We start from the raw sequence: 57,671 nt of genomic DNA, 5'->3' as shown, positions 1-57,671 counted from the left end.
GGTTCTTACTACCGCAAAAGGTGACTTATGACTGACAGGTTCACATTGGCCGTCACGGGCCAATCGCTCATAAAATACGACATCCGCGCTATCCGAGCTTCGGCGTTTCAGGAGGTTCAGGCCCTGCTTCACCAGGCGGATCTTTCGTTCACCAATTTCGAGGGAACGATCCTTGGCAGCCACGGAGGATGGCCGCTCAAGGGATCATTCTTCGGCTGTAGCGATCCTGTCATCCTGGATGCGCTCCAGGGGATCGGGTTTCGCGCACTTTCGCTTTCGAACAACCATGCCTTCGATCTTGGCCCATCCGGTGTGCTCTCGACCCTGGAAGAGGTCGAGAAGCGAGGCTTCCTCCATGCGGGTCTCGGCCGCAACCAATTCGAGGCTTCGCGGGCAGGCACTGGAACGATTGGTGGGCGGCGTGTCGCCATCGTCGCGATGGACGGAGGTCCAGGTCCCGACTTCATGTATGCGGCGAATGTAGACGTAGGCCGGCCTGAGCGTCCTGGCGTGAACCGGCTGCGTCTGTCGCAAGTCATCGAGGTCGATGACGCGGCCTTCGGACAGCTTCGCTCCATTCGGGAGAGTGTCGGCTACACGGCGATCGACCTCACCAATGATAGCCAGCCGGATGATCCGCCGCTTGTCGATCCGCTTGAGGAGATCGGTATTTCGCGGGCAATCTTCAAACGAGCCGACAGCTTCGGCAGAAGCGTCAAGATCGATGAAAACGACCTTACCCGGAACCTCGAGGCGATCGCTTCTGCCGCCAGGGATGGCTACCTCGTCATAGCCTATCTGCACCACCATCACTGGGCTTCCGACTGGTACGAGGTACCGGAGTGGGTCAGTGGCGTTGCAAGACAGTGCATCGACGCGGGTGCTGCCATGTTCGTCAGCCATGGCGCACCAGTGCTTCAACCCGTGGAAATCTATCGGCGCCGTCCGATTTTTTACAGTCTCGGCAATTTCATCTTCCATGTGAGGTCGGAGAAATCGACCTGGCGAGCGCCTGAAGTGTGGGAGAGTGTTGTCGGCTTGTGCTCTTACGGGCAGGATAACGATCTGATCGACATCAGATTCTATCCGATCGTGATCGGCGGAGAAGACGGATTGAAGGATCGCTTGCTCGAAAGTCGACTGGTTCCACACCTTGCGACGGGAGAGCGTGCGACGAGAATCCTGAAACGATTCAAGGAGCAGTCCGCAAATCTGGGCGCGCAAATCGAACTGGAAGGCGGGATAGGTATTCTTCGCATCTGCTGATCCGCCGGATACTCACAGGATACTGGTGCCCGAGAACATCATCATTCGTCGCCGATGAGGGAATGGAATGTATTCGACTGAACAAGACACGATGGGCATTCGCGATGAACTTGTCGCTCGGTTTTTCCGCTACGTTGCCATTGAAAGCCAGAGTAACGCCACTTCAACGCATCTGCCCTCTTCTCCGGGGCAGCTTGAACTCGCCAAGCTACTGGCGGAGGAACTGCGCAGCCTCGGCGTTGATGACGTCGTGGTTGACGAGCAGGCCATTGTGATGGGCGTAAAGCGCGGTAACCGGTCGAGCGCTCCACGCATCGGTTTCATCGCGCATCTCGATACGGTCGATGTCGGCCTCTCCGCCGTCATCCGGCCTCAGATCAAACGCTTCGAGGGGCGGGATCTCTGCCTCAACCCGGCGAAAGACATCTGGTTGCGGATCGCGGAACATCCGGAGATTATTCCCTGGCAGGGCGAGGATATTATTGTCAGCAACGGCACCAGCGTACTCGGAGCGGATAACAAGGCAGCCATCGCGGTCATCATGACCCTCCTTGCCAGGCTTGAGCCGTCGCAGCCTCACGGCGACATTTTTGTCGCCTTCGTTCCGGACGAGGAAATCGGCCTGCGGGGCGCCAAGGCGCTCGATCTGAGCCGCTTCCCATGCGACTTTGCCTACACTATCGATTGCTGCGAGCTTGGCGAAGTCGTTGTGGAGAATTTTAACGCCGCATCCGGCGAGATCGTCTTTACGGGCGTCAGTGCCCATCCGATGTCGGCAAAGGGCGTGCTGGTCAATCCGCTGCTGATGGCACTTGATTTCATGTCCCACTTCGACCGCAGCGACACACCTGAATGTACCGAGAAACGCGAAGGTTATTTTTGGTTCAAGGACCTTGTTGCAAACGACAGCGAAGCCCGGCTCAAGGTCATGATCCGCGATTTCGACAAGTCCAAATTCGAGCAGCGGAAACAGCGTATCGGCGAAGTCGTGGAACGGATCGCGTCGCAATATCCTTCAGGATCGGTGCAATATAGCGTGGCCGACACCTACCATAACATCGGGGACTACCTCCAGGGCGATAACCGCTCAGCCGAGCTGCTGTTCAATGCTTTGGACAGGCTTGGGATCGCAAAAAAGCTCACTCCAATGCGTGGAGGAACCGACGGGGCAGCGCTGTCGGCGCGGGGATTGCCCACCCCGAATTTCTTCACCGGCGCCTATAATTTCCATTCGCGCTTCGAATTCTTGCCCGTCCCCGCTTTCGAAAAATCCTATGAAACCGCTCTGATGCTGTGCACGCTTGGAGCGGAACACGACAGCGACGGCCAGAGGGCATAGACGCAAAAGAGGCAATCATGAACCGGCAAAGTCCCGTGCTATTATGCGGCAGTATAATCGAGGACTATCTGGAGCAGCGAGCGTCACTCACGTCGAATTTACGCACTGGAGGATGATCCGGGACCGGACTTGGCCGTCTTCTTTTCGCCCGAATTGCGCTTTGAAACGAGCATTTCGAACGCTTCTACACCAAGGATTTGGGCGAGGCCATCGACCATATCGATCGTCGGGCTATAGACACACCGTTCCAGAGAGCTGACATAGGTGCGATGGACGTTTGCGCGGAGCGCGAGTTCCTCCTGCGACAGCTTCTTGGCGTTTCGCAGGGTCCTCAGATTCAGCGCGAAGATCTCTCGAATATTCATAATTCGGAGTCATGCGCGTTGCAGTGCATTCATCTACAGAGTATACGATACAATCGCGCAGATGGAGGCTCTCGCCTGCATGCATGTCTGCCGAAATGCCGTAGTTCGTCCCTGTGAACTACAAATATGTCTTGGATCGCTGATAAAATCGGTGAATTACAGCACTAGAGGTCGCAGGCCTGTCTAGGCGGAGTTTCCAACCTCGGCTTGGGATCAGAGATTAGTGTTTTCGGGGCGTACCGCAGACTTAACGGGGGGTAGAAAGCATGGAACCTCAAGACGTGCCGCCGAAAGACAAGTTTGAGCTTCGGCCTGTGATTGGGCTCACGCGCGGACTGCCGCCGGCGGACTTCGAGGCACTTACCGTGGGCGCGATCCGTACCCACCGGAGCCTGGTGGAGAAAGCCGACCAGTTGTTTCAGGCCTTGCCGGACGACTATAAGTCGGGAGCCGTTGCCGGTGGCGCTCAGCATCTTGCCTACATTGAGGCCTGCATCGAAATGCATGCTCAGATGAGCGTCGTGAACACCTTGGTCGATATTATTGGCTATATCCCGAAAGCCCCCGTGGACTGAAGATCAAATCAGCTTTCTACGTATAGCCAGCGCGGTCAGGTGCGTTGTCGTGTGGACGTCGAAACGCTTCTTGGTTTCGGCAAGCTTGACCCGGACGCTGTTGTATTTGACACCTTCGAGATCCGCCGCCTCTTCCATCGTTTTGCCGACCGCCATCCATTTGAGATAAGCGGCTTCCTTGGGGTCGAGGTAGGCCGGGCTCTCGGCGGTCGGGCTTGCTTTCATGAAGGCGATACGGGCGTGAAGTTGAGCGACAGCGGTTGCGGCAGCCACCGCATCGATCTCTCGGTCGAGATCGATTGTCGGCTTCTCAGAAGCCAGGGTGAACATAGACATCGAGCCGTTTGCGGTCTTGACTGGAATGGTAATGCCGGAGCGGATTCCGAAATTTGCAGCCTGTGAATAAAACGTGCGCTCGGGTTTGGAGAGGCGCGGCCCCTCCTGTTCGCCTGCCCAAGTGAAGATCCTTTTAAATGACTTCGCTCGCTTCACCACCGGATCTAGTCGGGAATAATTTCGTTCAAAATAATGGGATCGCCATTCTGGATGGTAGTTCGAGATTGCCAGCACATGCCCGGGCTGGATGTGGAGATAAGCGTAGCCGCCAAAACCGATCTGCTCCGTCAGGCCGGAGAGGGCTTCCTCGATGTGAGCTTGATCGGCCTCTATTGCGGCGAGGTCAGTTAGCTTATCCAGCCAATGCTGCATTTGTCACTCCGTGCTGATGTTCAGGTGGAACACCTGATCTGAGGATCTCCGGTTAGTATTTGCAATCCTAGATTGAAAAATGCATAATATGACTTATGGAACTTTTTGAAAAGCCGACTCTTCACGAGCCTCGCAGGCGCAGAACAAAAGAAGTCGTGCGGTCGGCCTCAGCCAGCGAGATCTCTCCGTTCTGAAGAGACATCATCGAATGCTGCCTGCCTCAGACAAAATATCGGTCGTGCAAGTTCCTCTGTCGAAGATACTGCTTGCATGCCACGTGTGCAGCATAAGCGATAGCCCAGATCCATCGATGGAATCTATCGGCTCGACCGATATTTTATTTTCGGCTCAGATGACGCATCGATCTGTCGGCTGTCGAGGTTTCCGCCTGCTCGTCGAAGTCGTCTAGCCGCATGCAAATTGACTTGGTGGAGCGAGCTTCCGGAAGCCGCTGCTCTTAAGATCAGGGTCCGCGTCGAATTCGCGTGTCTCTGGGGTTCAGCTAACGCTCGGTCGTATGCTTGTGCCTCGTCGCTGATGTAGCGTTCGCGCAATCTCGTCGCAGTCGAAAGACCGGCTTCTCGCCGACTAACTCGGCATTCCCTGCGCCGGGGACGGTTCGGCAGGCGGAAACATAGATGATAAACCCGAATGTTTCTCGGAGCGAATGCGAAAAGGCCGCTTAACCTGTTCACGCCATAACCCGCTTTCTCACGCAGGCCGGAAAGTGTAGCGGCCGACGGATGCTTGCATATTCTTACGCAAGCCTCCTGCCCCAGCCCACAACGCCCAATGGTGCCGATGCCTCGATGGACAGGTGGTGCATGCGCATTCGCATGCTGCTGCCCAAAGAAAGGCACCGTTGCTCAATCATCGTCGCCGTTCTAGCGCGGTAGGATTTGCCGATAACTATCCATCAAAAAGTCTCAAGATTTTACGGACACGGGCTTGAAATCTGAAATTCATGCGCATGTTTAATTGTGCAGTGCAACGAAAGCCGCCAGCATAGGCGGCGTGCAACATGAAACACCCCCGGAAGGCAGGTTTGTCGCAAACAGGAGTTTTGCCATGTCACGCACGATGCAAGTAATCGAGCTCAGCGCTCCTAGCAAGCTTTCCATATGTCTTCGCGATGTCCCTCTAACTCCAGTGGATGGGGTTCTCCTCAAAACGTCAGCAGTCTCCGTCTGCTCGACCGATATTTCCCATTTTCACGGCAATTTGCTTGCAGAGCAGTACCCCGTGATTCTTGGTCATGAATATAGCGGGACCGTCGTAGATGTCGGTCCCGAATGCGATGCTTCGCTTCTAGGGCAACGCCTGGCCTATTTTGGGCAGACTGATTTTGGAGGCATGGCAGAATACCGCGCCTTACGCCCTCTTTTTGCCGGCGACTTGCGCGCGTCTCCCTTCAAGACAGGTCGCTATTTCAGGGATGATGAAAGAGCAGCGGCGATTTTGCTTCCAGCGGAAATATCCGACCGGGACGCTCCGTTGCTTGAGCCAATCACCGCCGTTCTTCGATCGATCCTTTCACATCCGCCGGCGGTCGGAAACCGGGTACTGGTGCTTGGCGGCGGCCCTTGCGGTGCGATCGCCGGGGCAATCCTGCAAAATCTTTATGCCACCAAGTCGGTGGCTGTGCTCGAACGCAATCCCGCACGCCAGGAGACCGCCAAAGATCATTATGCGGATTATGTGTTTGGCTCGGTCGATGAATTGCGCGAATCCGACGACGACGCATTCGACTACGTTTTTGACGCCTTGCCTCCGCTGGTCAACATTGATCCGAGCGTATGCCCGCGACGAGCCGCAATGCGAGCGGCCAAGCCGGGATCGAAATATGTGCTCTATGGTGCATCGCAGACCCTGCAGCAGTTTGACACCTGGCTCCTGCTTGCCAAGGGCATAACGCTGTCATCGGCCGCCTTTGATGTCGATCACTTTCCCATGCACAAAACAGCCTTCGTCATGAGGACAGCGAAGCAGTTGTTGCTGAGACATATCATTGATCCCACTTGGATTATGACGAACGACATGTCATTCTGGAATCCCGACGAGGTTATCGAGTTCTTCGAGACATACCATCTCACATCTCACATCTCACCTGAAAACGGTAATTCGCTTTGACAGGTAGTCGATACTTGTTGGGTGCGTCGGCCAGCATATCCTTTTTTCTCTGGGGTATGCTGGGCGTTTCCATTGGCGCGTTGCTTCCAAATGCGATGGAGGCCTTCTCGTTGTCACCGCTCATGGCAGGTATGGTTTTTGTGGTGTGGTCGATCGGGTTCAGTCTTGGGTCGATAATCGCGGAAAGGTTGTTGAGAGCCTACGGCACGATCGCCGTTCTGGCCGTTCTGTCCAGCATAACTGCGCTGTGTGCCTTCTTTCAGTTCAGCGTGATGCATGCTGCGGTATTTTTTGCAATCTACCTCGCTCTCGGATTGTGTGGAGGGGCGATATTCACGGCTTCCCACACACTCTTCGGGGACCTTTTCGCGGAACGCCGATCCTCCGCCTTAGCCATTCTCGATGTCGTCTTCAGTGTCGGCAACATGGCTGCCCCGCTCGTCATTGTCGCGATTTTACGTTGGCAATGGAGCTGGCAAAGTTTTTACCTCATCGCAGCACTTGGCTTTTCCGCTATCAGTTGCCTGTTCGTGCTTCAGCTTTTCGGAAATCGGTTATCGGCCAAGCACAAATCCTCCAGCCGCGCGCTGGAGAAGAAAACCGGATTAGAAGCCTTGCCTTTGCTCAGTATTGCCTGTCTGGCGATCGCAAGTTTTGCGCTTGGTGCCGTCGAATGGACGCAAAATGTCTGGTTCGTCACCTATGCTCTTGCTGGTGGAGCATCCGAAGAACTTGCGAGATTTAGCCTCTCCTCGTTCACAGCGGGAATGATTGCATCCAGATTGGCCGTCATATGGTTTGACGTGGCAGGTCGATCAGTCTTCGTTCTGAGATTTATGCTGGCCCTCGCGCTTCTGGGCGAGCTGTCTGTTGTCTTTGGCGGAGCCGACGTCCCCATGCTGACCGGGAATTTCCTTCTCGGGGCGGGCATCGGCGGTTTGTTTCCGATCTTTCTCGGACGTGCGATGGACCGCCACCCCGCATCAAGCGCCGCGTTGTCGATGCTCATGGTTGTTTCGTTAACACTGGGAGGACAAGTCGCATCCTTTACCCTTGGCGCGTTAGCCGAACAGTTCGGTGTCAGCGCTGCCTTTCTCGTTACGCTACCAGTCATCGCCATAATGGCGATGGCCTTCGAAGCTTCATCCACCACAAGCCGCTAGCTCAGAGCTTTGATGCGTTGCCTCGTTCAGCGACAGAGACATTTTGCCGGCGTATGCGTGCGTGCGCCCCACTGTTCACGGCAAGAGGTCTTGGCGCGAGCGCCTTCGTGCGGCGGATGTGATTGCCGGCATCCGCGACGGCCCGGCTACCACAGGCAGAATGTAGCGCCGCCTTCAATTGCTGCTTCGGATTGTCTCAAGAGCAAGGGCAATACCCTGCCCTCCGCCGATGCAAAGTGTCACTATGCCACGATGAGCGCCGTCCCGCATCATCGAATGGACAAGGCGGGTGGTGAGTATGGCTCCTGTCGCGCCGATCGCGTGTCCGTGCGCGATAGCCCCGCCGTCGACGTTTACGAGGTCTTCTGGCAATCCCAGTTCTTGGATGATGGCCAGAGGCACTGCTGCGAAGGCTTCGTTGATTTCAAAGCGATCAACATCCGACAACGACCATCCAGCCCGGGCCAGGGCAAGCTGGATCGCGGGAACAGGCCCAAGGCCGAAGAAGCCCGGCTCTACGGCCGCGATAGCATAGCCAACCAACCGCGCCATTGGCGCTATTCCATGCTTTTCCGCAAAAGTACGGTCCGCAACCAGCATGGCGGAGGCGGCACTGTTGAGACCCGGCGCATTTCCGGCGGTAATCGATCCATCCTTTCGAAAAGCCGGACGGAGTTTTGCCAATGTCTCCAGCGAGGTCTCAGGGCGTGGCGTTTCATCTCGATCCACCGTCTCGTCGCCCTTGCGACCCTTGATCGTGATCGCGGTGATCTCGCGATCGAACCGGCCTGCATCGCTTGCTGCGGCAAACCGCTTCTGCGAACGCTCCGCCCACCGATCCTGGTCGTCACGGCTGATCCGGCAACGCGTGACGAGATCTTCCGTATGCCAGCCGGAATGCTCTCCTGAAAAGGCGTCGTTCAGCCCATCGTGGAGCATGCTGTCGAGCACGGTGGCGTTGCCCATGCGGTAGCCCCAACGCCCACCCTCGACGAGATAGGGCGCGCGATCCATGTTCTCCATTCCCCCGGCAACTGCTGTGTCATGGAAACCCAACTGCACTTCCTGGGCTGCGGAGATGATAGCCTGAGCACCAGACCCGCAGACACGGTTAACAGTCTGTGCCGGAACAGTCACCGGCAAGCCGCCGCCGATCGCTGCCTGTCTGGCAGGGTTCATGCGGTTACCCGCCTGGATTACGTTGCCCATCACTACGGACCCCACTGCAGCCGGATCAACTGATGACCGCAAAAGGCTTTCCCGTATCGCCGCAGCTCCAAGCTCCGTCGCCGGCGTTCCCTTGTAGATGCCATTGTAGTTGCCGATTGGCGTTCTTACGCAACCAGCCAGAATGATTTCGCGCATATTAGGATCGTCTCCGCATTTCGATTGTGATGACAGAAGGTGGCGCCGTCAGGCGACGGCAAACTGCCTGTCCAGATCGATCTCAAAGGCCGCGCCCGTCTTGGCCCTGATCTCGTCGAGGGTGACGCCGTCTGCAAGACCGGTCAACGTCATGCGCACCGAGCCACGCTTTTGCAGTTCGAATACGCCTAAATCGGTGATGACCAGATCTGCCACACGCCTCCCCGTCAGAGGCAATGTGCATTGGGACAAAAGCTTCGGCTGTCCCTTGGCCTGGTGTTCCATAACGACCACGACCCTCTTGACGCCTGCCACCAGATCCATCGCGCCACCCATTCCCTTGACCATATGGCCTGGGATCATCCAATTCGCGAGGTCGCCATTGGAGGCGACCTGCATGGCGCCGAGGATCGACAGGTCAATATGACCGCCCCGGATCATCGCGAAACTATCCGCGCTCGAGAAGTAACTGGTCGTCGGCAACTGCGTTATGGTCTGTTTGCCGGCATTGATGAGATCGGCATCTTCCTCGCCCTCGTAGGGAAAAGGCCCCATCCCGAGCATGCCGTTCTCGCTCTGCAGGCGCACGTCTATCCCTTGGGGAATGAAATTTGCGACAAGTGTCGGAATGCCAATACCAAGGTTGACGTAGAAGCCGTCTCTAAGTTCTAGCGCGGCGCGCGCCGCCATCTGCTCACGTGTCCAGGCCATCAGTGTGCTCCCTCCAGCGCTGCTGCTGCATTACGCTTACGTGTCGTCCGCTGCTCGATATGCTGGACGGGAGCAGGAACATGAACGAGCCGTGAGACAAATATGCCCGGTGTATGGATGTGATCGGGATCAATCTCTCCTGCGGTAGCAAGATGTTCGACTTCAGCGATCGTGACCTTTGCCGCTGTCGCCATAACGGGATTGAAATTGCGGGCGGTCTTTCGATAGACGAGGTTACCTTCATCATCGCCTTTGTAGGCGTGGACCAAGGCGATGTCCGCGAACAGCCCCCGTTCCATGATGTAGTTCTCGCCGTCGAATACCTGAACCGGCTTTCCTTCCGCAATTAAAGTCCCGTAACCGGTCTTTGTGAAAAACGCGGGGATACCGGCGCCACCGGCGCGAATGCGTTCGGCCAGCGTGCCCTGTGGATTGAATTCGAGCTCGAGCTCGCCTGACAGGAACTGCTGGGCAAACAGCTTGTTCTCCCCGACATAGGACGAGATCATTTTGCGGATCTGTCTTGTCTCGAGAAGTGTTCCGAGACCTATGCCGTCGACGCCCGCATTGTTGGAAATGACCGTCAGGTCCCGCGCACCGGATTGGCGAACTGCATCGATCAGTGCCTCCGGAATGCCGCAGAGGCCAAAGCCCCCCGCCATGATTGTCATGCCGTCGTGAAGCAGATCTGCCAACGCTTCGACCGCGCTTGCGCGAACTTTATCCATTCCCATCCTCCCGGAAGCTGGACGCTCCTCTGACGTCCGATGCGACGATCATAAGGGCTGTTTTGGCCAAATGGGGAGTAGTATAAATACTACAGGTCATGAACATGGCATTCTGAAGGAGGCTTGATTGGAAACTGGACCGATGCGATTTGCCCTTGCCGACATGCCGGTCCCGATGGCTTATGCAACCCACCGCATCATTCGAGACTGTAATGTGGCGTTCGCCGACCTGTTCGAGCGTGAACGCGACGAGATCATTGATCGAAGCTTTGCCCGACTGTATCCGCGCGTTTCGGATTTCGTGCGAATTGGCCAGATGTGGAGTATGCATCTGGCGGGCGCACGCCAGTATTACGACGAGCGGATTATGAAGACGGCGGGGGGGCGGCGTTTCTGGTGTGCCGTAAACGGCCGCAGTCGCACGCCGGACAATCCCTTTGCCGAGGCCATCTACTGTTTCCAGCCGATGGTCCGCCCGGTTGACGAAGGTCCCTCGCTTCTCAGCGAACGGCGAAGGCAGATTCTGACCATGGTTGCGCAAGGCAAGACGAACGGCGATATTGCCGCCGAACTTGCCCTGTCCAGGCGGACCGTCGAGGCGCATCGAGCACGGATGATGCGTAGGATTGGCGTCAGAAACGCTGCGGAGCTCATTGCCTGGTTTGCAAGGCAACCGGTCCCGTCAGACGACGGCAATTGGGATGAAGGCTCGACTTCGCCCGGTCGCGTCCCATTTATTGTGTGACGTTGCCGACCGCTGCCTGCCCCCAGTCGCTTTCATGAACCGGAGCAATCAGCACCGGCAATCAGAGTTCGTGCGCCGTCTTATCATGCGTTGGCTAAATGGCCGCTAGAAGTTCACCTACCGTGATTCTAGCATCCCCATAAAACATCCGAGTGTTGTCCTTGTAGAAAAGCGGATTTTCGATGCCTGAATAGCCGGTCCCTTGGCCACGCTTGGAGACAAAGACCTGTTTTGCCTTCCAGACCTCCAGCACCGGCATACCTGCAATCGGGGAGTTCGGATCGTCCTGAGCGGCCGGATTGACGATGTCGTTGGAACCGATGACGATCACCACGTCGGTGTTAGGGAAGTCGTGGTTGATCTCATCCATTTCAAGAACGATGTCATAAGGCACTTTGGCTTCGGCGAGCAGTACGTTCATGTGGCCGGGCAAACGACCGGCGACGGGGTGAATGGCGAAACGCACCTTCTTACCTGACGCCCGCAGGGTGCGCGTAAGCTCTGAGACGGCCTGTTGCGCCTGGGCCACCGCCATACCGTAACCTGGCACAATGACAACGCTGTCGGCTTCGTTCAGTGCCGCCGCCACGCCTTCAGCATCAATGGCGACCTGCTCGCCTTCGATTTCCATCGCCGGTCCTGTCGTGCCGCCAAACCCACCGAGGATGACGGAAAGGAAGGAGCGGTTCATTGCCTTGCACATGATGTACGACAGGATTGCACCGGAAGAACCGACCAACGCACCGGTGATGATCAGGAGATCGTTGCCGAGCGTGAAGCCGATGGCTGCTGCTGCCCAGCCGGAATAGCTGTTCAGCATCGAAACCACCACCGGCATGTCGGCGCCGCCGATGCCCATGATCAGGTGATAGCCGATGAAAAGGCTGAGAGCTGTCATTAAGATCAGCGCCCACAGGCCTGCGCCGTTGAAGAACAATCCAAGCAGGATAAGCGAACCGATCGCCGCACCTCCATTGAGGAAATGACCGCCGGGCAGCTTCTTCGCCTTCCCGTCGACCTTGCCCGCAAGCTTTCCGAAGGCGATGACCGAGCCAGTAAAGGTGACCGCGCCGATGAACACACCGAGGAAGACCTCGACCTTGAGAATGGCGATTTCCACCAGATTCTTCTGCGCCAGTTTCTCGGCAAATCCAGCCAGCGTCGAGAGATCACCGCCGGCGGCCTTCAACGCCAGAACCGTGCCCAGCTCCAACTCGCTGTTGTAGCCGATGAATACGGCCGCCAGACCGACGAATGAGTGCAAAGCCGCGACAAGCTGGGGCATTTCCGTCATCTGCACCCGGGCAGCAACATAGTAACCCATGATCGCGCCGCCGGCGATCATCACGAGTGTGATGAACCAGTTGCTGATACCTAATCCGAAGACCGTCGCGACGACAGCAAGTGCCATGCCGATGATGCCATACCAGACCGCGCGCTTGGCGCTCTCCTGCCCAGACAGGCCGCCAAGACAAAGAACGAAGAGAACAGCGGCGGCAATGTAGGCCGCCGATACAATACCGATAGTCATAGTATTTTCCTTACTTGATCACGACTTCTGGAACATGGCGAGCATGCGCCGTGTCACGAGGAAACCACCGACGATGTTGACCGCCGCAATTAGCACCGACAAAGCCGCCAGGGTGGCCACCAGCCAGTTGCCGGAACCAGCTTGCAGTAGCGCACCGAGGATCACGATTCCGGAAATGGCATTCGTCACCGCCATAAGCGGCGTATGCAAAGAATGGCTGACATTCCAGATCACCGAGAAGCCGATGAAGCAGGAAAGAACAAAAACGATGAAGTGGCTCATGAAGCTTGCCGGCGCGTAGGCGCCAACGACCAGAAGCAGAGCGCCGGAAGCCACCAACAGACCAACCTGGTTGCGGGTCTGCACCTTGAACGCGGCAATTTCCCTGGCGCGCTTTTCTTCCGGCGTGAGGTCCTTCACCTTTTCCTTGGGCTTGGCTACCGCGATCGCCTGTATTTTGGGCGGTGGCGGCGGAAAGGTAATATCGCCCTGGAACGTTACGGTCGCACCACGGATGACGTCGTCTTCCATATTGTGAACGACAGCCCCATCCTTGGCCGGCGTTAGGTCCGTCATCATATGCCGGATGTTGGTCGAATAAAGCGTCGAGGCCTGGGCTGCCATGCGACTTGGGAAGTCGGTATAGCCGACGATCGTTACGCCATTTTCCGAAACGATCTTCTGGTCAGCCACAGTCAAATTGCAGTTACCACCGCGCTCAGCAGCCAGGTCGATCACGACTGAACCCGGCTTCATCGCAGCAACCATATCGGCCAGCCACAGCTTCGGAGCATCTCGCCCTGGGATCAGCGCCGTGGTAACGACGATGTCGATCTCGGGCGCCAGTTCGCGAAACTTGGCAAGCTGTTTTTCCAGGAACTGAGGCGACGAGGGAGCAGCATAACCACCGGTCATAGCACCATCCTGGCTGGCTTCGAATTCGAGATAGACGAACTGTGCGCCCATCGACTCGATCTGCTCGGCCACCTCGGGACGGACGTCGAAAGCATAGGTCATCGCACCGAGCGACGTCGCCGTGCCGATGGCGGCAAGACCGGCAACGCCGGCTCCGATCACAAGCACTTTGGCTGGCGGCACCTTGCCGGCGGCCGTCACCTGACCGGTAAAGAAGCGGCCGAAATGATTGCCAGCCTCGATCACAGCGCGATAGCCGGCAATGTTGGCCATCGACGACAGCGCATCCATCTTCTGGGCGCGGCTAATGCGCGGCACCATATCCATAGCGATGACATTCGCTCTCCGCTTTCGGCAGAGTTCGAGAAGGTCCTTGTTTTGGGCCGGATAGAAAAACGACACGAGCGTTTGCCCGTCGCGCAGCTGTTCGGCTTCGGAGCGCTCGGGCGGGCGTACTTTGGCGACCACATCGGCCGCCTCGTAAATAGCAGCGGCGGCGTCCACCACGGTCACCCCAGCAGATCGATAGGAGTCATCCGAAAAGCCGGCTGCCTGCCCGGCGCCGGTCTCGATTAAGCATCCGTATCCAAGCTTTTGCAGTTGTCGCGCGCTATCTGGTGTCATCGCTACGCGCGCTTCTCCAAGGAGCGTTTCCTTGGGAATTCCAATTTTTAACCCCATTTACAATCCGGCTTAAGCCGTCCTTCTGCCGACCCAGCGTCCGTTTCGAACGCGCTTCGGCGTTCGATGATCCGCACCGCAGGCCTTCTATTGCTTCACTGAACGTGCCCGACGCTCCCCTCCCAATCGGTTGACGATAGAAGGGGAGCGTATTTGGATTTCAGACGAGATTTCGCGTGATGGTGTCTTCGCGTGCGACCAGCTCGCTTTGCGCGCCCATAAGCGTGCGGTTCAGATGCGGGTCTCGACCTTCAGCCATGTCGTAAATGGTCATGAAGTAGAAAGCCTGCTGTCCAAGCACCGTCGCCGTTTGAATTTCATCGGCGTGGAGGCCGTTCCTTTCGGCGTCCGACAACGCAGTCCTGTGTTCGTAAAGGTCGGTCTGCGCGATCTCGCCCCTTATCAGCTTTCCGGAAACAAATGGATCGGTACAGAGCGGGCGTGCTAGTCCCACCATGTCGCAGGTTCCATCATTTAGAGCTCCAATCATCGACTCACGGCTACGGAAACCTCCGGTCGACATCACGGGCATCTTGGCTATAGACCGAGCCTCCGCCGCATAGACGGCAAAATATGCCTCGCGTGCGGCAGTTGTCGCGCGAGGTGGCTCTCGCTCGAACTGATTGTCGTTGTTGACGCCGAGCAAACTGAGGTGCTCATACGTCCCGCCCGTCAGTTCCAGCAGATCGAGGCCCTCGGAATTCAGCCACTCCACGACCTGCATCGAATCCTCGTGTGAGAACCCACCCTTCTGGAAGTCCGCCGAATTCAACTTGAGGCCTACCGGGAAATTCGGGCCGACGGTGCTGCGTATCGACCTCAACACTTCGAATAGGAAGCGCGCCCGAGACTTCAGATCTCCACCCCATTTATCCGTTCGCAAATTAACCCGTGGGCTGAGAAATTCGCTGATCAGATAACCATGGGCACCATGGACCTGTACGCCTTTGAAGCCTGCCTGTTTGCAAACAAGAGCCGCGTTTCCGAACCGCCAGATGATGTTCTCGATCTCATCCTCATCCAAAGCACGCGGTGCTTGCTGCTGCCAACGGAGCATCGTAAGCGGAACGGACGAGGGCGCGACCGGTTCCGGGCAAGCGCCGGCCGGCGCTTGCCGGCCGGCATGACCGATCTGCGCCCACATGTGCGCGCCGTGAGCCTGGCCTGCTTCAGCCATAGCTATCAGCCGTTTCATCTGTTCGGCATCCTGATGTCCCTCGATGCGAACATTGCCGGGTCTTTCCAGAGAGCGGCGGTCGACCTGGATGTTGCCCGTGATCAGCAGTCCCGTTCCGCTCTGTCCCCAGAGACGGTAAACGCGCTCATGATATTCAGTCGCGCGTCCGAGAGAGTCCGCGCAGCCCTCGGTCATTGCCGATTTACCGAGCCGGTTCGGCAGTGTCTCCCCGCACGGCAGCGAGAGCGGCGTGTCCAGTTGAATAGCAGTCTGTGTCATTGCATCCTCCTCTTGATTTGATCTGTCGAATGGTATGCTGCGGCGCGCTCCCGCTCGGCGAGACATCACGGCAATTTCTGTCGGTGGTCCCTGTAGCCGGCCAATAGCGCTGCGGACGCGTAAAGGGAGCCGCGTGTCTCAAGACTTCACGACGGGTGCAGTGGTTACGTCTAATTCGAAGGGAACGCCCCCATGTGCCGGGCCATCAGCAGGATTTGTGAATCCAACATCGGTTTCCCGAGAAATATCTCGCATCCTTTGGATAGCGCCGTGGTCAGAAGCGGTGTCATGGCAGGCTCCATGATCGCGTCGGCAACAAGGTGTTTTGCGTGGATACGCGTGAAATCGACGGGGTCGGCGTCCGACGGCCGCATTCCGAGCGTGCTGCCGTTCACGATGAGATCGTGACGCTCGACCTCCCGGTCGTCGGTACTGATCGATAGAGCCGGATAGACCGCCGCCAGTCGCGCGGCCAGTTCCAGTGCTCGCGCGGCCGATCGGTTGGAGATCGTTATATGACTAACGCCGGCATCCGCGAGGCCAAATGCGATTGCGCTGGACGCTCCCCCTGCCCCGACCAGGAAAACCCTCATGCCCGAAGGATCAGTTCCACGCGAGCGCATTGCCTCCACGAAGCCGATACCATCGAGCATGGTCCCGACCAGGCGACCATCATCCTCACGCCTGACGCAGTTCACAGCGCCGATGTGCCGGGCAGCATCTGTGACCTCATCGCACAGGTCCAGCATGGCGAGCTTATGAGGAACCGTGGCAATGAATCCTCCAAAGTTCTGAATCTTCCGCAACCCATCGATCAATGCAGGCAATCCGGCCGGCGCGATGTGGAACGGCACCAGCACGCAATCCAGTCCATGACTGTCAAAAAGGGCGTTCATCGTCTGAGGCGTTTTCACATGGTAGATCGGATCGGCCAGGATGCCGAATACGCGTGTTCTCCCCGTGATCAGGCGAGGCTGTTCAATCTTTGTTTTCATTTCAGCAATTTTTGACATCATAACTTCTTCCCACACTCCTGCATCGACCATCGCTGCACTCAGGTCATGAGCAACCCGCCGGCCACATCGATGGTTTGTCCTGTAATGAAGCTGGCTTCCGGAGAGGTGAGGTATAGCGCGAGGTCGGCGACCTCCTCTGATGCTCCAAGGCGACCCATGGGCGTCAGGCGAACCTGTTCGTCGTTGACTTCGCTGGCGACGGTCCTGACCATGGGCGTTTCGATACGACCAGGGGCAATCGCGTTCACCCGAATTCCAAACGGCCCAAGCTCGCCGGCAAGATGCCGGGTGAAGCCGAGAATTGCTGATTTCGTTGCCGCATAATGACATGCGACAAGCGGCATGTAGGCCCGACCGGCGACAGACGACATGTTGACGATCCAGCCTGCGCCCGCCTCGCGCATTGCCGGCGAAAGCGCCCGAACGGTGTTGAAGCTGCCTGACAGGTTGACCCCGACGACTCGGCCCCATTCGGCAGGATCCATTTCCCAGACCTTGTGCGAAACGCCGCCATGCTTGGGCGATATCCCGGCATTGTTTATGATTGTGTCAAACGGGCGTCCAAACACGTTGGCGGCATAAGATGTGCTTTTCTCGACGGCAGAGTAGTCGGATACGTCCAGCACCAGCGCCAACCCTGAGCCGCGCCCCTCGGCCTCGATCAGGTGTATCGTTTCGTTGATATCGTCTTCGTTCATGTCGGCGACACCAACGCGAGCGCCTCGCCCTGCGAAGGCGAGCGCAATCGCCCGACCGATCCCACGACCGGCTCCGGTGACCAGAACATGGCGTCCCTTGTGGCTGGCGCGATTGGCTATTTCAGCGGTGTTTGTTTCACGTTCTTGCATGTTGTCCTCTTCACTATCCGGGTAAGGTCCATCGCCTGATTGTTCTTTGCTCAAGGCTGCGTGTAGGTGGTTTTGACAACTGTGTAGAACTCGCGGGCATACGCCCCCTGTTCTCGCGAGCCATAGGACGACGACTTTCTGCCCCCAAAAGGCACATGGTAATCCACACCTGCAGTCGGCAGGTTGACCATCGCCATGCCTGCACCGGAGCGCCGCTTGAACTCGGAGGAATATTTCAGCGAGGTCGTGCAGATGCCCGACGACAGGCCGAACTCCGTGTCATTAGCGGTGGTGATCGCCTCTTCGAAACTGTTCACGCGGATGATGCTCGCGACAGGGCCGAAAATTTCCTCCCGGTTAATCCGCATGTCGTTGGAGGTTTCAGTGAAGAGGGCCGGAGACAGGTAGAAGCCAGGATGTTCGCGCCCCAGTTTCACCCCGCCGAAGACGAGTTTCGCCCCTTCCCCCTGACCGATGCGAATATATTCGAGGTCCTGATCGAGCTGGCTCTGGTTGACAACAGGACCGATCTGGGTGTCGCTCGCCAGGGCGTGACCGATCTTCAGGCCTTCAAGCCTTTCGATGACCGCCTGCACGAAGCGGTCATGGATCCCGGACTGAACGATCAACCGGCTCGATGCCGTGCACCGCTGTCCCGTCGAAAAGTAAGCACCGTTGACGGCAACATTGACGGCGATGTCGAGATCGGCGTCGTCCATGACGATGAGAGGATTTTTTCCACCGAGTTCCAGTTGGACTTTCTTGCCGCGTTCGAAGCATGCAGCCCCGATCCGACGTCCGGTCTCGACCGAGCCCGTAAAGCTGATCCCTCGCACCTTCCTGGATTCAACGATGGCCTGACCGACCTCTCGACCGGGGCCAATGACCAGATTGAACACACCTTCCGGAACGCCCGCCCGCGCGATGATGTCTGCCAGTGCCCAACCGCATGCCGGTACGAGTTCCGCCGGCTTGAAGACAACCGTATTGCCATAGGCCAAGGCCGGAGCGATCTTCCATGCCGGGATGGCAATCGGAAAATTCCACGGCGTTATGATACCAATGACACCTTCTGGTTCCCGCAGGATTTCGATCTCAACGCCAGGCCGAACGGAAGAGACGCGCTCACCGTTCAATCGAAGCGCTTCACCCGCGAAAAACTTGAAGACGCGTCCGGCGCGGACGACTTCTCCGACACCTTCGGAGAGGATCTTCCCCTCCTCTCTCGACAGCAGCTGGCCAAGTTCATCCTTGCGGGCGAGGATTTCCGTTCCGATTTTATCGAGGATATCGAAGCGAACCTCAGGGCTGGTTGCCGCCCAGGCGGGAAACGCCTGATAAGCAGCATTGATGGCGTCTTCAGCCTGCGCTCTCCCGGACGAGGCATAGACACCAACTTCATCGTTGGTGTCGCTGGGGCTGATGTCGCGGACAACAGAAGAGCCTTCTATCCACTCGCCGGCGATGTAGTTCTTGTGAACGGTCATTCCCATGTCTCCTGAATACTTGTGAAGCAGTTGCCCGGCGCTCATTGTGCCAGAGCGGATTGCCGACGTTGCTGCTGTTGAAGGCGCGCTGGAGCGGAAAGGTGCTGCAGCAGAACCTGTATTGGATGGCGAAGGACCACCTGCCCGAAGCGCTTGGCCTGTGAACGGCATGAATACCCCGTCGCCAGCAGTTCCTCTTCCGGTCGGGTGTCCTCGATATGCCCTCGCCAGCTCATGTCGAAGATGGATTTGGAGGTCCCAACATTGCGCGTCTCGTGACCGTATGTTCCGGCCATGCCGCAACATCCCGATGCGACGATATCCAGGCGGAGGCCAAACTTGGAAAAGATAGCGGTCCAGTCGTGAAGACTGCTCTGGGCGGTCGCACGTTCCGTGCAATGTGGCAGCAACACATACCGTTTCTTGATGGTCGCGAAACCGCCGAGCGCTCTGGTCGCCAGCCATTCCTGCAGAAGCTGAACCTTCGGCACCGCCTTGGCCCCAAGCGTTTCCACATATTCGGAGCGGAAGGTCAGGGTCATGGACGGGTCAATCCCGATCAGGGGAATGCCCATCGCAGCGCATAGATTCAGTTGCCCTGCTTGAGAGCGTGCGGTCGCTTCAAACCGTTTGAGAAAGCCATGAACATGGAGGGGCTTTCCGTTCGGCTGGTAAACGGACAGGAGAGGATTAAAGCCGAGACCCGACAGAAGATCGAGCGTATCGAGGACCAGCCGGGTTTCATAGAAGCTGGTAAACGCATCCTGCACGACGACGACGGATCGCTGCTTTTCCTCAGCGGACATCGCCGCCAGCACGCCTGGACTGGCGTACGCCAATCCTCTGGCCATCATTTCCCGATGCAGGTCGATCCCTGATAGGAGCGGAAGGTCGACAAGTCCGAGAAAACGCAAGGCAGCCTTAACAGGCGGAGCCTTCAGGATGGCGTTTGTCATTCGGGGTACGACGGCAAGAAACGGAAGTAGCCGCTCTAGGCCTGCCACCAGCCAGTCTTTCGGCGGTCGCAAGTAACGGGTGTGATAAAGTTCCAGAAACTTCGCCCGGAAACCCGGCACGTTGACCTTGATCGGGCATCCACCGACGCAGGACTTGCATGCAAGACATCCATCCATCGCTTCCTTGACGTCGTGCGAAAAATCGGGTGTCCGATAGCCATGAAAGGTTGAGTTCAGCAGCTTGGCGGGGAAGGCGGACCAAGAAGAGCCCGCACGAACCTGTTTCGTTTGCGCCAAAGGATTCGATCCATTGGCCGCAAGCTGTCTTAGCCATTCCTTGGTGAGCATCGCCCTGCCCTTTGGCGAATGTCGGCGTTCTCGTGTCGCTTTCCAGGAGGGGCACATTGCGGTGTCCGGATCCCAATCGTAACATGCGCCATTTCCGTTGCAGTTGATCACGTCCGTGTATACGGCACGTACGCCCTGCGGAATTTTCCGATCGGCTTGACCCCGTGTTGGAACGCCGTCGATCTTCAGCAGCGCCTGGTTGCTCGGCGCTGCGATCTTGCCCGGGTTCAGCTGGTTGTTCGGATCGAAGGTCTCCTTGACTGCCTGGATGACCGGATAAAGCGAACCGAAAAACCGAGGCGAATATTCGGATCGAACGCCTTTTCCGTGTTCGCCCCACAGCAGCCCGCCATATTTCAGCGTCAGCGCTGCGACCGCGTCGGTAATCTCACGAATGAGCTTTTCCTGTTCTGGCGCCTTCATGTCGATGGCCGGCCGGACGTGCAGAACGCCGGCATCGACATGACCGAACATGCCATAGTCCAGACCGCGCTCATCCAGTACAGCCCTGAACTCCTCGATGTAATCGGCGAGGTGCTCAGGAGGGACCGCTGTGTCTTCGACGAATGCAATCGGCCGCTTGTCGCCCTGCATGTTGCCCAACAGCCCTACGGCACGCTTCCTCATCTGCCAGACACGCTGCACGGCGGCTTCACCGCGCGCGATCGTAAAGCCGAGACGGCCCGCCACCCGACCCTCGGCTTCAAGCACCGAGACCAACCGCGTAAGCGGCTGCTCAACCTCATCTTCGGCTGCGCCCACAAATTCGACCAGATTGACACCGCGGGTCGGCTCTTCACCGACGGATGGGAAAAAATCCTGCACGCCATCCCAGACAATGTCGTTCTGCGCCAAATCGAGCACTTTGGAATCAACCGTCTCGATGGACGCTGCTCCGAAGGAAAGCAGGGATCGCGCGTCGCGCAGGCAGGCATCGAAGTTCTCATACCGGATATTGACAAGCACCGAATGCCTCGGAATTGGGAGGATCCGCAACTTGGCCTCGGCAATGACGGCAAGCGTCCCCTCGGAACCGCAGAGGACCGAATTGAGATTGAACCTGCCCTCCCCATCCCTGATATGAGCAAGATCGTAGCCCGTCAGGCAGCGATTGAGCTTGGGAAACTGTGTCTCGATGGCTGAGGCATTGTCTCGCTGGATCCGATCGGTGGATCGATGAACGTTGCCCACAGTGCCGGGAGTTCGCTTGGCCTGTTCGAGTTGAAGATCTTCGATCGGACGAGAGGTCCATATCGTGCCATCGGAGAAAACGGACGTCAGTTCGAGTACATGATCGCGGGTCTTGCCGTAGAGGCACGAGCCCTGGCCGCTGGCGTCTGTGTTGATCATTCCCCCGATCGTCGCACGATTTGAGGTGCTCAATTCCGGCGCAAAGAACATTCCGAATGGCTGCAGGGCAGCGTTGAGCTGGTCTTTTACGACACCGGCCTGAACACGAACCCAACCGTGGTCCGCATTGATTTCAAGAATGCTATTCAGGTATCGGGAAAGATCGAGAACCACGCCGTTGCTAAGAGACTGGCCGTTCGTGCCTGTTCCTCCGCCTCTTGCCGCCAGCGTCACGGTTCTGAAAGCCGGTCGAGAAAGAATCCTGAGTGCTATCGAAACATCGTCAAGACTACGCGGAAACAGCACGGCCTGCGGAACGATTTCGTAGATCGAATTGTCAGTCGCAAAGACCACCTGTGCAGAGCGATCTGAGCTTATGTCTCCACTGAATCCGGCTTCGCTCAGCGCACGAAGATACGTTTTCACCAACGGCGCTTCGTGAGATGGTGGAGATAGACGCGGGATCATTGACGTATTTCCTGGCTTTGCATCAAGCGCAACGGAGCGCTGATTCTCTTGGAGTGGCGTTGTCGGACATTCCGGGAAAGCGGCGGCGGAGCATCATTCTTGCACCACCGCCAATGTTTGAAGTGGCACTAGCCGTAATAATCGGGCGCCTTCTTGAAATATTGCCAGTTCTCGAGATCGTGGCCGGTAACAACGAGCGCGCCCGTCTGCTGCGCGATCATCCGCAGCTTCTTGACGCTTCTCGCCGTGTCGATGGCAGAGGTCAGAAAGCCTGGAAGGCATTTCTCATTCCAATGATCCAAGGTGTAGGCAGCATCTATCACCAGCAGGATCGGGCCGGACTCTGGAAGAGTTACCAAGATGGATTGGTGCCCTGGAGAGTGACCCGGCGAGGTGTAAGTCTTTATGACGCCGTCCCCATAGAGGTCAAAGCCATCGGTTTTGTCGCCTTCGAGGAAGTACCAATCGAGACCGGGCTTATCGAAGTCCTTGCGGATATATCCCCCTGCAGCGAACCAATCGGCGGTGAATGCATATTCGTACTCCGCCCGCTGGACGATGTGGGTCGCATTGGGGAAACGTCCCGTGCCACCGGTATGATCGAGGTGGAGATGGGAGTGGAGGACGTATTTTACATCTTCAAGCTTGAACCCGGCCTTAGTCATCTGATTGACGCAGGTCTCGTCCTCCGTCAGCATCGGGTAATAGACATCCGCTGTGGCGCCCCAGTGGCCCTTTGGGTCCTGGGCGGCCTCAAGCGCAATACCGCCGTCGATGACGACATTCCCCTTCGGATGTGTAACCAGATACCAGGGGATTGGGGTGATGAATTCACCCTGTCCCATTCCCATCTTGATGTTGACTTCCTTTTGTCGGATGTGTCCCGTCTGGAACATGTAGAGCCGTATATCTGTCACTTTCTTCCTCCTCGAATGATGGGCTCCTACCTGCCCACGACTTCCAGCTGGCCCTCAAGCGCCAACAGCGATGTCGGCCCTTGGTGCGGCATCCTTGCTGATCGTCATCGCCAACAAGCCGTCCCTATCGCAACCCGATCGTGGAAGATGGGCTGAAACCGCACCGTCGTGCACGACCATGATCGTTTCAGATAGAGCCAGCAGTTCCTTCACGGACGTCGAAATCACGATGATGGCGGCACCGGACTCGGCCATTTTCAAAATGATTTCGTAAATCTGGCGGATCGCGCCGACATCGACGCCCGACGTCGGCTCGACGAAGACGTAGACTCTCGCCTGTCGTTCCAGCCACTTGCCGATGACTGCCTTTTGCTGGTTGCCGCCCGAGAAATATCGGATCGGACGATCGGGCGCGTTGGGATAGATCGAAAGGCGCTGGATGATCCCCTGGGCGTAACGGCGTTTGGCCGTACCCTGCACAAGGCCCAGTTTCGCAAGTTTCGATAGCGCCGGCAGACTGACGTTTTCCGCCATGGACAGGCTCGGAAACAAGGCCTGTTTGCGCCGCTCCTCGGGAATGAGGGCGATACCGGCTTCCAAGGCCTCTCCCGGATTGCGAATAACCTTAACGCCCCCGTCAATGACGATCTCGCCTTCATAGGCGGAGAGGCCACCGAGGCATTTTTCGATCTGCTCCATGCCGGCGCCTAACGGACCAGTCACGCCCAAAATCTCCCCTGCCCTGACGTTCAGCGAGAGAGGCGCCAACCTAGGGGTCGAAAGGCCTTTGAGTTCCAGAACGACACGGTTCTGACTGAGGCCGTGATTTTCGATTTGCAGATCTGCCGAGCTTCTATTGACCATGAGCTGTGTCACGATCTCCTCGTCGATCTTGCCGCGTTCCAACGTACCCGAGACGCGGCCGTCGCGAAGGATTGTGGCGCGGTCGCACAACAGCTTCACCTCGTGGAGCCTGTGCGAGATATAGACGATCGTGATGCCGCTCTCTTTGAACGTCCTGATCATCTTGAAGAGGAGCTCACTTTCGCCTGCCGACAGGCGTGCTGTCGGTTCGTCGAGAATGATCAGCTTGTAGCGACGGTGAAACAGCGTCGCCAGCGTCACCATCTGCATTTGTGCCGCCGTGAGGGTCGATGCTTTGCGATCGGGATCGAGATCAAGACCGATCTCCCGCATGATCCTTGCCGCTTCCTGGCGGATCCTGCCTCTGTTAATCCAGACACGGCTCGGCTCGTTTCCAAGCAGAATGTTCTCGGCGACCGTCATGCTGCTGGCCAGTTCGGAATCCTGATAGACAGCCCCTAGTCCGTGAGCATGGGCATCGACCGGCCGATGCACATGGATCGGCTTGCCGTCGAGCAATATTTCTCCACTGGACGGCGAGTACACGCCCGTCAGGATCTTGATGAGCGTGGACTTGCCGGCACCGTTCTCACCCAGCAGACCGTGAACTTCGCCACGTTCGAACGAGAGGGAAATTCCCTTCAGAACCTGAATGCCGGCGAAATCCTTTGCAAGGTCCCGGAGTTCGATCAATGGAGTTGCCATGGTCGTTTCCTCAAATGAACTTCAGGTGAATTTCTTCACGATTGAGGGCCGCATTGGCGCCCACTGCTGCCAGCAGAACGAAACCGTTGAACAACTGGCGCGTGGCGAACGAAATCCCGATCATGTTCATGCCGGAGCTGACCATGTAAAGAAAGAAGACGCCAAGCAACGTTCCTAAAACATGCGGCTTACCCTTACCCAGGATTGTCGCGCCAAGGAACACGGCGGCAAACGCTTCGAGGAGATATCCCTGACCACCGACCGGCTGCGCGGACGATGAGATCGATGTCAAGAGGACGCCACCGATGCCGCTGAACAGGGCGGACAGGACGAAGCTCACGATCACCCAGCGATAGACGCTAATGCCGGAGTAGTAGGCAGCCATTGGATTGTCGCCAACGGCACCGATGTAATGCCCGGCCTTGCTTCGCGTGGACAGGACGTATCCACAGGCGAACACGGCGGCAAGGATGATCACCGGGAACGCAATTGGGCCAATGCGTCCTTGCCCGAGGAACCTGAATACCGCTTCGTTGTAGTCTACCGGAATCTGGTAGCCGCCCGACAGGTAGGTGTTGACACCGCCAAGCAGAAACATGACGCCGAGCGTCGTGACGATGCCAGAAAGCCGGCCATAGGTGACAAGCACGCCGTTGACCGCACCGATAAAGCAAGCGGCACTTAGTCCGACTGCTGTCGCCCCGATCCACCCGATGCTCGGGATGAGCAGTGCGGTAACGATGGAGGTAGTCGTCACCACCGCGCCGATCGACAGATCGAAGCTTCCTGCGGCCACGACGTAGGTCAGGCCCATCGAGAGCAATGCGCTGACGATCATCGAAAACAGGATGTTGTTGAAATTCGAGATCGTACCAAAGTAAGGGCTCATGAGCGTGAAGAACACGCCAAACAGAATGATCACGAGAATTGTGCCCCAACGCCGCAGGAAGCCAAGGATCAGGCCGGCTCCGGTGTCGGTTTGAATGTCTTTGCGGGCCTTTGCGACGGCGCCTGTCGAAGGTGTGGACATCACGGGTTCTCCCTAAGATGGGTGTTTCAATCGGGCGTCGCGATCCTACGTCGCGCCATCGACCTTCAAAAAAATGCCCCGGGCATCCAAGACCCGGAGAACGCGTCTCCGGGCCTGCGTCCTCGGGAGGTAATGTTAGCCGCCGTAGTTCTTCAGGAGTTCGATGGCCTTCTGGTCCATCGCTTTGAGGTCTTTGAGAGCGGCAGCGGCGTCGGTCTTTTCAATTGCCGTCACAGGGACATGGTAGACGTAGTTCGGGACGTCCTGCCCCTGCCCCAGGGCCAGGGCGATCTCGCCGACCTTGTCGCCAGCCGTGTGGTAGGGAACGTCTGTCGAAAAGGCGATGGGGCTATCGGGCGAAGCCATTTCGGTCAGCAGTTGATCGGAGAAATAGTGGTTCGCGACAATTGCCTTCCGCCCCATCTGCGTCAGCGCCTGCGATGCGCCAACGGTCAACGGCCACCACCAGGACACGATCGCTTGGATGCTTTCCGGATCGGGATTGGACTGAAGCAAGGATAGAGCGTTCTCGCGACCCTTAGAGATTTCATCGGATGTCGATGTCGCACCGGTCATGAACGGCAGCATCTTCATGCGTGGCTCGAATTTCGTCATCAACGACAACTGGTCGACTTCCATGTCGAACGGCGTGTAGAACCCGCGATCTTCAGCCGTTTGGACGATCGTTCCCTGACGTGCCAGCTTGTTCTGAATCCAGTATCCCATGGCCGTGCCGGTTGCCCAGGTGTCCTCCTGGACAGACGGCGAATCCTTGACCGGCACCATGAAGCCGACGGTCTTGATACCCCGGCGATGTGCTTCATCGACGATATAGGCAGTCTCGGATTCCTGCGAATAGATACCCAGAATGAGAACGTCGATACCTCGGTCCATCAGTTGGCGGGCAGAGTCTTGCTCGCTCTGCTTCGAAGGTTCGCCACGAACCGTGACAAGCTCGCCGCCGTTATCCAGCACCGTCTGGGCAATTCGCCAGCAACCGCGTCGCCAAGGCTGGTTGAACGGGCCATAGCAAAGACCAAGGCCGACCTTCACCTTCTTGCCGTTCGATACGAACTTGGGAATTTCGCTCGTCAGTGCATAGGCAGATTGGGCTGTTGCAGCCAGGACGCCCGCTGCAGCGATCCCTGCCCCGAGCCCTGCCAAGATCTGCCGCCTGTTAAAGCCAATTTGCTCCTGCATTTCTTCTTTCCAGAACTTCGTCACTTCCGGTCCTCCCTTGTGAAATTCTCTACCTCTCGAAGCGCCTGCCCACTCGCTGGGTCAGGCTGCTCTGTCCTCCCGGATCATGGCGGCGCCTTTTTCAGCAATCATCAGGACGGCCGCCATCGTGTTTCCGGAAATCTGCGTGGGCATCACCGATGCGTCGATTACTCTCAAACCCTCGATCCCATGGACGCGGAGACGATCGTCAACGACCGCTTGCGGCCCCGTCCCCATGCTGCACGTACCCACCGGGTGATAAATCGTCTGGCCGTTCTCGCGTGCGAAGTGGAGCCATTGTTCGTCAGTCTCGACGTTTTTTCCCGGGCTCATTTCATGCGACACGAATGGTTTCAGCGCGCTCTGTCCGACAATGTCTCGTGCAATCTTCATCCCACGGACGAGGGTGTCCTGATCTTCGCCGGTCGCGAGAATGTTCGGCCGTATTGCAGGTGGAGCAAAAGGATCCGCGGATTTGATGTGGATCGTCCCGCGCGATTCCGGACGCAACGGCGAAACGCCAATCGTCATCCCCGGCTGATGATCGAGCTTGCGATCGGCTGCGTTGGCGTAACTTGCATGCATGAAGAAATATTGGACGTCTGGCGATGATAGTCCCGGCCGGGTCCTGACAAATCCATGAGCCAGGCCAGTCGCGAGCGTCAGGATGCCTTTTCGGGTGACGAAATAGCGGGCAACTGCCTTGGCGAGTGCGACCCCTCGGCTTTGTTCGTTCAATGTTATCCGTTGGCTGACGCGCCAGTTCATCCGCGTGCAAAAATGATCCGCGTAATTGGCACCGACACCGGGCAACGCGTGATTGACGGCAAGGCCTGCAGATTTCAGGATTTCGGGATCACCGATTCCAGAAAGCTCAAGTATTTGCGGCGATTGAACCGCGCCTGCCGCTAGAACGACGTCCTTGGCGGAAACCTGATATTTCTGGCCGTCGCGATAATATTCAACGCCGGTTACGCGGGCGCCGTCAAGAAGCACGCGCGTGACATGTGAATTGGTCTGCACTTCCAGATTTGGGCGGTTTCGGGCCGGTTGCAGATATGCTGTCGCCGTGCTCCAGCGCCGTCCATTACGCTGATTGACCTGATAGTATCCAAATCCGTCTTGATCAGTGCCATTGTAGTCACTGTTCGTTTTAAATCCTGCCTGCAAGGCGGCAGCGATAAAGGCTTCCGAAAGGATTGGTCGCTCCTTTACCCGGACGACATTCAACGGTCCATCGCCGCCGCGAAGCTCGCTCGATCCGTCTTCGAAATTTTCCATTTTCCGGAAGTACGGAAGGACGTCTTTAAAGCCCCAGCCCTTATTGCCAAGCTGGGCCCATTGATCGAAATCCTGCGGTTGTCCCCTGACGAAAATCATGCCGTTGATCAGCGAGGAACCGCCAAGTCCTTTGCCCCGGGGAACCACGATCTTTCTCTGAAAAACGTTGTCTTCGGGCTCCGTCCAGAAACGCCAGTTGAAGCGCTCATTGACAAGAAGTTTTCCAAAACCAGCCGGGATGTCGACCCAGAATCCTTTGCCCTCCCCGCCCGCCTCAAGCAGGAGAACTTTGTAGTTGGCGTCTTCGGTCAAACGGTTGGCTAGGACGCAGCCGGCCGTACCCCCGCCAATGATGACGCAGTCGAAAGTCATATGAATACTCGCTTTAAAACTTGGGCTGTTACGGCAAGGACCGGCTCAAGCGGCCGGCGCCGAACAGGGTCATACGTCGATCATCGCTACCGAGATTTGCTGATCAACAGATCTACAAACCGATCGCACGAACCTTATGAGAGCCATTACTTCCTCCTCATCTGGCGACGCAAAACTCGTCGCTGTCAGCAAACCGCCTGATGGGCAGCGCCACTCCTCTTGTGTAAACTAACCATAAAACCAAGTTGCCTGACAAGTATGAATCTGATTAGATGTAAAAAAAATTTCGGCGTGTTGGAGCTGCCTTCTCCCCGTGGTACCGGAGTTGGCGGCCAAGCACTCTGGAAATGAGAAGGCTTTGGTGCGACTACCGCGAAACGGGCTTAGGTGGGAGGAAGCAGAATGGCGACTACGAAGGTGATAAGCAGAGCTCCTTCGCTTGCAGACTCTGTAGCAACGAGTATCCGCGGTGAAATCACCGCCGGTGGGTACATAATCGGTGATAAGCTCCCCACGGAAAAGGAATTAGCAGAGACCTACGGAGTGAGCCGTCCAATTGTGAGAGAGGCGATCAACTCGCTGAAGCGCGATGGCCTCGTTGTAACCCGTCAAGGACTCGGCGCTTTCGTCAGCGAAACACGCGAGCAAAGCTTTCGGCTGACAAGCTTCGACTTGAACGACGCCCTTGATATCCGCAACGTGATCGAGCTTCTGATGGCAGTGGAAGCCGCGGCAACGGCACTCGCTGCCGAACGTCGGACGGACGATGATCTCAAAATCATCGAGGCACGTTTAAATGCCATGCAGACGGCGATCGATCGCGGCGAAAGTGGGGTTGATGAAGATATGCAGTTTCACCGCTCGATCGTCGAGGTCGCTCGCAATCCCTATTTCCGCGACATGTCCGATTTTCTCGATGCCAATGTGAGAAACTTCATTCGGAAAGCCCGGGAAAATACGGCTCGATTGCAGAGCGGTTTGGTCCAGCAGGTTCAGCAGGAACATCGTGCAATCTATGAAGCCATTGCGTCCGGCCAGCCGCAAGCCGCTCGAAAGGCCGCTGAGGCTCATCTCATTGGAGCCGCCAAAAGGCTTGCGCTATACATCGAGCCGTAGACGCAATGGTCGGACGTCCTTGACTGCGTTCCAGAACTCGGCTGCTGGCGAATTTGAAAGCGATAGGATAAGTAAATAAGTGGCGTCTGCAAAGTCTCCTTCTTGCGCACACTTGTCGCGCCCTTCGACTGCCTCTCACACCTAAAAAGGCGCTTGCAAATCTCGCCATCAGACGACGGTCTTACTGTTTCTAATACATGCGGAGAGTCGATAGACCACAACTACGATGTGATCGCGTCATCGCCCATTCAGGCCTATTCCTTTCCTATCGTTGAACTTCGGAAAAACGCGGCAACCATGTCTGCGGTAACGCCGTCGATCGTTTCAGGGTGCCACTTCGGGCGTCGATCCTTATCGATGACAGCGGCCCTGACCCCCTCGTAAAAATCAGGTTCCTTCAAAATCTGTTTACAAGCGAAGAGTTCACGGTCCAGGCAATCAAAGAGGCTTCCACTCACGGCACCTTCTCGAAGAAGCCGGAGTGTCACCTTTAAACTCTTGGGCGACCGAGAGGACAGAGCACGAATCGTGTTCTCGCCAAAGCTGTCGTCTTCCTTCGCGAGTGCTGCGAAGATCTCTTCGACATTGTCGAAGGCGAACACCCGATCGATCAAATTACGACCTTCTTGAACTGGTCCACGCAGTGGATCAACCGAATATTCTTTTAACAAGGCGTCGCACGTCCCCGAGCCGCTGCCCAGCGGCAAGTTCGCCAGTCTGTCAAGGATCTCCGGCAGCAGCCTGGACTCGACCTTGACATCGGCAAAGCCGGTGAAAATGGCGTCGTCCGCATTTATATCGAGCCCGGTCAACCCAATCCATGTGCCGGTTTCGCCTGGCATGCGCGGCAGAAACCAACTCGCCCCCACATCCGGAAAGTATCCGATTCCTGTTTCCGGCATTGCCAAGCGCGTTCGCTCCGTCACGACCCTATGACGTCCGTGCGTGGAAATCCCGACGCCACCACCCATTGTAATGCCATCCATGAGAGCGATGTAAGGCTTCGGATAGCGCGCGACGCGATAGACGAGCGCAAATTCCTCGCGCCAGAAAGTTTCTGCGTCAGGCGATGCAGCCCGTCCGCTTTCATAGAGAGCTCTGATGTCTCCGCCGGCGCAAAAGCTGCGCTCGCCCTCGCCAACAACAACGACGATCGCGATTCCGGGATCGAGCTCGAAAGCGTCGAGCGCAGAACTGATCGCCCTTACCATCCCGATGGTCAGGCTATTTAGAGCGCGAGGACGATTGAGCCGGATAATGCCGCTTGAACCGTGATGTTCAACGAGGATGTGCTCGTCGGAACTGATATGCATTCTGCCTCCCAAATGTGAAATTGGTCGATATGGCGAAAGAAAAAGCTAACGCACCAGGATCGCTCTAAAGTCGTTCACATTGGTCCCCGTGGGGCCGGTCTCGAAGAGGTCGCCGATCGCCGCAAAACCCGAATAGCTGTCATTGCCGTCGAGCAGACGGCGCGGATCCAGCCCGGCTGTGCGCAGGCGTTTGACCGTTCCACCATCCGCGAAGGCTCCCGCGTTGCTTTCAGACCCGTCGATGCCATCGGTATCGGCCGCCAATACGTCGATCTGCCGGCCGTCTATCGCCAGCGCCATGGCGAGCGAGAACTCACCGTTCCGGCCACCCCGCCCGCCTTTGGCGCGCAGCGTAACCGTCGTCTCGCCGCCCGACAGAAGAACGACCGGTTTGCGGAACGGGCGATTTCGCGCCTCGATTTCGCGCGCAATGGCCGCAAACACAAGAGCTACGTCACGCGCTTCGCCCTCTATGGAATCCGAAAGGATGACGGCCTCGACGCCCTCCCGCTGCGCCATCGCGGCGGCCGCGTCGAGGGATACGCCCGCGGAGGCTACGATATGATGACGGTGGTTTGCGAATACCGGATCGTCCATGCGTGGTGCGTCAGCCGCTTCGGAATGGAGATGATCGACGCAAGCCTGCGGCAGATTCAATCCGTATTGTCCGACGATTTCGATGGCATCATGCCGCGTGGAACCATCCGGTATCGTTGGACCGGATGCCACATGGGCAGGATTGTCGCCAGGAATATCCGAGACGATGAGGCTGACGACCTGCGCTCTTGTGGATGCCGCAAGCCGCCCTCCCTTAATGGTCGACAGATGCTTACGCACGACGTTCATGGCGGAAATTGGCGCCCCGGAGGCAAGCAGAGCCTCGTTGACCGCAATCTCGTCATCGAGGGTCATGCCAGCCGGCGGCGCGGGAAGAAGCGCCGAACCGCCGCCGCAGATCAGCGCGATGACCAGATCGTCCTGAGTGAGATCGCGAACGGCAGACAGGAGCCTCTGCGATGCGACAAGACCCGCGGTGTCAGGGACCGGATGCGAAGCCTCAATGATCTCGATATTGCGGGTCCCACATCCGTAACCATAACGCGTTACAACGACACCTTCGAGCTTGCCGTCCCACGCGCTCTCCAGCGCCCGCGCCATCTGTGCCGCGCCTTTGCCGGCGCCGACGACCACCGTTCGGCCTTTCGGGCGTGCGGGGAGATGCGATCTGATCCCCGTGAGAGGATTGGCGGCGCAAACAGCCGCGGCAAAAAGCGAGGCGAGGAAATCGCGGGAGGAAGATGGGGTCATGATTTGTTTTTCTTTTCAGCTCTGCGGAGTGGTCGAACCCGCCTTCTCCTCGTTATCACGATGCAATGACAAACGGCTTTTTGCTCCCCTGGACGGAGAACTTTCCGGTCAATTGTCCCAATTCCTCGGCTTCATCGGCTAGTTGCCGGCTTGCCATGGTCGAACGTTCGGCAATGGCCGCATTTTGCTGCGTCATCTGATCGAGGCTGTTCATCGCCTGGCTCACCTCCCGCAGTCCGACAGCCTGTTCTTGCGCGCTCTCGGCGATACCAGTGACAACATCGCTGATGTCCGCTACCTCGCTGGCAATGCGCTTTAGGACGAGCCCCGTTTCACCGACCATCTTCACGCCATCGCTGACTTGAGCGCTCGACGTCATAATGAGGCTCTTGATCTCCTTGGCAGCATCGGCCGAGCTTTGAGCGAGCGTTCGGACCTCTTGGGCGACCACCGCAAATCCCCGTCCCGCATCGCCGGCTCTTGACGCCTCTACCCCTGCATTCAATGCCAGGAGGTTCGTTTGAAAGGCGATGTCGTCTATGATCCCGATGATCTGCGAGATCTTCTCCGATGAAGCCTCGATCTGCGACATTGCTTCCAACGAGCCATTGACAACGACACTGCTCTGCCTGGCGTCTATCGTTGCCTGTTCAACGATTTTCTTGGCCTTGGCGGCGCCCTCCGCTGTCCGCTGAAGATTGGAGGTGATCTCGTTCAGCGCTGCAGCCGTTTCCTCAAGGCTGGCCGCTTGAGTTTCGGTGCGAGCGGAAAGTTCGGCGGCTGCGGTACGGATATCGGAGCTGCCGCTGCGAATGTTTTTGGTGCTGGAAACGATAAGCTCGATCGTCTCGTTGAGGGAACCGACCGCATTGTTGAAATCGAGCTTCAGCTTCTGATATTCCTCCGGAAAACTGGTATCGATCTCACAGTGCAAGTTCCCGTTTGCCAATTGCGCGAGACTGGTCCCGATCCGGTCGAGCACGAATGCGAGTTCACGCGCCGCGTCCGCCGTCTGCCGAGCATTTCGCTCTCTTTCCTCCTCGGCCAATCGTCTCTGGTCGGCGGCGTCTCGCTCGACTTGAAGTTTGGCCCCCGCGTTCTGACGAAAGATCGAAACAGACTTGGCTATTCCTCCCAATTCATCGTTCCGGCGGCTTTCCTTTGCGGGCAGTTGGTAATTAAGGTCGCCTTCGGCCAAGGCGGAGATGGCTCGATGAATAGACGACAGGCGGCGCAAAAGGCTATTGCCGACGTAGCCCCAAGCGATAGCGATGGAGAGGGCAACGCTGAAGACGGCGAGCAGGGCAAGGTAAAAGCGGGTCTTGGTGACGGTCTCGCCGGATGTGGATATCCGCAATGCCGATGACGATTGAGCCGCTTTTACAAGGCTCACAATCTGGCTGGACAGCGCGATGATCCTATCTTGGTTCGCCAGCAGCGTATTGTTTAAATCCGCTGTAAGGCTAATCTCTTCATTTCGGATCGAGAAAATGTTTCGGTCCGCCCGCCCGGGCGCAAGAAGCCGCGCTACAGCAGATCGGATGTCCTCCATCTGCAGTTCAGGCGGAAGGATTTCAATGGCGGTCTCGATATTTTGGGCCGCCGTTTTGAACCGGCCAGCCATCAGCTTTGTTTCCGTCGGGGTCCGCGTATTTGAGATTTCGGCGTACAGCGCGATAATGCTGTTGGCTTCAGAAAACATCTGCCAGCTGTTCTTGATCTGAACAAATTTCTGGTCCGAATTCATGGTTGCCGATCGGTCGAACGGCACCGAAAGATCTGCAGAAGACATCGATTGAAGCAGAAACTCCAGATCAGAGGCAGCGGATTCTGCAATGGGGCCCATGGAGCCCGTTGCAGAGGCATACGCTGCACGGGCATCGCCAATCATTCGGGTTCGCTCTCCACGAAGGTCGAACTGGATATTTTTCAATCGCAGGAGATTCTGTGTGTTCGATTCCAGATCCTCAAAACTTTTCCGAATCGTATCGATTGTTGACGGTTCGATGCCGCTGTCGATCAAAGCCTGCAACGTCCGATCGAGCACGGCCTTCTGCTCGGAACTTATAGCGTCCTTTCCACCGAGAGCGACACTATCATCAGCAGAGGCGATGACCGGAACCCGCGCTGTGATCTCGTTGGCGAACCGGGCCAGCGCGAGGGAATGATCAAGTTGAGGCAGACTCTGCGTTTGCAGCTCGTGAAAACCAGCGTCGACATTTTGAAAAGCAAGGAAACTCAGGAAACTTCCGGCAACAGTGAGGAGCGTCACGATGGCGAATGACCCGATCAGGCGTCCCCTGACGCCCGTCAGAAGATTTAAGGTTTTCCCGCTATTGAAACGTGTCCACTGCGTCCTCATTTGACCCCTCGCCTAACAGTCTTTGTAGTTGTCACCGGGCTTCGGCCCGCCCAATTTCGACCATCGTGGTCGCCAATAACTGCCGGTGGCTCAACTCCCAAACCTAGGCTCAGCGATGCCGGTCACGCCCAATCCGTGGATTGCAAAAAGACTGCCGCGCAGCTGGCCATCGCCGGGAAAGCGTGGAAGAGGCGGCTTTGCCATCGACGTGACGTACAGAATGTCGAGATTGGGCCCTCCGAACATCGCACTTGTGATCTTCTTGACCGGCATTTCAATCACGCGGTCGACGGAGCCGTCAGGCGCATATCGAATGAGACGGCCATCATAGACAAGTGCATTCCAAAGGTATCCTTCGGCATCAACCGTGGACCCGTCGGCTGCCCCTCCCTTCGAGGTGTCAACCTTGGCAAAGGTTCGACGGTTGGCGACTGCTCCCGTCTCTATGTCGTAATCATAGGCCCATATCTCGCCCGACCATGTGTCTGTGAAATAGAAGGTCCGGTCGTCCGGACTGAAGCAGGGTCCATTCGAGCAGATAATGCCACTGTCGATTTTTGTAACGCTGAAGTCTGGGTCGAGGCGATAGAGGGCCCCGTTCGGTCCCTCTTCGTTCGTATCCATCGAACCCGCGATAAACCGGCCGCGGCGGTCGACTTTGCCGTCGTTCAAACGATTGGCGCGCAGATCCGGCTCGGGGTCATGGATCAATGCGACGTCGCCGGACTTGAAATCGAGCGTATGGAAGCCGCGCTGGAGAGAGACGACCGCGCCGGCACCATCCTTGCGGATCGCCATCGATCCGATCTTCTGCGGCACATCCCATGCGCGCAGTTCGCGTCCATCCATCGTCGCGCGAAAGACCCGCCCGTCAAAACTGTCGATCCAGTAGAGGCGCTCCTGCTCCGCATCCCAAAGCGGTCCTTCGCCGAGCGTCGTCTTAACATCAACAACGACCTCAATTTTCATGGTTTCCTCCCATCCGGCAATTCCGTTGCGCTGGTGGCAACCCTCCTTGCCACCAGCCTGAATGAGCGCATGGCGCAGCTATCAGAAATTGACCTCGCAACCGCCTTTCAAGGACAGGATTTCCCGGGCCTCGTCCGGCGTTGCGACAGTGAGCCCCATGCCTTCGATGATTTTGCGCACCATGGTGACCTGCTCAGCATTCGTTTCTGCAAGTTTGCCTTTGCCGGCCCAGATGCTGTCTTCGATCCCGACGCGCACATTGCCACCAAGGGCCGCAGCCTGGGCGGCAATGCGCAATTGACTGGAGCCGGCGCCGAGCACGGACCAGCGGTAATCGGCGCCAAACAACCTGTCTGCGGTCCGTTTCATATGCTGGACATCTTCGGGATGTGTCCCGGTTCCCCCCAGCAGCCCAAAGACGGACTGCACGAAGAACGGCGCTTTAACCAACCCGCGATCGGCAAAATGCGCCAGATTGTAAAGGTGGGAGGTATCGTAGCACTCGAACTCGAAACGGGTGCCATTGTCGTAGCAGGTTTCGAGAATGTACTCGATGTCCTTGAACGAGTTGCGGAACACAAGGTCCCGGGATGCCTCCAGTTGGGGCTTCTCCCAATCGAACTTCCATGTCTTGTAGCGGTCGGCGAGGTGAAACAGTCCGAAATTCATCGACCCCATGTTCAGGGAGGCGACTTCCGGCTTGAACTGTGCGGCCGGTCGTACGCGCTCCTCCACCTTCATGAACGGGCTGCCGCCGGTGGTGATGTTGAGCACGGCATTGGTGTTCTGCTTGATGCGGGATAGGAACTTGGCAAAGCCTTCCGGCGTCTGGTCCGGCTTGCCGTTTTCCGGATCGCGGGCATGCAGATGCAGGATAGACGCACCGGCTTCGGCAGCCCCCAGTGCCGCCGCCGTGATCTCGTCCGGCGTGATTGGCAGATACGGGGTCATGGTCGGCGTATGGATCGCGCCGGTGACCGCGCAGGTGATGATGACTTTTCCGTTCGTTGCCATGAAGGCTATTCCTTTTAACGTGACAGCTCTTGGTCGACTTTGGATTTGTGGGTGCGTAGTCGCATAAGGCGACGGTCGCGCCAGACCTGGCGCTCGGCCAGATCGCTTTCGGGAAGAACGCGTCGGCGAGATTCCAGAACGTCTTTTAGGACGGGTCCGTCCCATTCGACGCGCTCGCGCATCTGCTCGAACAGACCGCTATACATGGCCTGATAGCGCTCGACATAGTCCTTGATACCGCCAGGCGCATTGAGATCGATGGTCTCGAACGGCCCGATGAACGACCAGCGGAGGGCTAGCCCATCTGCTATGCCACGGTCGACATCCTCGGCAGATGCGTAGCCGTTGGCGACAAGGCGAAACGCCTCCTCAAGAAGGGCAGCCTGCAGGCGGTTCATAATGAAGCCGTCGACTTCCTTTTTCATCATGATCGGAACCTGACCGATGCCAATGAGGAATGCCTCGGCCTTCTTCATGATCTCCGGTGACGTCCAGGAGGCTGGTACGACTTCCGCGGCGGGAATGAGATAAGGAGGATTGATCGGATGCACGACCAGGCAACGGTGTTTGCCTTTCAGCCCCTCGGAAATCGCCGATGGCAGAAGCGCCGAACTGGAGCTTGCGAGGATGGTGTCGGGATCGGCCAGTTGGTCGAGGCGTGCAAACAACGCTCGCTTTTCGGTAATTTTCTCGGGGGCGCATTCCTGCACCCAGCCGCTACCGTCCAAAGCTTCTTCAAGTGTGGCGCAGGCCGTGATCAGAGCGAGCACGTCGGCTGGCGTCCTGCCATTGAGAAAATCGTTCTGTGCCAGATCCTCGAGAACGGTCGTGATGAAATCTTTGGCTCTGGCGTTGCCCTCGGCATCCGGATCCCACAGGCGAACTTGGCATCCAGCCCGCGCAAAAGCGATCGCCCAAGCTCGCCCGATCAAGCCGACCCCGACGACGGCGACCCTATGTTCTGCATCGATCGCCATCACAATGTTTCCACGTTCCCATCGACACCGATCGATTGCCCGGAAATGTTGCGCCCCGCATTGGAAAGAAGAAACGCCACCGTTTCGGCCACGTCTTCCGGGGTCACCATTCGGCGCATCGAAATGCGCTCGAGATAGCGCCTTTCCATCTCGTCATAGCCAATCCCGACCTCCGCGGCGCGATCCCTGATGACGCCTTCCATTCTGGCTCCCGCAACGATGCCGGGGAGAATGGCATTGACGCGGATGTTGTGAGGTCCCAGTTCCTTGGCAAGGCTTTGAGTAAAACCTATAACGCCGAATTTGGCGGCCGAGTATGGTGTGCGGTAGGCGTAGCCGTGCCGTCCGGCAGCCGACGACATGTTGACGATCGCGCCCCCGCCCGCCGCTTTGATCCGCGGCACGGCGAAGTGTGTGCAGAGGAACTGACCGGTGAGGCCGATCTCGACGCAACGACGCCAATCAGATGGAAAGATGTGCTCCACTCCGCCCGTCGGCCCGGCGATGCCAGCATTGTTGATCAATGCGTCCAGGCCGCCAAAGGACTCACCAATTGCGACGAAGAACGCTTCCACTTCCTCGTCGCTCGAAACGTCGGCCTTGGTTACGAGGGCATCAGGCATATCGCGCCGCGCTGCGTCGAGTGCGCTGTCGGAGACGTCGAACAAGGCGACGCGGGAGCCATGGGCATAGAGCAGTTTGGAGATCGCAAGCCCAATGCCGCCCGCACCTGCCGAAATAGCGACACGCTGACCTTTTAGGCCGGAGAGAAGGGAGGTCTGCTGAGTGGTCATGTTAGTTGTTCCTTTCGCGAAGAGCGACGACGGCGGCCAGGACGACGCAGCCGAAGATGATGGCCCTGAAGGCGTAGGGCAGTGATGTACCGGCAAGCAGGGTCTGGAGCGCGGTGAGCAGCAGCGCGCCGCCAACCATACCGAGATAGTGGCCTCTGCCGCCGGTGATCAACGCGCCGCCGACGACGACGACCGCAATGGAGGGAAGGAGATAGTCGTCTCCCATGCCGAGGCTTGCCTGGCCCGAGAAACCCGTGAGGAGCACGCCGACCACACCGGCGCAAACTGCCGAGAGCATGTAGACAAGGATAGTTACGCCACCCGTGCGGACACCAGATAGTCGCGCCGCATCGACACTGTTACCCAAGGCGTAGACGCAGCGCCCAAAAGTGGTCCTACCCAATAGAAGAACGCCACCGGCAATGAACAAAATCAGCGCATAAATAACCGGGCTCACACCGAGCAGATGGCCGGTCATGAACCAGCGCAAGCCCGAAGATGCAAAGCCGGAAGGCGTTCCATTCGAATAGAGCAAGGCGACACCCTGCAGAATTCCGTTCATGGCGAGCGTCACGAGAATGGGCGAAAGACCGAGAACGACGACGCCGAACCCATTGAGAAAACCGAATAGTGCCGCCATTACGAGTACTATCGGTACGGCGTAGATGAGCGCTGCGTCGGAGCCTTGCACGACGCCTGCGAGCATGACGCCTGAAAGACCGATCATCCATGGAACCGATAGATCAAGTCCGCCCGTCAGGATCACGGAGCCTTGGCCCAGTGCCAGGATCGCCAGGAAAGTGGAAAGCACGAGCAGGGAATTCCAATAGTTCCAGTTCCCGAAGACGCTGCCCAGCACGAGCTGCGTGGCGATCAGGACCAACACAAGGCACGCATAAGCCGGAAGTGCGTAACGGAGCGTTTCGGCGTGTTTTCGCAGGAAGCCAGGTTGCGGACCACGCGCGCTCACGCTTACGCCGCTCCGGGCGACGAATGCCAGCCGTCGGTCGGTCTGGTCCCTTTGCGAAACGAGCTTTCCTGCGCGCCACGCCGCAATCGTTGCCGCAGCACTTTTAAGCTGTTCGGTGAACACAGAATGGCGTGACACAGAGGAGAGAAGGACGGCGCAGATGAGGACGATACCCTCCGCGATGGTGGAGAAATAGGCCGAGACGTTGAGTGCAAGCAGGATATTGACAATGATCATCAGCACCAGAGCGCCGAAGATCGTGCCGACCGGGCCGCCCTTGCCTCCCCCAAGCCGCGTCCCGCCAATGACTACGGCTGCAAAGATCGACAACAGCAGCGGATTGCCGACGGTCGGATCACCGGAACCGGTCTGTGCGCTGACGAAGACGCCCGCCATTCCATAGAGCCCGCCGGCAAGAACGTAAGTCACGAACCGAACCAACGGCACCCGCACGCCGAGTGCCGCAGCCGATGCCCGATCGCTGCCGACGGCATACAGTGCGACGCCATAGGGTGTTCTTTTGAGCCAGCCCCAACCCAGGACCAAAGCGGCGAGCAGCAGCAGTGCCGAAGGTACGAACCCAGGGATCGCATCTCCCATGTAAAAGGTGCCAAGCGACGGCGACACGAAACCACCAGGCTGATCCAGCACCAGAAGCGTGGTACCCTGAATGATGAACATTGTGGAGAGCGTCACGACAATGGGCTGCAAGCGAAAGATCGCGATGAACAATCCATTGAACGCCCCGACAGCCATACCTGTAGCGATGCCGACGAGCGTCCACAAAAGGACCGAAGCCTCCGCATCGGCTGGGTTCATATTGGCGGCGAGAACGGCGTTGACAAGCGAAATGACTGCGCCTGCCGACAGATCAAAGCCGCCCGAGAGAATGACGAGTGTCTGACCAAAGGCTGCGAGTGCCAACGGCGTGGCACCGCTGATCAGGAAGGAAACGTCGAAATAGCTGATCTGCCCCGGACTGATCGCCGCCTGCAGCAGCATGAGGCCGAAGAACACAACGATAGCAACGACCATCCCACGTGCCCGACCGACCGAACGGCCGAATATGGCTGGCACACGGGCATTGGCACCGTTGTTCAAAGCCTCTGTTGGCAGCGAGACGCTCATACCTGGTTCCTCCGTGAACTGTCATGGCTGGCATGCCTTCCACCCAGGGCCGCCTCCATTATTGCCGTTTCGGATATTTCGTCGCTCTGCAGGCGGAGGGCGACGCGACCCTGATAAAGAACCGATACGCGGTCGCAGAGATGGACCAGTTCGGGTACCTCGGTTGAATGGAAGAGAATGGCGCCGCCGGCATCTGCGAACCTTCTCATGAGGAGGTACAATTGGTGCTTGGTGCCAACATCGATGCCGCGGGTCGGATCGAATAGCAGCAGGATGCGGCTTTGCGCCAGGAACCACTTGGAAATCGCGATCTTCTGTTGATTGCCGCCGGAAAAAGACCCTGCGGCCATGTACAGAGCCCGATCGGCAACTTCGACCGCTTCAAACACCGCACGTGTTGCCGCTTTTTCCGCCCTGAGGTTGAGGAGCCCGTATTGCGAGAATTGACTAACGACGGGCAGGCTGGCGTTGGCAGTTCCGTTCAGCTTTAGAAACAGACCCTCCGTCTTGCGGTCCTCGGGCACGAAGCCAATACCGATCGATGGCGAAAGAGCGTCAGCAGGTGACTTGAGATAAACCTCTTTGCCATCGACAAGGATGGCGCCGCGCTTAATCGGGAGCGCGCCGAAGCAGGCCGAGAACAGGTCGATCTGGCCCATCCCTTGCAGTCCCGCCACACCGTGGATTTCGCCCGGCCGCAAGGTCAGATCAACATCGGCGAGTTTTTCTCCCGCTTCCAGCTGCCGTACTTCGAGCACAGGCTCGCGCGCTTGCACGCCGGCAGCTGGTCGCGGAGGAAAGGAATTCTCGATCGATCGCCCGATGATCTTCTCAACCACTTCATCGTCGGTCACGTCGGCGACATTTGCCGTGACGATATGTTTGCCGTTGCGAAGGATCGTCAGCCGGTCGCAAAACTGCCGGACTTCCGGCAGCCGGTGTGAAATGAAGACGATCGTCGTGCCGATACGCTTGGCGTTGGCGATGATCTCTCCCAGCCAAATCACATCCTTGCCAGAAAGCGCCGATGTCGGTTCATCGAGCAACAGCACTTCAGGCTTGCGATAAAGAGCGCGCGCTATCTCGATTTTCTGCTGGACCGACAGATCGAGTTCACCGGCAATGGCATCGAGATCTACATCCAAGCCGATTGCCTTGAAATGGGCCGCGACCGCGCGTCTGGCTTGAGCACGGCGAAGCATACCGAACGGTCCGATCGGCGCACTTGGCAGAAGCATGTTTTCCAGGACAGTCAGATCGTCGACCAGTGTCAGTTCCTGAAAGGCCGTCTGAATGCCGCAGCGGTGCGCGTCGCGTGGCGTCTTCAGGGAAACCGCCCTGCCATTGATAAACAACGACCCCTGGTCCGGCGTGAGCAGGCCAGACAACAGCTTCATCGTCGTTGACTTACCAGCGCCATTTTCACCGAGAAGGGCATGGACCGTTCCCTTCTTCACCGAAAAGGTGGCCGAATCGATTGCCTTCGTTGCGCCGAAAGACTTCGACACGCCTTCGATCGCCACTGCCTGTGACGCCAAACGCTCTTCCATGAGACTGTACTCCAATTGGAAATGGCCGGCGTTTGTTGCTCGCGCCGGCCGGCTCGCCTACTCGTCGGGCTGTCCGACAAGCGCGGCCTGCAGGCCGAGACCGGGAAGCTCCGTCGAATAAATCGATGCGAACCAACCTGGATTGGAGACAAGTGACGGCTGGAAAGCGTTGCAGCCGGCCTTCAATTCGGACCAGTCGCCAGTTTCGCAAAGCTTGATCGTTTCATTGGTGACAAGCGGCAGTGGCAGGGTCGTATGCTTGGGCACGTCCTTTCCATCGATCAGATCCACTGCAAGCTTCAGTGCCAGCGCACCGGAATAGGGCGGCGACGCATAGGAAATCCTTGGGGCTCCCATCGGAATGTAGGGACTGGATCCGCCGTCGACTTTGGTACCGGCGGGCAGCATCTGAATGCGGCCGCCATTCGATCCTTCGCCGGCACAGGGCAGCAATTGCTCTGGCGTCTTGCCGGCCTCAATTTGCATCGAGTTGGCAGTGAAGCAGCCAACCTGCATCCACAAGCCATTGATATCATCCCACTTCCTGGTCGAGAGGAGTTTGGAGATCTCGGTGCGGGCAACAGCCTGACTCCACATGCCGACGGCCTCGCCGACAATTTTGATATCCGGATGCTTGGCGAAAACCTCCTTGGCGGCAGCTGTGCGCGCGGTATCGACGGATGTTCCCGGTACCCCGGTCACCATGATGATATTGCCTTTGCCGCCGAGCTTGTCCACCAGCCATTCCGCCGTCTTTTGGCCAGCCTCGGCCTGGTCGATCGTAACGTTATAGGCGCAGGGTTCGGTGATTTCACCATCATAGGCGATGATCTTGACGCCCTTGGCGCAAGCACTCTTTACCACCTGATTGAGGGCAGTCGGCGAGATCGGGTAAACGACAATGGCTTCCGCGCCGGCCTGTACCATCGCATTGATTTGCTGGATTTGGCGCTGCGCATTCGGTCCTGCTACCTGGACGTTCAGATTGATTTTGTCGGCGTACTCTTTCGAGGCCGCAAGCGCCTTGACCATGTTGGCGGCCTCGGCCTGCCAGTCGTTGCCGATGTAGCTCATCGACAGGTAAACCTGATGTTTTCCCTGCGCCTGCGCGGCAGTCATCGCCGCGGCGGCCATCGGCACGGCGCACAGAAGTGCTTTTACAAGTGATTTCATTTTCATCCTCCATCGCCGGCGGTAGGGCCTCCTCGCCCTTCATTACCGCTCCAGCTGATGTAAGATTTCTGATAATTGATCAAAAGTCAATTCCTCTTTATCAAATCGCAGATTTTTGCTAAAGAGGGGTTGGTTGATGGGTAGGAGATGAAATGCACGGAATATCTGAGCAGGTTTTGCCGCTGCGACGCGAAACGCTGGAGGACGGCGTCTATAGGCAATTGTGCGACCTGATCCTGCGTGGCGGGATTGTCCCCGGAGAATCCATTACTGTTGCAAGCCTCGCGGAGGCATTCGGCGTCAGCCCCATGCCGGTCCGCAACGCCCTCACCCGATTGTCGACTGCCGGCGCTTTGACGGTCCTCTCGGGCAGAACCATCGGCATTCCGAAGCTCACTCGCGAAAGGCTGGACGAACTCTTGCGGGTAAGATTGACGCTCGAACCGACAACCGCCGCATGGGCGGCCGAACGGGCCGGACCTCGGGATGTCGGAGGCTTAAACAGGAGCTTCCAGGCACTATTTGAGGGTCAGGAGGCTGGCGACACGAAGCTCTATCTGCAGTCGAACTATGACTTTCATTTCGAGGTATATCGCCTCGCTCAGTCGCCAATCATGCTGTCGATCATTGAAAGCCTCTGGCTGCAGATCTCACCATACTTTCACCTCCTGAGGGCGTCGGGAAATTTCCGAATTTCAAATCGTCATCACGAGGACATCTTCCACGCGATCGAAAACAATAAACCCGACAAGGCCCGGCAAGCGATGCATGACGACATCTCGGATGCGTATGAGGTGCTCACGGGTTATCTCTGACATTCGAGACTCTTTGTTCCGGCTGCTAGCATATCCCACGAGATCTTCGAGCCTCGCTGGCTGCATTGGTAGCCTTTCCAATGCATGGAACAAGCGTGGCGCGATCGTACCGTGATTGCAGGTTGGCGTCGGAAGATGGGTCCGCGTCAATATCGGACGATTGCGCACCTACATAAATTCCAGACGCGGAGCGCGTCATTCCTGCAGTAGGAGGATCGGCAGGTGGTTCGTGACGAGCTTGGAACCAACACGGCGACGGCCTTGGTTTCATTGGAGGAGCAACAAAAAGTATCGCCTGGCGATGGCCCCATAGGACGGGGGTCGGTGACGATCTTGCGCTTCGAGTGTCTGGTTCTCACAATCCTGATCTTGGTGTGGTGGTTGTTATCGCCGGAGGGAATAACTTCCAGCGATTGGCAGGGACTACTTCTTGCCGCGACACCGCTCGCCATTGCCGCAATGGCGCAGACTCTACCGATCGTTGCCGGCGGCCAGGGCTTGTCGGCGGGTGCGACGTTGGTGCTCGTCGCCGCGGTCATCCCGTCTATACCGATGTCGTCTCCCGCCGACACCATCATCGTCATCGGGATGGGGTTGTTGATTGGCTTGGCTGTCGGGGGGCTTAACGGCGTGCTTATCGGCTATGCCGGACTGCGCTCGACTTCGGTCACCCTTTCGACCGGCGCTGGAGCGATGGCCTACGCGCTCGAGCATCTAGAGAATAGCTACCTGCCGGCGCCGCCCGCGCTCGCGGCGCTGCTCTACAATGCCACAATCGCCAACATATCTATTGTGCCGCCCTTGATGCTACTGGCGGTCTGCCTTGCCGGCGAACGATTGCTGCGGTCCGGGCTCGGCGCCAAGCTTCGCGCACGTGGCGCCGATTATTATGCGGGCGGGGCGCGATATGGCGGCTGGCCTGTACTCTTTGCCTATACCGTGGCGGGAGGCGGTGCAGGTGTTGGCGGAGTATTGCTGGCTGGAGCGCTCGGCTCCGTCAATGTCGCCTTCGGTGCGCCGGTGCTACTGCAGATCCTAGCTGCGACCGCACTCGGCGGAGGTGTTCCAGGGCTTCGTGGCGGATCGGTCGCCGGGTCGCTGCTTGGCGCGTTTATCGTTGTTGCGACCGGAAATCTTATGGTTCCGCTGGGCATCCCAGACTATTTCTCGACCGCTATCGACGCGACTTGGCTACTCCTCGGGTTTTTGCTTTGCCTGGTCGCTCAGCGAGCCCTCGTTCCAACGCAGGTTTCTTTCGAGGTGCCGAAGCGCGCACGGTGGGCGTTGCCACTGCCGGTCGTACTTTTGTTATTCCACTTTCGGCCAGAGGCCAGCGATCTCGCCACATTAATCGCCGGAATCTGTTTACTGGGCGTAGGCCAGGCGGCGGTACTTCGAACCGGGGCTGTCGATCTGTCGATGCCGGGGCTCATTTCGGCAGTCGCGATCACCACTGTGGCGATGACTGGGGGCTTGAACGCAAATCTAGCGACGACATTGCCGATGATCGCAAGCGCCGCGTTCGCCGTCGGCGTTATTCAAGGCTGGATCGCTTCGCGCATTGGACGCGCGGCGATGGTAGTGACCCTTGCTACCGCCGGGTTTGCGCAGGCTTGGGGTTCAGGATTGCTTGTGGAACTGCCAACCGGATTTGCACCGCCGCTCCTTTCATCGATGACAAATACGCGCTGGCTCGGGGTTTCGCCTGCCGCCTGGGTCATGGCAGCCCTAAGCATCGTCCTGGCGTTTTTGTTGGATAGCCGCATGACGCGAGGCAGCAAACGTCGAACTGCGGTTTTAGGCTATATCGCCAGCGCTTTAGGGTCCGTCGTTTTCGGCGTCTTCGTCGCAAGCCTTGGAGGAAGTGCGCATTACAGTCTCGCAGATACCTACCTCCTTCCCGCTGTAGCTGCCGCCCTCCTCGCCGGCAACCTCTTGAAACGCGGCGGCTGTCATCCGATAGCCTTTGCGATCCCTGTCGCGATCCTGATCGTGCTGGTGGACACGCTTCTGTTGTCCTGGGGAGCAAACTATGCTGAACGTATCTGGGCGTTGATGACATTATTGATTCTAGGCGAGAGCCTTCACTTTCTCGGCGTTCGACGCCTGGCCACTAGCACGATCAGGATTGCGGTCGGATCCGAAGGGACCCCGGGCCTGTGATGACACCATGTATGTCCGTCGACGAGGCAGGCGGCTGGTGGCTTGTCATGCCGGCAAAGTGATAAACGGGCTGTCTAAGTGACGTTTTTTAGGGAAAGAAAGAGCTTGCGTTTATCGCCTTAGATGTTCGGGTAGATGTCGGGCACATATTGGCTGAAAAACCTTGCCGGCGCTATTGGCCGTCATGAACTCGACCGCGCCCTCTCCAAGTGGTCGGCTCGGTAAATTTGAAGGTGCTGACCAGGTATCGCCGGGCTAAAGTACGCAAGCGCCTCCGTCGCCGGACGCCCCAACGCGCTTTCCCGAGCTCGATGCGTGTGTGCGCCTGCAGATCCTCAACCCAGCCGACCATGGCAGTACCTGTTGGAATGACCGAACTCGTCAGACCTGCAAGCTCTTGCCGTAGATCGATTTCGTTGAGCCCCCCCGCCAACTTGGGCTGCATCGTGGCCGCCGATAGGGCGACGCTTAGCCCGGAAATGGTTCAACGTTTGATAACTTATTTTTGATAAATTAACATTTGATCGGTTCTAATAGATATCGAGCGGTGCCGCGATTGGCCTGAAATTTTGACGGGTGACCTATGGATTTCTCTCTTAAGTCCGTGAATGTGAAGCTTTCAGTTATCGTCGCCCTAGGCGTGTTAACTGCGACGGTGCCAGCGGCCGCGTACATTTGGCTAACGTCTCGAGCTGCAACGCTTGAGATGACCAATCAGATCATGCTTGACGAAGCAAAACAGTCCGCATCGTATGTCAGCTCGATAATCGCCGAATATGACGGTGCCAACCGCGCAACCGCGGCACTTCTCGCTGCGCGCTTTGAAGAAGGCAAGTTGGACCGGACGGCAATCGTCAATGCCCTGAGGGCAAAGCACGAGGCCATGCCTGAGAGCCTGAGCACATGGTTTATGGAAGAGCCAAAGGCGTTGGACGGTTCGCAAGTTCCAGATAATCCGGGCTTGGTTACCAACCATGAAGGCCTTTTTTCGCCCTCTTACAGTCAGGGAAAGGATGGTAGCCTGGAGCTAGCTACTTTTGAGCGGCTCGTCGATGCCGAATGGTACCGTTTGCCGACGACGTCAGGAAAGGGAGCGTTGACCAATCCCTTTATCTATGGTGTTGCCGTTGCCGACCCACCCTTGATTGCCGCTATCGTCTATCCGGTTAAGGCTAAGGAAAAGGTCATTGGCTTGACTGGTACCGCTGTCAATCTTTCCAGCCTTTCGGACGTATTGCAAAAGCTTGCTCCAATGGGGACGGGCCGCGTTATGATTTTGTCCAAAAAAGGCGAGTGGGTGGTCAATCCCGACAAGTCCCTGCTTGCTAAAGCCTATGGTGATGGCGAGGGCAGCGCACAGTTGAGAGAAGCAGTCGCATCCAACGAAGCCCGGCTGCTGCCGGCGATGTCGTGGCGGGATGGAACGAAGATACAACGGATCTTTTTGCCGTTCCGCGTCGCTAGTTTCGACACAACTTGGGTGGCTGTGGTCGATGTACCGCTCGAGACGATAAACGCTCCGCTTCACCATCAGTTGATGGCAATGTTGGTCGGGCTTGGCGCGATGATTGTTGTTATTGCGGGGATTGCTTGGACTATCCTCCGGATGGTTGGCCGCCCTATTCAACGTCTGGCGTCAAACATGGGAGTGTTGGCGACCGGGGACCTCTCAGCTGAAGTGAGCGGACTCAGCCGCCAAGATGAAATTGGCGCGATGGCCAAGGCAGTAGAGGTGTTCAAGGTAAACGGACTGCGCGCACTTGAGGTTGAGCGCGAGGCTGCCGCTATTCGTGGGCGAGCCGACAAGCAAAAGGCCGATGCCGAAACCTTGGAGCGAAACCGCAGCGAGGATATGGCAAAGGCGACGACAGGCTTGGCTCAAGGGCTGCGGCGTCTTGCCAGCGGTGATCTAACCTACCAGCTTAGCGAGCCATTTGCGCCGGATTTCGAAAGTCTGCGAACAGACTTCAATATTGCGGTCTCGCAATTGTCGGAAACTTTACGTTCGGTCGCCAATGCGGCTAGCGGCATTGACACAGGCAGCCGTGAGGTTAGCGCCAGTGCCAACGATTTGTCCAAGCGCACCGAACAGCAAGCGGCATCGCTGGAAGAAACGGCCGCCGCGCTCGATCAAATTACGGTCAATGTCGCCAACTCATCCAAGCGCGCCGAGGAAGCTCGCAAGACGGCCGTTCTGGCAAACGAAAGCGCTGCCCACTCGGGCAAGGTGGTTTCCAATGCGGTAGACGCCATGCAGAAGATCGAACGGTCTTCAAACGAAATCTCGAACATTATCGGTGTCATTGACGAGATAGCGTTTCAGACCAATCTTTTGGCTCTCAATGCAGGGGTCGAGGCAGCCCGAGCAGGAGATGCAGGCAAGGGTTTTGCTGTCGTGGCCCAGGAAGTACGTGAGCTCGCCCAACGCTCCGCAAAGGCTGCCAAGGAAATTAAGGGACTGATTAGGAATTCTTCAGCGGATGTGCAAAGTGGTGTCGATCTGGTTAGCGAGACGGGTAACGCTCTGAAGACCATCGAGGCCTACATCGTTACAGTCAATCAGCACATGGACGCGATCGCGACGTCGGCCAAGGAGCAATCGGTCGGCCTTGCTGAGGTAAACACCGCCGTCAACCAGATGGATCAGGTCACACAGCAAAACGCAGCTATGGTCGAGGAAACCAGCGCAGCCGGGGCGACGCTTGCAAATGAGAGCGGCCGACTCCGCGAACTCGTCTCGCAGTTCCAGCTTCCTGACGCTCCACAGTCGGCGCTGCCCACGACAGTGGGTTACAATCACGCGCCGGTTGCTTCGCCTGTGCATCGCATGACCAGCCGAGTAGCAAAAGCCTTCTCAAGCAATGCGGCAATCAAGGAAAGCTGGGAGGAATTCTGATACGGAGCGCGGCTGGGTTAGTGTGTCGCGAGCTGGTCCCATGGGGGTGTCAGGGGTTCTGAGTAGGCAGCGAAGTGCGTTCAGGAGTGAGCGCGAGCTTATCGTTCTTTGGGTTCCCGACGACGATCATGAAGCTATACAAGAACTCATTCGCGCCCGCTCAGCTGCGGTTGAGACAATCCACGGCTTCCTTGGCCGCCATCACTGTAGACGCCGGAAACGGCGTCGCTAATCTGCTAAGTTTCTCAATCGCTTCCTGAGATCGCAGCCGCTTTCCAGTTCGTAATTTACGGCCCGGACTACTTGCGACGCAGTTCGGACTAAGTCCTCATTTCCGGATGCCGTTGTTCCATCCGGAAGCCGCATATTGTTCTCAAAACCAACTCGCATATGTCCGCCCAGCAGGGTGCCCGCCGTAACGCACGCGACTTCATGACGGCCGAACGCACAGACGCTCCAATGCTCGAACCGTGGAATGCCTGTCGCCAGAAATGGCAGAAGATCTGTCGGATGCGAGGTCTGTCCTACCGTGTATCGCCCAAGGACAAAGAGCACCGGAATGGTGCGCCACGGGATGAGGCCACGCTTTTGCAAGTCCGCGAGCAACACGGCCTCGGAAGGGTCGTAGAGGATGATTTGCGGAAACACCCGCTCCTTCGACATCCATAGGAGGAGATCGCCGAAGGCAGCTTCGAACGAGGCGTCCGGGACAAGTTCACGTAGCGCGAGCGACACCGCTTCCGGACGTGTCTCCTTGACGACTGCAATCTGCTCGGGTGGCGTATAAAGACCGAGTGCCTCACTGGTTATCTGCACGACGAGGTCGTCGCCGGCACGTGACCGGATTGCCGACATCACCTCGCGGTATGCTCCCGCATCGAGAAGATGACTGCCGTCCTTCTTGCGAATGTGGACATGAATCATCGCGGCGCCCGCCTCTTTGCATCGAACGGCGGTCTCGGCAAGTTCCGTTGCTGTCAAAGGAAGGTTCGGGTGGTCCACCTTGGTCTTACGGCCTCCGTTCGGAGCAACGGCTATCGCGACCGAATTCAAACCAGTCTCAACACTCATGAAAAAGCGCTCTCAGTTGCGATCCATATAGATCATATCATACTTTTTTGAAACGTATGTTGCAACAGCCATACAAGCGGATTATAAATCGGACATGGAGCAAGCACCTCTTCGCCAAGCCATCATTGACACGTTCGACAGCATGTCCGCGCAATTGCAGACGGCGTCGCGTTATGTCCTCGACCACCCCCGCGATGTCGCCCTCCTATCCATGCGGGAGCAGTCGAAGCATGCCGGCGTCCAACCTGCGACAATGACCCGCTTGGCCAAACATCTCGGTCTCGACGGATACGATGCGATCCGCGCCTTGTATGCCGAGGCCGTGCGCGGCAAGGAACTCGGCTTTGCCGGAAAGGCCGGCGCTCAGGTCGCCAGCCAGAAACTTAAGGGTGACCATGCGCTCGCCGCAGACATACTCGCCTCGATCAGTACTCAGGTTTCCCAGTTGGCAGAGCCACAATCGTTGAACCGGATCGTTGAGGCGGCTACGCTGCTCGCCAAGGCGAGGCGCGTCTACTGCCTGGGACTTCGCTCAAGCCATTCAGTCGCATGGCAGCTACATTACATGATGACGCTGATCGGCGAACAGTCCGTGATGCTGGACGGTTTTGGCGGAACCGGTGCGGACGCCATTGGAAACGCGCGCAGTGATGACGTGCTGCTGGTTGCCAGCGTTCTGCCCTATACCCGCGCCACCATCGAAATCGCCGAATACGCCCACCAAAAGGGCGTTCCTGTAGTTGCGGTGACCGACAGCGAAGTGGCGCCTCTCGCCCAGTTCGCCACCGTCGCTGTGCACGTCCCGACCGAAAGCGCGTCCTTCTTCCATACGATGTCGCCGGCCTTCGCCGTTGCCGAACTCCTCGGCACTCTGATCGCTGGCAACGCGGGCGAGAACGCGGTCGAAGCGCTCAAACGGTCCGACGAACTGTTCGCTACGTTCAAAACCCATCTCAAACCGCGGAACCCGAAAAAACGGCCATGACCCATATTCTGCATCGCGCGATCCATTCGAGACTTCCCGTCGCAGTGCGCGGCCAAGGTATCGAAATATTCGATGCTGATGGAAAAGCTTACATCGATGCGTCGGGAGGAGCGGCGGTCTCCTGCCTCGGCCATGCGCACCCCGCAGTCCTTGCGGCATTGCATGAACAGCTCGATACGATGGCCTATGCTCACACGGGCTTTTTCACGACCGACGTCGCCGAACGGCTTGCCGACCGGTTGGTCGAAGACGCGCCGGCGGGCCTCGATCATGTCTATCTTGTCAGCGGCGGGTCGGAAGCCGTCGAGGCGGCGTTGAAGATGGCACGTCAGTATTTTGTCGAGAAGGGGCAGCCGCAGCGCCGGCACATCATCGCCCGTCGTCAGAGCTATCACGGAAATACGCTGGGAGCACTTGCCACGGGCGGCAACGAATGGCGGCGTTCGCAGTTTCGGCCCCTTTTGATCGAAACGCACCATATCGATCCCTGCTACACCTACCGGCTGCGGCACGAAGGCGAAAGCGACGAGGCCTTCGCCGCGCGGTCCGCTCGGCAGCTTGAGGACAAGATTCTCGAACTCGGCGAGGATCAGGTGATCGCTTTCGTGGCGGAGACGGTCGTCGGCGCCACATCCGGCGCCGTGCCGCCGATCGCCGACTATCTCAAGAGGATTCGTGCGATCTGCGACAGGTATGGCGTCCTGCTCGTCCTCGACGAGGTCATGTGCGGGATGGGCCGGACAGGTACGCTTCATGCCTGCGAGCAGGATGGCGTCATCCCCGATCTCATGACAATCGCCAAGGGATTGGGCGGCGGCTATCAGCCTGTCGGAGCCGTGCTTCTTTCGGGCAAGATCTTCGACGCATTCGCCAACGGCTCCGGTTTTTTCCAGCATGGACACACCTATATGGGCCATCCGATGGCCGCCGCCGCCGGCCTCGCCGTTCAAAACGTCATCCGCAACGATAACCTTCTGGCCAATGTCGTCGCCATGGGAGATCACCTTGAAACCCGGCTGACCGAACGCCTCGGCAACCATCGCCATGTCGGCGACATCCGCGGACGGGGGTTGTTCCGAGGCGTTGAACTCGTCAGGGACTGCTCCACCAAAGCGCCGTTCGATCCATCGGCAAAGCTAAACGTCCGCATTAAAAAAGAAGCGATGGTGCGAGGCCTGATGGTTTATCCGATGGGCGGAACGATCGATGGCCAAACGGGCGATCACGTTCTGTTGGCGCCGCCCTTTATTGTCACGGACAAGGATATCGAGACGATCGTCGAGCGTCTCGGCGACGCGATCGATGCGGCGGTCGCGGGCCTGGCATAAGCCTCCCCGACGGCTTGGCGATTGCATATTTAGGCAATCTGCTTCTGCTGTTTTCCTAACCGAAGCCGACCTCGAAGGAGGCCGGTTTTTTTCCGTCTAGCGCACACTCGGAAAAGGTTCTGTACACCCCGTTTCGGCCCAGCGTTTGCGTCGATGTGCGAGGTTAGTCGGCATTGTAACAATTTGTGATCCATTTGTTTCTTGATTAAAATATGTGGTCTACATGGATCAATTTTGATCGGACTGAGCATTTTGTGTGCGCACCCGGCAAGCAGTGGTTTCGCTTCCCGATGTCCGGACTACGCTAACCGGTTGGAATTTCACAGAATTACTCCGCGCGAAGGCCTTTGAGCGTCGAATTGGAAGTTTCCGTCGCCTGGAAGGGTCGGCTTTGTTTTTGATCCGCCCTACACCCTCTCGCCACGCAAACGCAAAGTTTGAATGCGACAACATCATAAATGCATTCTATATTTGCACATGTTAATCGAAGGCAAACGCCGAATGCTTTTGCCCAAAAAAGGGGAACTCACATGAAACTGAGATTTGGATACCTACTTTGTGCCGCTGTTGCAGCAACAATCGCATTCTCGCTTCCAGCGCGGGCCGCCGATCTAGTCGTTGCCACCGATACGGCATTCGTGCCGTTCGAGTTCAAGGAAGGCGACAAGTATGTCGGCTTCGACATTGATCTCTGGGATGCGGTCGCCAAAGACATTGGTGTCACCTACACACTGCAGCCGATGGACTTCAACGGTATCATTCCGGCCCTTCAGACGAAACAGGTCGATGTCGGGCTAGCTGGCATCACGATCAAGGACGAGCGCAAGAAGGTCATCGACTTCTCCGATGGCTATTATGACAGCGGCTTCCTGCTGATGGTTCCGACAGACAGCGCAATCAAGGGACCGGAAGATCTCAAGGGCAAGACGCTTGCGGTGAAGACGGGAACGTCCGCTACTGACTACGCGAAGGAAAACTTCAAGGATTCGGAGCTGCGCCTGTTCCCGAACAGCGACAACGCTTACCTCGAAGTTGCGACTGGCCGCGCCGATGCTGCGATGCACGACACACCGAACGTGCTTTATTATATCAAGACCAACGGCCAGGGCAAAGTGAAGACCGTCGGCGCCCAAATGATGGCGCAGCAGTACGGCATGGCGTTTCCCAAGGGCAGTGAACTTGTCGCCAAGGTCAACGCCTCGCTGGCCAAGCTGAAGGCCGACGGCACCTATACCACCATCTACAAGAAGTGGTTCGGCACAGAACCGCCGAAGAGCTGATCTCCAACGAGATTACCAGCGCCGGGTGAGCCGGCGCTCCTTCCTCGCATGGAGATGATTTCTATGGAATTCGAATGGTCCGTCGTCTGGCAGGCACTGCCGGAACTGTTCAAGGGCGCCCAGCTCACGGTCCTCATCGCGCTCGCCGGTCTCGCTGGAGGTCTGGTTATAGGCATAGGTGCCGGCCTGATGCGTGCCTACGGCAATGCCGTCCTTAACGCCATTGCCTTCATCTACATTGAGATCATCCGGGGCACGCCGATTATCGTGCAAGTGATGTTCATCTACTTCGCCCTGCCGCTGCTTGCCGATATTCGCATCAATCCGCTGATGGCAGCCATCGTGTCGATTGTCTTCAACGCCGGCGCCTACATCGCCGAAATCGTCCGGGGGGCGTTCCTGTCCATCCACAAGGGATTGAAAGAAGCCGGGCTCGCGCTGGGTCTACCGCTCTGGAAGGTGCTGTTTTATGTCATCGGACCGCTGGCCTTCCGGCGCATGATCCCAGCACTCGGAAACCAGTTCATCGTCAGCTTGAAGGACACGTCGCTGTTCATCGTCATCGGTGTCGGCGAACTGACCCGCCAAGGCCAGGAAATCATGGCGGCGAATTTTCGCGCCGTCGAAATCTGGTCAGCCGTTGCCGTCTTCTACCTGATCATGACCGGAACGCTGACCCTCATCCTGCGCGTAACCGAAAAAAGAATGCGAATCCTATGAGCCTCGTCGAATTCAAAAACGTCACCAAGAACTTTGGGCCGATTTCGGTCTTGAAGGACGTTGATCTCAAAATTGGCGAGGGTGAAGTCGTCGTCTTGATCGGTCCGTCCGGATCCGGAAAGTCCACTCTGCTGCGCTGTATCAATGCGCTCGAGGAGATCAACGGCGGCGATTTGATCGTCGATGGGATCAGCGTGCGGGAAAGCCGCGCCAAGGTCCGGCTGATCCGGCAGGAAGCAGGTATGGTGTTTCAGCAGTTCAATCTGTTCCCACAAATGACCGCGCTTGAGAATGTTGCATTTGGTCCTCGCAGGGTCCGCAACCTGAGCAAGGCGGACGCAACCAAGCAGGCAACGGCCCTGCTTGCAAAGGTCGGCCTCGCGGATCGCGGCCACCACTATCCGTCGGAATTGTCCGGGGGACAGCAGCAGCGTGTCGCCATTGCTCGCGCCCTGGCGGTGAAGCCGAAGTTGATGCTGTTCGACGAACCGACGTCGGCGCTCGACCCGGAGCTGCGCCATGAAGTGTTACGCGTCATGCAGGCGCTGGCTGAAGAGGGTATGACGATGATCGTGGTGACGCACGAGATCGGTTTCGCCCGCAAGGTCGGAACGCGGCTGATCTTCATGGAAAACGGCAACATCGCCGTCGACGGCGATCCGGCCGTTCTTCTCGACAACCCCGCAAATCCACGCCTCCGCGAGTTCCTACAGCATGTCCATTGACATCGACTACCGCCTTGCCAGCCTGACCCTTTCGGGAAGCCACTATGATATCGGACAAGGTCTCGGTCGTCAGGGCGCGCGCCTTGTTCACGGTCACCTCGTCAAGACACATGCCTGGGCGACGGTCATGTCGTTCAAGCACGACGACCGCATACGGATGGCAAGGTCATTGGTCGAGGAGCGCTACCCGCGGTATTGGCAGGAACTCTCAGGCTTGGCGGACGGGCTGCAACTCTCGCTCGACGAGATCTTTGCATGGAACTGCAGGGGCGACGTCTGGGCGATGGCACCGGATGGCTGCACTACCGTCCAGATACCGGGTCCCATTCCGCTCATAGCCCACAATGAAGACGGCGATCCGGGGTTACGGTCAGGATGCGCTCTGGCAAGCATCATCCCGGACCAGGGTCAGCCGTTCACGGCATTCGTCTATCCGGGATCGATACCCGGGCATACATTTGCGGTGAATGGCAGTGGTCTGGTGCTGACCGTGAACAACATCCGCTCAACGCGTGCCGGAGACGGAATGCCACGCATGGTGCTGACCCGCGCCGTTCTCGACTGCGCGACGATCGACGCCGCTCTGATTTTGCTGTCTGAGGCACCGCGCTCCGGCGCATTTCACCTCACACTGGCACAGGCAGGGCAATCCCGCCTGGCCAGCGTCGAGTTCACCCATGCGAATTGTTCGATCGCTGAGATCACCCACCCATCCGTCCATGCAAACCATCTTGTGCATGCAAAGATGACATCAGAACCGCAAATCATAACGGGGTCATCCGGCTCGCGGCAGGAACGCGGTCAGGACATTCTCGCAGCAAACAATGGTTCACCGGACCCGTTGTCCATCCTATGGGATCGAGAGCGTTTCGCTCTTCCGATCTACCGCACCCAGCCGGACGATCCCGATAACGAGAACACACTTGCGACCGCCATCTTCAAAATCGGCAAGGACAGCGTCGATTGGGCTGTTTATGATGGGGCGAGATCGGCGGCTCGTTTCGAGAATACTGGCCTGCAGATCGCGACAATGTGACATCGAGGCGTACGCATGGTTTTGACGGATGGGGCGGTTGGGTTTGCAAAACCGGCGACAATCGAGGAACTTCGAAAACTCACTGTGAGCATCAACCGTGAGAACGCTAACATCTCTCTCGGCAACAAGGCCCTCGACGTGTTGGCGAAGCTGGTGGACACACCAGAGCAAACCGCGGTTCGAACCATATCTGAATTGGCCGAAACCCTCGGAGTGAACCCGTCGACACTGACGCGGCTTTCACAGAAGCTTGGCTTTGCCGGGTTCAGCGATTTTCAAAGTGTTTTCCGCCAGGCGTTTTCTGCGGACGATCGGTATTTTTATAGCCGGCAGGCGGGGCGACTTCTTTCCACGAAGGAAGACAGTGAGGAAGAGCTGCATATCTTCGACAGACTTGGTCTTGAGACCAAGAACAACATCGACGGATTTCTGACGCAGCTCGACCCCAAATCGCTGCTTGAGGCTGCGGATCTGTTAGCAAATGCGCGGCGCGTCAGAGTCCACGGCGTTCGTCAGTTTCATGCGTTTGCGAGCTTTCTAACTTACGGACTGGGGATGTTGCGGCGCGATGTTTCGCTGCTGGATGCGCCTCGTCTCGGCGTTGCCGAAGCCTTGGCGCAACTGGAAGAGGGTGACGTCGTGGTGGTGGCAAGCTGTGCACCATATACGCGCAGTGTCGCGAACGTGGCGGAAGTCGCAGCGAAACTCGGCCTCATCGTCATAGCGGTGACGGATACACGCGCCTCCCCTCTCGTTGGGCCGTCGCAGCACGCATTTTTCGTGCCCCATGCGAGCAGCTTTTTCAGCAACAGCATGGGTGCGTACATCGTGTTTTGCGAGGGTCTGCTCAATCTCATCGCGCGCGAAATGGGTGATCGCGCCATGACCGGGCTTGCTGCGCGAGAAGCGCTGATCAAGTCCATGAAAGTGGAGATTTAGCTACCACCGGCGTGACGGCCAACCCAAAAGGTTCCGTTCCGCGCCGAAGCTTGTCGGCATCACCGGACTAATGTCGGATAATCCGTGTAACCACGTTCCTCACCCTGGTAGAATGTCGCAGGATCCGGGTCGTTGAGTGGGGCGCCGTGGCGGAAGCGCTCGATCAGATCCGGGTTTGCCAGGAATTTCGTACCAAAAGCGACCAGATCGGCTGCGCCAGCAGTTATCGCGGCCTCGGCGCTGTCGGCGTTAAAGCCGCCGTTGGCGATGTAGGGACCGCCGAACGCCCACTTGAGCGCGGTATAATCGAAGTCCGGATCGCCGATCTGCACGACGTGAAGATAGGCCAGCCCATATCGACCCAAGGTTTGAGCCGCGTGGCCGAACGTGGCGGCCGGATTGCTGTCACTCATCGAGAACACCGGAATGGTTGGCGACAGGCGCACGCCGATACGATTGGCCCCGAAGACCGGAATGATCGCTTCCACAATCTCTTTA

The 57,671-nt window shown here is 57.6% G+C and carries 45 protein-coding genes and 1 pseudogene; 17 read left to right on the top strand and 29 right to left on the bottom strand.

Annotated features, from left to right (window positions below; genetic code table 11):
- Window positions 1-27: 27 nt before the first annotated feature.
- Window positions 28-1,266, top strand: a complete 1,239-nt coding sequence (locus JTP94_RS10670; protein ID WP_204850467.1) for a CapA family protein — start codon at window positions 28-30, stop codon at window positions 1,264-1,266.
- Window positions 1,267-1,357: 91 nt separating this feature from the next.
- Window positions 1,358-2,605 carry a peptidase T gene (gene pepT, locus JTP94_RS10665; RefSeq protein ID WP_204850511.1) on the top strand — a complete coding sequence of 416 codons (1,248 nt, stop codon included), beginning with the start codon at window positions 1,358-1,360 and terminating at the stop codon, window positions 2,603-2,605.
- A gap of 98 nt (window positions 2,606-2,703) precedes the next feature.
- Here the strand turns inward: pepT and JTP94_RS10660 are convergent, their stop codons facing one another.
- Window positions 2,704-2,970: a helix-turn-helix domain-containing protein gene (locus tag JTP94_RS10660; RefSeq protein ID WP_204850466.1), complete on the bottom strand. Its 267-nt coding sequence runs from the start codon at window positions 2,968-2,970 to the stop codon at window positions 2,704-2,706.
- A gap of 266 nt (window positions 2,971-3,236) precedes the next feature.
- Between JTP94_RS10660 and JTP94_RS10655 the strand changes: the two genes are divergently transcribed.
- Complete coding sequence (locus tag JTP94_RS10655; RefSeq protein WP_204850465.1) at window positions 3,237-3,545, top strand: transcriptional repressor TraM; 309 nt, start codon at window positions 3,237-3,239, stop codon at window positions 3,543-3,545.
- Between the two features lie 3 nt (window positions 3,546-3,548).
- Here the strand turns inward: JTP94_RS10655 and traR are convergent, their stop codons facing one another.
- The gene (gene traR / locus JTP94_RS10650; protein WP_204850464.1) at window positions 3,549-4,253 is read right to left on the bottom strand and encodes a transcriptional regulator TraR; all 705 of its coding nucleotides are present in this window, start codon (window positions 4,251-4,253) and stop codon (window positions 3,549-3,551) included.
- Window positions 4,254-5,321: 1,068 nt separating this feature from the next.
- Here traR and JTP94_RS10645 point away from each other — a divergent pair.
- Window positions 5,322-6,383: an alcohol dehydrogenase catalytic domain-containing protein gene (locus tag JTP94_RS10645; RefSeq protein WP_204850463.1), complete on the top strand. Its 1,062-nt coding sequence runs from the start codon at window positions 5,322-5,324 to the stop codon at window positions 6,381-6,383.
- A 14-nt stretch (window positions 6,384-6,397) separates the two neighbouring features.
- Window positions 6,398-7,546: an MFS transporter gene (locus JTP94_RS10640; protein ID WP_246754802.1), complete on the top strand. Its 1,149-nt coding sequence runs from the start codon at window positions 6,398-6,400 to the stop codon at window positions 7,544-7,546.
- Between the two features lie 174 nt (window positions 7,547-7,720).
- Here JTP94_RS10640 and JTP94_RS10635 read toward each other — a convergent pair whose 3' ends face one another.
- From JTP94_RS10635 to JTP94_RS10625, 3 genes are read right to left on the bottom strand one after another with little or no spacing between them, the layout of a single operon-like run.
- A complete protein-coding gene (locus JTP94_RS10635) occupies window positions 7,721-8,911 on the bottom strand; it encodes a thiolase family protein (protein ID WP_204850462.1) in 1,191 nt (396 codons plus the stop codon).
- Between the two features lie 48 nt (window positions 8,912-8,959).
- A complete protein-coding gene (locus tag JTP94_RS10630; protein ID WP_204850461.1) occupies window positions 8,960-9,622 on the bottom strand; it encodes a 3-oxoacid CoA-transferase subunit B in 663 nt (220 codons plus the stop codon).
- The gene (locus tag JTP94_RS10625; protein WP_204850460.1) at window positions 9,622-10,350 is read right to left on the bottom strand and encodes a CoA transferase subunit A; all 729 of its coding nucleotides are present in this window, start codon (window positions 10,348-10,350) and stop codon (window positions 9,622-9,624) included. The genes JTP94_RS10630 and JTP94_RS10625 overlap by 1 nt, the downstream gene beginning before the upstream one ends.
- A gap of 127 nt (window positions 10,351-10,477) precedes the next feature.
- Here JTP94_RS10625 and JTP94_RS10620 point away from each other — a divergent pair, with 127 nt between their 5' ends.
- Complete coding sequence (locus JTP94_RS10620) at window positions 10,478-11,095, top strand: PAS and helix-turn-helix domain-containing protein (protein WP_312038148.1); 618 nt, start codon at window positions 10,478-10,480, stop codon at window positions 11,093-11,095.
- Between the two features lie 94 nt (window positions 11,096-11,189).
- Here the strand turns inward: JTP94_RS10620 and JTP94_RS10615 are convergent, their stop codons facing one another.
- The 12 genes from JTP94_RS10615 to JTP94_RS10560 form a co-directional block, all read right to left on the bottom strand.
- On the bottom strand, window positions 11,190-12,626 hold the full coding sequence (locus tag JTP94_RS10615) for an NAD(P)(+) transhydrogenase (Re/Si-specific) subunit beta (protein WP_204850459.1): 1,437 nt from the start codon (window positions 12,624-12,626) through the stop codon (window positions 11,190-11,192).
- A gap of 18 nt (window positions 12,627-12,644) precedes the next feature.
- Window positions 12,645-14,222, bottom strand: coding sequence for a Re/Si-specific NAD(P)(+) transhydrogenase subunit alpha (locus JTP94_RS10610; RefSeq protein ID WP_204850458.1), 1,578 nt, complete (start codon window positions 14,220-14,222; stop codon window positions 12,645-12,647).
- A gap of 160 nt (window positions 14,223-14,382) precedes the next feature.
- On the bottom strand, window positions 14,383-15,678 hold the full coding sequence (locus JTP94_RS10605) for an NADH:flavin oxidoreductase/NADH oxidase family protein (RefSeq protein ID WP_246754800.1): 1,296 nt from the start codon (window positions 15,676-15,678) through the stop codon (window positions 14,383-14,385).
- A 170-nt stretch (window positions 15,679-15,848) separates the two neighbouring features.
- Window positions 15,849-16,694, bottom strand: a complete 846-nt coding sequence (locus JTP94_RS10600) for a shikimate dehydrogenase (RefSeq protein WP_204850457.1) — start codon at window positions 16,692-16,694, stop codon at window positions 15,849-15,851.
- Between the two features lie 38 nt (window positions 16,695-16,732).
- Window positions 16,733-17,542: a 3-oxoacyl-ACP reductase FabG gene (gene fabG / locus JTP94_RS10595; RefSeq protein WP_204850456.1), complete on the bottom strand. Its 810-nt coding sequence runs from the start codon at window positions 17,540-17,542 to the stop codon at window positions 16,733-16,735.
- Between the two features lie 50 nt (window positions 17,543-17,592).
- A complete protein-coding gene (locus JTP94_RS10590; RefSeq protein ID WP_204850455.1) occupies window positions 17,593-19,029 on the bottom strand; it encodes an aldehyde dehydrogenase family protein in 1,437 nt (478 codons plus the stop codon).
- Between the two features lie 41 nt (window positions 19,030-19,070).
- On the bottom strand, window positions 19,071-22,151 hold the full coding sequence (locus tag JTP94_RS10585) for an FAD-binding and (Fe-S)-binding domain-containing protein (RefSeq protein ID WP_204850454.1): 3,081 nt from the start codon (window positions 22,149-22,151) through the stop codon (window positions 19,071-19,073).
- Between the two features lie 128 nt (window positions 22,152-22,279).
- Window positions 22,280-23,068, bottom strand: a complete 789-nt coding sequence (attM, locus tag JTP94_RS10580) for an N-acyl homoserine lactonase AttM (RefSeq protein ID WP_204850453.1) — start codon at window positions 23,066-23,068, stop codon at window positions 22,280-22,282.
- Between the two features lie 54 nt (window positions 23,069-23,122).
- A complete protein-coding gene (locus tag JTP94_RS10575; RefSeq protein ID WP_204850452.1) occupies window positions 23,123-24,637 on the bottom strand; it encodes a sugar ABC transporter ATP-binding protein in 1,515 nt (504 codons plus the stop codon).
- A gap of 10 nt (window positions 24,638-24,647) precedes the next feature.
- The gene (locus JTP94_RS10570; protein ID WP_312038147.1) at window positions 24,648-25,559 is read right to left on the bottom strand and encodes an ABC transporter permease; all 912 of its coding nucleotides are present in this window, start codon (window positions 25,557-25,559) and stop codon (window positions 24,648-24,650) included.
- Between the two features lie 243 nt (window positions 25,560-25,802).
- Complete coding sequence (locus JTP94_RS10565; RefSeq protein ID WP_204850450.1) at window positions 25,803-26,867, bottom strand: substrate-binding domain-containing protein; 1,065 nt, start codon at window positions 26,865-26,867, stop codon at window positions 25,803-25,805.
- 81 nt (window positions 26,868-26,948) lie between these two features.
- The gene (locus JTP94_RS10560) at window positions 26,949-28,541 is read right to left on the bottom strand and encodes a GMC family oxidoreductase (protein WP_204850449.1); all 1,593 of its coding nucleotides are present in this window, start codon (window positions 28,539-28,541) and stop codon (window positions 26,949-26,951) included.
- Between the two features lie 402 nt (window positions 28,542-28,943).
- Between JTP94_RS10560 and JTP94_RS10555 the strand changes: the two genes are divergently transcribed.
- Entirely contained in the window at window positions 28,944-29,657 is a 714-nt protein-coding gene (locus tag JTP94_RS10555) for a FadR/GntR family transcriptional regulator (protein ID WP_204850448.1), read from the top strand.
- Between the two features lie 254 nt (window positions 29,658-29,911).
- Here the strand turns inward: JTP94_RS10555 and JTP94_RS10550 are convergent, their stop codons facing one another.
- The 10 genes from JTP94_RS10550 to JTP94_RS10505 form a co-directional block, all read right to left on the bottom strand.
- Window positions 29,912-30,970: an enoyl-CoA hydratase/isomerase family protein gene (locus tag JTP94_RS10550; protein WP_204850447.1), complete on the bottom strand. Its 1,059-nt coding sequence runs from the start codon at window positions 30,968-30,970 to the stop codon at window positions 29,912-29,914.
- 45 nt (window positions 30,971-31,015) lie between these two features.
- Entirely contained in the window at window positions 31,016-32,278 is a 1,263-nt protein-coding gene (locus tag JTP94_RS10545) for a glycerate kinase (RefSeq protein WP_204850446.1), read from the bottom strand.
- 55 nt (window positions 32,279-32,333) lie between these two features.
- Entirely contained in the window at window positions 32,334-34,640 is a 2,307-nt protein-coding gene (locus tag JTP94_RS10540; protein ID WP_204850445.1) for a HAMP domain-containing methyl-accepting chemotaxis protein, read from the bottom strand.
- Window positions 34,641-34,730: 90 nt separating this feature from the next.
- The gene (locus JTP94_RS10535; protein ID WP_204850444.1) at window positions 34,731-35,609 is read right to left on the bottom strand and encodes an SMP-30/gluconolactonase/LRE family protein; all 879 of its coding nucleotides are present in this window, start codon (window positions 35,607-35,609) and stop codon (window positions 34,731-34,733) included.
- An 81-nt stretch (window positions 35,610-35,690) separates the two neighbouring features.
- Complete coding sequence (locus tag JTP94_RS10530) at window positions 35,691-36,623, bottom strand: 3-keto-5-aminohexanoate cleavage protein (RefSeq protein ID WP_204850443.1); 933 nt, start codon at window positions 36,621-36,623, stop codon at window positions 35,691-35,693.
- A gap of 14 nt (window positions 36,624-36,637) precedes the next feature.
- Window positions 36,638-37,600 carry a 3-hydroxyacyl-CoA dehydrogenase gene (locus JTP94_RS10525; RefSeq protein WP_204850442.1) on the bottom strand — a complete coding sequence of 321 codons (963 nt, stop codon included), beginning with the start codon at window positions 37,598-37,600 and terminating at the stop codon, window positions 36,638-36,640.
- Window positions 37,600-38,394, bottom strand: coding sequence for an SDR family oxidoreductase (locus tag JTP94_RS10520; protein ID WP_204850441.1), 795 nt, complete (start codon window positions 38,392-38,394; stop codon window positions 37,600-37,602). Before JTP94_RS10520 ends, JTP94_RS10525 begins: the two co-directional genes overlap by 1 nt.
- A gap of 1 nt (window position 38,395) precedes the next feature.
- Window positions 38,396-40,492 carry an ABC transporter permease gene (locus tag JTP94_RS10515; protein WP_204850440.1) on the bottom strand — a complete coding sequence of 699 codons (2,097 nt, stop codon included), beginning with the start codon at window positions 40,490-40,492 and terminating at the stop codon, window positions 38,396-38,398.
- The gene (locus tag JTP94_RS10510; protein WP_204850439.1) at window positions 40,489-42,042 is read right to left on the bottom strand and encodes a sugar ABC transporter ATP-binding protein; all 1,554 of its coding nucleotides are present in this window, start codon (window positions 42,040-42,042) and stop codon (window positions 40,489-40,491) included. The genes JTP94_RS10515 and JTP94_RS10510 overlap by 4 nt, the downstream gene beginning before the upstream one ends.
- Window positions 42,043-42,099: 57 nt before the next feature.
- Window positions 42,100-43,215, bottom strand: coding sequence for a sugar ABC transporter substrate-binding protein (locus JTP94_RS10505; protein WP_246754799.1), 1,116 nt, complete (start codon window positions 43,213-43,215; stop codon window positions 42,100-42,102).
- 152 nt (window positions 43,216-43,367) lie between these two features.
- Between JTP94_RS10505 and JTP94_RS10500 the strand changes: the two genes are divergently transcribed.
- From JTP94_RS10500 to JTP94_RS10490, 3 genes are all read left to right on the top strand, one after another.
- Window positions 43,368-44,030 (top strand): GntR family transcriptional regulator, encoded by a 663-nt coding sequence (locus tag JTP94_RS10500; protein WP_204850437.1) that lies wholly within the window; start codon window positions 43,368-43,370, stop codon window positions 44,028-44,030.
- 222 nt (window positions 44,031-44,252) lie between these two features.
- A complete protein-coding gene (locus JTP94_RS10495) occupies window positions 44,253-46,193 on the top strand; it encodes an ABC transporter permease subunit (RefSeq protein ID WP_204850436.1) in 1,941 nt (646 codons plus the stop codon).
- A gap of 706 nt (window positions 46,194-46,899) precedes the next feature.
- Window positions 46,900-49,089 carry a methyl-accepting chemotaxis protein gene (locus JTP94_RS10490; RefSeq protein ID WP_204850435.1) on the top strand — a complete coding sequence of 730 codons (2,190 nt, stop codon included), beginning with the start codon at window positions 46,900-46,902 and terminating at the stop codon, window positions 49,087-49,089.
- A gap of 228 nt (window positions 49,090-49,317) precedes the next feature.
- Here JTP94_RS10490 and JTP94_RS10485 read toward each other — a convergent pair whose 3' ends face one another.
- Window positions 49,318-50,160, bottom strand: a complete 843-nt coding sequence (locus JTP94_RS10485; protein ID WP_204850434.1) for a 3-keto-5-aminohexanoate cleavage protein — start codon at window positions 50,158-50,160, stop codon at window positions 49,318-49,320.
- 94 nt (window positions 50,161-50,254) lie between these two features.
- On the opposite strand from JTP94_RS10485, the gene JTP94_RS10480 reads away from it, so the two are divergent.
- From JTP94_RS10480 to JTP94_RS10450, 7 genes are all read left to right on the top strand, one after another.
- Complete coding sequence (locus JTP94_RS10480) at window positions 50,255-51,145, top strand: MurR/RpiR family transcriptional regulator (RefSeq protein ID WP_204850433.1); 891 nt, start codon at window positions 50,255-50,257, stop codon at window positions 51,143-51,145.
- On the top strand, window positions 51,142-52,473 hold the full coding sequence (locus JTP94_RS10475) for an aspartate aminotransferase family protein (RefSeq protein WP_204850432.1): 1,332 nt from the start codon (window positions 51,142-51,144) through the stop codon (window positions 52,471-52,473). The genes JTP94_RS10480 and JTP94_RS10475 overlap by 4 nt, the downstream gene beginning before the upstream one ends.
- A 530-nt stretch (window positions 52,474-53,003) precedes the next feature.
- Window positions 53,004-53,753, top strand: a complete 750-nt coding sequence (gene glnH / locus JTP94_RS10470; RefSeq protein ID WP_204850431.1) for a glutamine ABC transporter substrate-binding protein GlnH — start codon at window positions 53,004-53,006, stop codon at window positions 53,751-53,753.
- A 63-nt stretch (window positions 53,754-53,816) separates the two neighbouring features.
- Window positions 53,817-54,473 (top strand): glutamine ABC transporter permease GlnP, encoded by a 657-nt coding sequence (glnP, locus tag JTP94_RS10465; RefSeq protein WP_204850430.1) that lies wholly within the window; start codon window positions 53,817-53,819, stop codon window positions 54,471-54,473.
- A complete protein-coding gene (gene glnQ, locus JTP94_RS10460; RefSeq protein WP_204850429.1) occupies window positions 54,470-55,198 on the top strand; it encodes a glutamine ABC transporter ATP-binding protein GlnQ in 729 nt (242 codons plus the stop codon). Before glnP ends, glnQ begins: the two co-directional genes overlap by 4 nt.
- On the top strand, window positions 55,188-56,234 hold the full coding sequence (locus JTP94_RS10455; RefSeq protein WP_204850428.1) for a C45 family peptidase: 1,047 nt from the start codon (window positions 55,188-55,190) through the stop codon (window positions 56,232-56,234). The genes glnQ and JTP94_RS10455 overlap by 11 nt, the downstream gene beginning before the upstream one ends.
- Window positions 56,235-56,249: 15 nt before the next feature.
- The gene (locus JTP94_RS10450; RefSeq protein ID WP_204850427.1) at window positions 56,250-57,173 is read left to right on the top strand and encodes a MurR/RpiR family transcriptional regulator; all 924 of its coding nucleotides are present in this window, start codon (window positions 56,250-56,252) and stop codon (window positions 57,171-57,173) included.
- Window positions 57,174-57,232: 59 nt separating this feature from the next.
- Here JTP94_RS10450 and JTP94_RS10445 read toward each other — a convergent pair.
- Window positions 57,233-57,671 (bottom strand): annotated as a pseudogene (locus tag JTP94_RS10445) (alkene reductase); the annotation flags it as partial.

It is taken from the genome of Martinezella lusitana (assembly GCF_016901135.1).
In the GTDB taxonomy this organism is placed as follows: Bacteria; Pseudomonadota; Alphaproteobacteria; order Rhizobiales; family Rhizobiaceae; genus Rhizobium; species Rhizobium lusitanum_D.
This window is presented reverse-complemented; position numbering and strand designations above follow the sequence as displayed.

What these genes read in the sequence shown, in the direction of transcription:
- traR (WP_204850464.1), bottom strand. Translation starts at nt 4,253, where the DNA reads ATGCAGCATTGGCTGGATAAGCTAACTGACCTCGCCGCAATAGAGGCC.
- JTP94_RS10670 (WP_204850467.1), top strand. Translation starts at nt 28, where the DNA reads ATGACTGACAGGTTCACATTGGCCGTCACGGGCCAATCGCTCATAAAA.
- JTP94_RS10560 (WP_204850449.1), bottom strand. Translation starts at nt 28,541, where the DNA reads ATGACTTTCGACTGCGTCATCATTGGCGGGGGTACGGCCGGCTGCGTC.
- JTP94_RS10555 (WP_204850448.1), top strand. Translation starts at nt 28,944, where the DNA reads ATGGCGACTACGAAGGTGATAAGCAGAGCTCCTTCGCTTGCAGACTCT.
- JTP94_RS10455 (WP_204850428.1), top strand. Translation starts at nt 55,188, where the DNA reads ATGTCCATTGACATCGACTACCGCCTTGCCAGCCTGACCCTTTCGGGA.
- JTP94_RS10535 (WP_204850444.1), bottom strand. Translation starts at nt 35,609, where the DNA reads ATGAAAATTGAGGTCGTTGTTGATGTTAAGACGACGCTCGGCGAAGGA.
- JTP94_RS10510 (WP_204850439.1), bottom strand. Translation starts at nt 42,042, where the DNA reads ATGGAAGAGCGTTTGGCGTCACAGGCAGTGGCGATCGAAGGCGTGTCG.
- JTP94_RS10525 (WP_204850442.1), bottom strand. Translation starts at nt 37,600, where the DNA reads ATGGCGATCGATGCAGAACATAGGGTCGCCGTCGTCGGGGTCGGCTTG.
- JTP94_RS10615 (WP_204850459.1), bottom strand. Translation starts at nt 12,626, where the DNA reads ATGACTATCGGTATTGTATCGGCGGCCTACATTGCCGCCGCTGTTCTC.
- JTP94_RS10660 (WP_204850466.1), bottom strand. Translation starts at nt 2,970, where the DNA reads ATGAATATTCGAGAGATCTTCGCGCTGAATCTGAGGACCCTGCGAAAC.
- glnH (WP_204850431.1), top strand. Translation starts at nt 53,004, where the DNA reads ATGAAACTGAGATTTGGATACCTACTTTGTGCCGCTGTTGCAGCAACA.
- JTP94_RS10565 (WP_204850450.1), bottom strand. Translation starts at nt 26,867, where the DNA reads ATGCAGGAGCAAATTGGCTTTAACAGGCGGCAGATCTTGGCAGGGCTC.
- JTP94_RS10655 (WP_204850465.1), top strand. Translation starts at nt 3,237, where the DNA reads ATGGAACCTCAAGACGTGCCGCCGAAAGACAAGTTTGAGCTTCGGCCT.
- JTP94_RS10515 (WP_204850440.1), bottom strand. Translation starts at nt 40,492, where the DNA reads ATGAGCGTCTCGCTGCCAACAGAGGCTTTGAACAACGGTGCCAATGCC.
- glnQ (WP_204850429.1), top strand. Translation starts at nt 54,470, where the DNA reads ATGAGCCTCGTCGAATTCAAAAACGTCACCAAGAACTTTGGGCCGATT.
- JTP94_RS10540 (WP_204850445.1), bottom strand. Translation starts at nt 34,640, where the DNA reads ATGAGGACGCAGTGGACACGTTTCAATAGCGGGAAAACCTTAAATCTT.
- JTP94_RS10475 (WP_204850432.1), top strand. Translation starts at nt 51,142, where the DNA reads ATGACCCATATTCTGCATCGCGCGATCCATTCGAGACTTCCCGTCGCA.
- JTP94_RS10625 (WP_204850460.1), bottom strand. Translation starts at nt 10,350, where the DNA reads ATGGATAAAGTTCGCGCAAGCGCGGTCGAAGCGTTGGCAGATCTGCTT.
- JTP94_RS10485 (WP_204850434.1), bottom strand. Translation starts at nt 50,160, where the DNA reads ATGAGTGTTGAGACTGGTTTGAATTCGGTCGCGATAGCCGTTGCTCCG.
- JTP94_RS10545 (WP_204850446.1), bottom strand. Translation starts at nt 32,278, where the DNA reads ATGACCCCATCTTCCTCCCGCGATTTCCTCGCCTCGCTTTTTGCCGCG.
- JTP94_RS10490 (WP_204850435.1), top strand. Translation starts at nt 46,900, where the DNA reads ATGACCAATCAGATCATGCTTGACGAAGCAAAACAGTCCGCATCGTAT.
- JTP94_RS10645 (WP_204850463.1), top strand. Translation starts at nt 5,322, where the DNA reads ATGTCACGCACGATGCAAGTAATCGAGCTCAGCGCTCCTAGCAAGCTT.
- glnP (WP_204850430.1), top strand. Translation starts at nt 53,817, where the DNA reads ATGGAATTCGAATGGTCCGTCGTCTGGCAGGCACTGCCGGAACTGTTC.
- JTP94_RS10610 (WP_204850458.1), bottom strand. Translation starts at nt 14,222, where the DNA reads ATGGGGTTAAAAATTGGAATTCCCAAGGAAACGCTCCTTGGAGAAGCG.
- JTP94_RS10450 (WP_204850427.1), top strand. Translation starts at nt 56,250, where the DNA reads ATGGTTTTGACGGATGGGGCGGTTGGGTTTGCAAAACCGGCGACAATC.
- fabG (WP_204850456.1), bottom strand. Translation starts at nt 17,542, where the DNA reads ATGCAAGAACGTGAAACAAACACCGCTGAAATAGCCAATCGCGCCAGC.
- JTP94_RS10505 (WP_246754799.1), bottom strand. Translation starts at nt 43,215, where the DNA reads ATGAAATCACTTGTAAAAGCACTTCTGTGCGCCGTGCCGATGGCCGCC.
- JTP94_RS10590 (WP_204850455.1), bottom strand. Translation starts at nt 19,029, where the DNA reads ATGACCGTTCACAAGAACTACATCGCCGGCGAGTGGATAGAAGGCTCT.
- JTP94_RS10630 (WP_204850461.1), bottom strand. Translation starts at nt 9,622, where the DNA reads ATGGCCTGGACACGTGAGCAGATGGCGGCGCGCGCCGCGCTAGAACTT.
- JTP94_RS10635 (WP_204850462.1), bottom strand. Translation starts at nt 8,911, where the DNA reads ATGCGCGAAATCATTCTGGCTGGTTGCGTAAGAACGCCAATCGGCAAC.
- JTP94_RS10585 (WP_204850454.1), bottom strand. Translation starts at nt 22,151, where the DNA reads ATGATCCCGCGTCTATCTCCACCATCTCACGAAGCGCCGTTGGTGAAA.
- JTP94_RS10605 (WP_246754800.1), bottom strand. Translation starts at nt 15,678, where the DNA reads ATGACACAGACTGCTATTCAACTGGACACGCCGCTCTCGCTGCCGTGC.
- JTP94_RS10530 (WP_204850443.1), bottom strand. Translation starts at nt 36,623, where the DNA reads ATGGCAACGAACGGAAAAGTCATCATCACCTGCGCGGTCACCGGCGCG.
- JTP94_RS10600 (WP_204850457.1), bottom strand. Translation starts at nt 16,694, where the DNA reads ATGATGTCAAAAATTGCTGAAATGAAAACAAAGATTGAACAGCCTCGC.
- JTP94_RS10480 (WP_204850433.1), top strand. Translation starts at nt 50,255, where the DNA reads ATGGAGCAAGCACCTCTTCGCCAAGCCATCATTGACACGTTCGACAGC.
- JTP94_RS10520 (WP_204850441.1), bottom strand. Translation starts at nt 38,394, where the DNA reads ATGACCACTCAGCAGACCTCCCTTCTCTCCGGCCTAAAAGGTCAGCGT.
- pepT (WP_204850511.1), top strand. Translation starts at nt 1,358, where the DNA reads ATGGGCATTCGCGATGAACTTGTCGCTCGGTTTTTCCGCTACGTTGCC.
- JTP94_RS10550 (WP_204850447.1), bottom strand. Translation starts at nt 30,970, where the DNA reads ATGCATATCAGTTCCGACGAGCACATCCTCGTTGAACATCACGGTTCA.
- JTP94_RS10575 (WP_204850452.1), bottom strand. Translation starts at nt 24,637, where the DNA reads ATGGCAACTCCATTGATCGAACTCCGGGACCTTGCAAAGGATTTCGCC.
- JTP94_RS10500 (WP_204850437.1), top strand. Translation starts at nt 43,368, where the DNA reads ATGCACGGAATATCTGAGCAGGTTTTGCCGCTGCGACGCGAAACGCTG.